General features: G+C 38.6%; 38 protein-coding genes and 1 pseudogene. 25 read left to right on the top strand and 14 right to left on the bottom strand.

Going from position 1 to position 43,726, the window contains the following annotated elements; genetic code table 11:
- Both FJR05_RS07310 and fabG read left to right on the top strand, forming a co-directional pair.
- The coding region (locus FJR05_RS07310; RefSeq protein ID WP_305791108.1) for a type I restriction-modification enzyme R subunit C-terminal domain-containing protein at positions 1-895 on the top strand (895 nt) is incomplete at its 5' end.
- 274 nt (positions 896-1,169) lie between these two features.
- On the top strand, positions 1,170-1,910 hold the full coding sequence (gene fabG, locus FJR05_RS07305; RefSeq protein ID WP_168643508.1) for a 3-oxoacyl-[acyl-carrier-protein] reductase: 741 nt from the start codon (positions 1,170-1,172) through the stop codon (positions 1,908-1,910).
- Positions 1,911-2,016: 106 nt separating this feature from the next.
- Here the strand turns inward: fabG and FJR05_RS07300 are convergent, their stop codons facing one another.
- The gene (locus FJR05_RS07300) at positions 2,017-3,096 is read right to left on the bottom strand and encodes an MraY family glycosyltransferase (RefSeq protein WP_168643507.1); all 1,080 of its coding nucleotides are present in this window, start codon (positions 3,094-3,096) and stop codon (positions 2,017-2,019) included.
- A gap of 163 nt (positions 3,097-3,259) precedes the next feature.
- Here FJR05_RS07300 and groL point away from each other — a divergent pair, with 163 nt between their 5' ends.
- The 3 genes from groL to FJR05_RS07285 all read left to right on the top strand — a co-directional run bounded on the left by groL (position 3,260) and on the right by FJR05_RS07285 (position 6,923).
- Positions 3,260-4,948 (top strand): chaperonin GroEL, encoded by a 1,689-nt coding sequence (groL, locus tag FJR05_RS07295; RefSeq protein ID WP_168643506.1) that lies wholly within the window; start codon positions 3,260-3,262, stop codon positions 4,946-4,948.
- A 174-nt stretch (positions 4,949-5,122) separates the two neighbouring features.
- Positions 5,123-5,863 carry a dienelactone hydrolase family protein gene (locus tag FJR05_RS07290; RefSeq protein ID WP_168643505.1) on the top strand — a complete coding sequence of 247 codons (741 nt, stop codon included), beginning with the start codon at positions 5,123-5,125 and terminating at the stop codon, positions 5,861-5,863.
- Between the two features lie 250 nt (positions 5,864-6,113).
- Complete coding sequence (locus FJR05_RS07285; protein ID WP_168643504.1) at positions 6,114-6,923, top strand: Uma2 family endonuclease; 810 nt, start codon at positions 6,114-6,116, stop codon at positions 6,921-6,923.
- 100 nt (positions 6,924-7,023) lie between these two features.
- Here the strand turns inward: FJR05_RS07285 and rimM are convergent, their stop codons facing one another.
- Positions 7,024-7,725 carry a ribosome maturation factor RimM gene (gene rimM, locus FJR05_RS07280; protein WP_168643503.1) on the bottom strand — a complete coding sequence of 234 codons (702 nt, stop codon included), beginning with the start codon at positions 7,723-7,725 and terminating at the stop codon, positions 7,024-7,026.
- A gap of 5 nt (positions 7,726-7,730) precedes the next feature.
- Positions 7,731-9,014, bottom strand: a complete 1,284-nt coding sequence (locus FJR05_RS07275; RefSeq protein ID WP_168643510.1) for a valine--pyruvate transaminase — start codon at positions 9,012-9,014, stop codon at positions 7,731-7,733.
- A gap of 298 nt (positions 9,015-9,312) precedes the next feature.
- On the opposite strand from FJR05_RS07275, the gene FJR05_RS07270 reads away from it, so the two are divergent.
- The gene (locus FJR05_RS07270) at positions 9,313-10,422 is read left to right on the top strand and encodes an S-(hydroxymethyl)glutathione dehydrogenase/class III alcohol dehydrogenase (RefSeq protein WP_168643502.1); all 1,110 of its coding nucleotides are present in this window, start codon (positions 9,313-9,315) and stop codon (positions 10,420-10,422) included.
- 92 nt (positions 10,423-10,514) lie between these two features.
- Here FJR05_RS07270 and FJR05_RS07265 read toward each other — a convergent pair whose 3' ends face one another.
- Positions 10,515-10,748 (bottom strand): hypothetical protein, encoded by a 234-nt coding sequence (locus FJR05_RS07265; protein WP_168643501.1) that lies wholly within the window; start codon positions 10,746-10,748, stop codon positions 10,515-10,517.
- Between the two features lie 86 nt (positions 10,749-10,834).
- A pseudogene (locus tag FJR05_RS07260) lies at positions 10,835-10,975 on the bottom strand (IS701 family transposase); the annotation flags it as partial.
- 113 nt (positions 10,976-11,088) lie between these two features.
- Between FJR05_RS07260 and FJR05_RS07255 the strand changes: the two are divergent.
- Together FJR05_RS07255 and FJR05_RS07250 are read left to right on the top strand one after the other, a co-directional pair.
- On the top strand, positions 11,089-11,628 hold the full coding sequence (locus FJR05_RS07255; protein ID WP_168643500.1) for a pentapeptide repeat-containing protein: 540 nt from the start codon (positions 11,089-11,091) through the stop codon (positions 11,626-11,628).
- Between the two features lie 71 nt (positions 11,629-11,699).
- Positions 11,700-12,197, top strand: a complete 498-nt coding sequence (locus tag FJR05_RS07250) for a DUF29 domain-containing protein (RefSeq protein WP_168643499.1) — start codon at positions 11,700-11,702, stop codon at positions 12,195-12,197.
- Positions 12,198-12,264: 67 nt separating this feature from the next.
- Here FJR05_RS07250 and hemW read toward each other — a convergent pair whose 3' ends face one another.
- On the bottom strand, positions 12,265-13,449 hold the full coding sequence (gene hemW, locus FJR05_RS07245; RefSeq protein ID WP_168643498.1) for a radical SAM family heme chaperone HemW: 1,185 nt from the start codon (positions 13,447-13,449) through the stop codon (positions 12,265-12,267).
- A gap of 242 nt (positions 13,450-13,691) precedes the next feature.
- On the opposite strand from hemW, the gene FJR05_RS07240 reads away from it, so the two are divergent.
- Positions 13,692-14,768, top strand: a complete 1,077-nt coding sequence (locus FJR05_RS07240) for a PIN/TRAM domain-containing protein (RefSeq protein WP_168643497.1) — start codon at positions 13,692-13,694, stop codon at positions 14,766-14,768.
- A 247-nt stretch (positions 14,769-15,015) separates the two neighbouring features.
- Entirely contained in the window at positions 15,016-15,807 is a 792-nt protein-coding gene (locus FJR05_RS07235; protein ID WP_168643496.1) for an Rpn family recombination-promoting nuclease/putative transposase, read from the top strand.
- Positions 15,808-16,012: 205 nt separating this feature from the next.
- Here the strand turns inward: FJR05_RS07235 and FJR05_RS07230 are convergent, their stop codons facing one another.
- Together FJR05_RS07230 and FJR05_RS07225 are read right to left on the bottom strand one after the other, a co-directional pair.
- Positions 16,013-16,474: a GNAT family N-acetyltransferase gene (locus FJR05_RS07230; RefSeq protein ID WP_168643495.1), complete on the bottom strand. Its 462-nt coding sequence runs from the start codon at positions 16,472-16,474 to the stop codon at positions 16,013-16,015.
- On the bottom strand, positions 16,474-17,280 hold the full coding sequence (locus tag FJR05_RS07225; protein WP_168643494.1) for a D-alanyl-D-alanine carboxypeptidase family protein: 807 nt from the start codon (positions 17,278-17,280) through the stop codon (positions 16,474-16,476). Before FJR05_RS07225 ends, FJR05_RS07230 begins: the two co-directional genes overlap by 1 nt.
- 83 nt (positions 17,281-17,363) lie before the next feature.
- On the opposite strand from FJR05_RS07225, the gene FJR05_RS07220 reads away from it, so the two are divergent.
- On the top strand, positions 17,364-18,281 hold the full coding sequence (locus FJR05_RS07220; protein ID WP_168643509.1) for an AEC family transporter: 918 nt from the start codon (positions 17,364-17,366) through the stop codon (positions 18,279-18,281).
- Here FJR05_RS07220 and FJR05_RS07215 read toward each other — a convergent pair.
- Entirely contained in the window at positions 18,273-18,806 is a 534-nt protein-coding gene (locus tag FJR05_RS07215; RefSeq protein ID WP_168643493.1) for a phosphoribosyltransferase, read from the bottom strand. The genes FJR05_RS07220 and FJR05_RS07215 overlap by 9 nt on opposite strands.
- A 71-nt stretch (positions 18,807-18,877) precedes the next feature.
- Here FJR05_RS07215 and FJR05_RS07210 point away from each other — a divergent pair, with 71 nt between their 5' ends.
- From FJR05_RS07210 to pyrE, 5 genes are all read left to right on the top strand, one after another.
- Positions 18,878-20,329 carry an MFS transporter gene (locus FJR05_RS07210; RefSeq protein WP_168643492.1) on the top strand — a complete coding sequence of 484 codons (1,452 nt, stop codon included), beginning with the start codon at positions 18,878-18,880 and terminating at the stop codon, positions 20,327-20,329.
- Between the two features lie 183 nt (positions 20,330-20,512).
- A complete protein-coding gene (gene argS, locus FJR05_RS07205) occupies positions 20,513-22,270 on the top strand; it encodes an arginine--tRNA ligase (RefSeq protein WP_168643491.1) in 1,758 nt (585 codons plus the stop codon).
- A gap of 417 nt (positions 22,271-22,687) precedes the next feature.
- Entirely contained in the window at positions 22,688-24,130 is a 1,443-nt protein-coding gene (locus FJR05_RS07200; protein ID WP_168643490.1) for a cytochrome ubiquinol oxidase subunit I, read from the top strand.
- 10 nt (positions 24,131-24,140) lie between these two features.
- A complete protein-coding gene (gene cydB / locus FJR05_RS07195) occupies positions 24,141-25,154 on the top strand; it encodes a cytochrome d ubiquinol oxidase subunit II (protein WP_168643489.1) in 1,014 nt (337 codons plus the stop codon).
- A 156-nt stretch (positions 25,155-25,310) separates the two neighbouring features.
- Entirely contained in the window at positions 25,311-25,928 is a 618-nt protein-coding gene (gene pyrE, locus FJR05_RS07190) for an orotate phosphoribosyltransferase (RefSeq protein WP_168643488.1), read from the top strand.
- A 117-nt stretch (positions 25,929-26,045) separates the two neighbouring features.
- Here pyrE and FJR05_RS07185 read toward each other — a convergent pair whose 3' ends face one another.
- Both FJR05_RS07185 and FJR05_RS07180 read right to left on the bottom strand, forming a co-directional pair.
- Complete coding sequence (locus tag FJR05_RS07185) at positions 26,046-27,356, bottom strand: tetratricopeptide repeat protein (RefSeq protein WP_168643487.1); 1,311 nt, start codon at positions 27,354-27,356, stop codon at positions 26,046-26,048.
- Between the two features lie 84 nt (positions 27,357-27,440).
- Positions 27,441-30,539: a plasmid replication protein, CyRepA1 family gene (locus FJR05_RS07180; protein WP_168643486.1), complete on the bottom strand. Its 3,099-nt coding sequence runs from the start codon at positions 30,537-30,539 to the stop codon at positions 27,441-27,443.
- 360 nt (positions 30,540-30,899) lie between these two features.
- Here FJR05_RS07180 and FJR05_RS07175 point away from each other — a divergent pair, with 360 nt between their 5' ends.
- Both FJR05_RS07175 and FJR05_RS07170 read left to right on the top strand, forming a co-directional pair.
- Positions 30,900-31,919, top strand: a complete 1,020-nt coding sequence (locus FJR05_RS07175; RefSeq protein WP_168643485.1) for a DUF262 domain-containing protein — start codon at positions 30,900-30,902, stop codon at positions 31,917-31,919.
- A complete protein-coding gene (locus FJR05_RS07170) occupies positions 31,916-32,371 on the top strand; it encodes a HEPN domain-containing protein (protein WP_168643484.1) in 456 nt (151 codons plus the stop codon). The genes FJR05_RS07175 and FJR05_RS07170 overlap by 4 nt, the downstream gene beginning before the upstream one ends.
- A gap of 119 nt (positions 32,372-32,490) precedes the next feature.
- Here the strand turns inward: FJR05_RS07170 and FJR05_RS07165 are convergent, their stop codons facing one another.
- On the bottom strand, positions 32,491-34,137 hold the full coding sequence (locus FJR05_RS07165) for a Ppx/GppA phosphatase family protein (protein ID WP_168643483.1): 1,647 nt from the start codon (positions 34,135-34,137) through the stop codon (positions 32,491-32,493).
- Between the two features lie 84 nt (positions 34,138-34,221).
- Here FJR05_RS07165 and FJR05_RS07160 point away from each other — a divergent pair, with 84 nt between their 5' ends.
- Complete coding sequence (locus FJR05_RS07160; protein WP_168643482.1) at positions 34,222-35,103, top strand: 4-hydroxybenzoate solanesyltransferase; 882 nt, start codon at positions 34,222-34,224, stop codon at positions 35,101-35,103.
- A gap of 126 nt (positions 35,104-35,229) precedes the next feature.
- Positions 35,230-35,808: a hypothetical protein gene (locus FJR05_RS07155; protein ID WP_168643481.1), complete on the top strand. Its 579-nt coding sequence runs from the start codon at positions 35,230-35,232 to the stop codon at positions 35,806-35,808.
- 362 nt (positions 35,809-36,170) lie between these two features.
- Here the strand turns inward: FJR05_RS07155 and FJR05_RS07150 are convergent, their stop codons facing one another.
- Entirely contained in the window at positions 36,171-36,932 is a 762-nt protein-coding gene (locus FJR05_RS07150; RefSeq protein WP_168643480.1) for an SDR family oxidoreductase, read from the bottom strand.
- Positions 36,933-37,010: 78 nt separating this feature from the next.
- Positions 37,011-37,823 (bottom strand): nuclear transport factor 2 family protein, encoded by an 813-nt coding sequence (locus tag FJR05_RS07145; RefSeq protein WP_168643479.1) that lies wholly within the window; start codon positions 37,821-37,823, stop codon positions 37,011-37,013.
- An 85-nt stretch (positions 37,824-37,908) separates the two neighbouring features.
- On the opposite strand from FJR05_RS07145, the gene murG reads away from it, so the two are divergent.
- From murG to FJR05_RS07120, 5 genes are all read left to right on the top strand, one after another.
- Entirely contained in the window at positions 37,909-38,982 is a 1,074-nt protein-coding gene (murG, locus tag FJR05_RS07140) for an undecaprenyldiphospho-muramoylpentapeptide beta-N-acetylglucosaminyltransferase (protein WP_168643478.1), read from the top strand.
- Between the two features lie 315 nt (positions 38,983-39,297).
- Positions 39,298-40,083, top strand: a complete 786-nt coding sequence (locus FJR05_RS07135; RefSeq protein WP_168643477.1) for a DUF502 domain-containing protein — start codon at positions 39,298-39,300, stop codon at positions 40,081-40,083.
- A 67-nt stretch (positions 40,084-40,150) separates the two neighbouring features.
- Entirely contained in the window at positions 40,151-40,792 is a 642-nt protein-coding gene (nusB, locus tag FJR05_RS07130; RefSeq protein WP_168643476.1) for a transcription antitermination factor NusB, read from the top strand.
- A 173-nt stretch (positions 40,793-40,965) separates the two neighbouring features.
- Positions 40,966-42,435 carry a signal recognition particle-docking protein FtsY gene (gene ftsY, locus FJR05_RS07125; protein ID WP_168643475.1) on the top strand — a complete coding sequence of 490 codons (1,470 nt, stop codon included), beginning with the start codon at positions 40,966-40,968 and terminating at the stop codon, positions 42,433-42,435.
- Positions 42,436-42,841: 406 nt separating this feature from the next.
- The gene (locus FJR05_RS07120; RefSeq protein WP_168643474.1) at positions 42,842-43,675 is read left to right on the top strand and encodes an iron uptake porin; all 834 of its coding nucleotides are present in this window, start codon (positions 42,842-42,844) and stop codon (positions 43,673-43,675) included.
- The last annotated feature ends 51 nt before the right edge of the window (positions 43,676-43,726 follow it).

Raw genomic sequence — 43,726 nt, 5'->3', positions numbered from 1 at the left:
GCTTACACTGGGAGAGCTTTTTTACTCACTCACCGACTTTTCAAACACCCTCTTAATGCGTCCCATCAATTCCATGATTGAATTTAAACAAATCATTGGTCGTGGGACTCGGTTATATGATGGGAAAGACTATTTTACTATTTATGATTTTGTCAAAGCCTACGAACATTTTAACGATCCTGAATGGGATGGTGAACCCCAAGAACCTGTAAAAATTACCAACAGAAAAGCACGGGAGTTATCACCAACTACAGATAATAATAGCCCAGAAGAAAGAAGCGAAAAAACAGAAGATACAACGCCTAAAATAATTAAAGTTCAATTAGGAGATGGTAAGGAAAGAACTATTCAACATCAAATATCTACCAGCTTTTGGAGTGTAGATGGTAAACCAATTACCGCCGCAGAATTTATAGAAAAGCTCTTTGGTGAAATTCCCGAACTGTTTAAAAATGAAACTGAATTAAGAACTATTTGGAGTCGTCCAGATACTAGAAAAGCCCTATTAGAAGGGTTATCAGAAAAAGGTTATGATGTAGAACAATTAACAGAAATTAGTCGTCTAATTAATGCTGAAAAAAGTGATTTATATGATGTATTAGCTTATATTGCTTATGCTTATGTGCCTATTAGCCGTCGGGAAAGGGTTTTAGCTCATAAATCGTTAATTTTCTCTAAATATGTAGGTAAACAACAAGAATTTCTCGATTTTGTCTTAGATCAATATATCAAAGATGGAGTAGAAGAACTGGATCGCTCTAAGTTACCCCAACTATTAGAGTTGAAATATCATACTATTCATGATGCCATTAAAGAATTAGGTAGTGTTGCTAATATCAGTGAAGTATTTATAGGATTTCAGCAATATTTGTATTCACAAGATATAGCAGCTTAATTGTTGCAATCTGTCCAATTAAGTTCTTTAGCTAATTAGCGCGGTATCTCCACAAAATTTAGAAAAATCAGATGAGTTTGTTGAAAGATCAGATTGCAATTGTCACAGGTGCATCGCTAAGTAGATTTTTTCGGCTCTAATGCACCATACATGAGATAAAATTTACAATACATACTTGGAGAACTTTGTCAATATGTAACTCATAAAGTTATGTTTTCACCAAATTATTCTAAGATAATTAGCGCGGTATCTTCACAAAATTGAGGAAAATCAGATGAGTTTGTTAAAAGATCAGGTTGCAATTGTCACAGGTGCATCACGGGGAATTGGTAGAGCGATCGCTATCCAACTAGCATCCCAAGGCGCAAAAGTAGTAGTTAACTACGCTAGTTCCAGCACCGCAGCAGATGAAGTAGTCGCAGAAATTACCGCAGCCGGAGGAGAAGCCATTTCTCTCCAAGCAGATGTTTCTCAAGAAAATCAAGTAGATACACTCATTAAAACCACCTTAGAAAAATTCCAGCGCGTGGATATCTTAGTCAACAATGCAGGGATTACCCGTGACACCCTCCTATTAAGAATGAAATTAGAAGAATGGCAAGCAGTCATAGACCTTAACTTAACTGGTGTATTTTTATGTACAAAAGCAGTTAGTAAAATTATGCTCAAACAACGTTCTGGGCGGATTATTAACATCGCTTCCGTCGCGGGACAAATGGGCAACCCAGGACAAGCCAACTACAGCGCAGCCAAAGCCGGAGTAATTGGCTTTACCAAAACAGTAGCGAAAGAACTCTCTTCTCGTGGCATTACCGTCAATGCAGTTGCTCCTGGTTTTATTACCACCGACATGACCAGCGATATCAAAGCCGATGGCATCCTCCAATATATCCCCCTGGGGCGTTTTGGTAAACCAGAAGAAATTGCCGGCATGGTGCGCTTTTTAGCATCAGATCCCGCCGCAGCTTATATCACAGGACAAGTATTTAACGTTGATGGCGGTATGGTAATGTAGTTTGTCAGTGGTCAGTTGTTAGTTGCAAAAGAATATTTTTCTCCCTAACTCCCCCAACTCCCCCAACTCCCCCAACTTCCCCAACTCCCCCAACTTCCCCAACTCCCTACTCACGGATCATTCTTTGCCCCAAGGTAAACCCTAACATCAAAATAATACCCGCAGCAGTAGCCAGCATCACAGAGAAACTCATCCCCTGTACTCTCATAGCCAGCAAATTACAACCCAAAGTAATTGACCATAAAGTAAAAGCTGCATTGCGTTGAGATAGTCCCCAGGCTAACAAGCGATGATGGATGTGGTCTTTACCTGGTGTACTCAGAGGGTTTTTTCCAGCCATCAGGCGGCGGACAAACACTTGAGTAGTATCAAGAACTGGCAACAGCAGAAATAAAACTGTCGGGATTAGGGCATAGATTGTATTTTGCTGGAGTTTACCTAAAATGCTGGTTGCTGCTAACACATAGCCAAAAAAGTATGCTCCAGCATCACCCATAATGATGTGTGAGGGGTGAAAATTATGGCGTAAAAAGCCCAGTGCCGCCCCTCCCAACGCCGCTAAAACCAACGTAGCAGCAGCGCGATTATCAAACTGGGCAGAAACTCCTAACAAACTGATGGCAGTGATAAAGCTGATGCCACCAGCCAAACCATCCATCCCATCCATGAGGTTAACAGCATTAGTGATTCCCACCACCCACAGCACCGTTAACGCCATAGATAAGAGGGAATCAATGGGTGTACCAAAGGCAACTTGGATGCTAATCCCATTACCAACCAACAAAAGTGCTGTTGTTACCTGCGCCCATAACCGCACGGACGGGGGTAAGCCAAATTGGTCATCAATAAAGCCGACGAGAACTAAAATTGAACCACCGAGGAGAATCGTTAAAACCTGAGCTAAAACCCCTTGCAGTTCAATCGGCCGTAAGAGACTAGCTAAGACCAAAGCCGCAATTACACCCGCGTAGATTGCCAAACCTCCCGCATTAGGTAAAGGTTCTTGATTCAATCTTCGAGCGTTGGGTTGATCTGCCCAACCTACCTCTAAAGCAAATTTGCGAATTGTGGGAATTAAACGCCACGTAACAATTAAAGCTAATAGAAACGTAAATAATACAGCTAACCAGCCGGAGCCGCTAGGGTCAGCAATGCCAAGGGATTTAAGGGAGTTGGTTAAGTTCATTTGCTCCCAATATAGTCATTAGTTTTATGGTCAAACATAAGTATCAACTGTTAATATTAATCAATTTTGGGATTTTGATTGTTAATCTAAATTGGAGAAAGGGATTAGCACTCTTGGTCAGTGAGTGCTAAATTGTCTAATGGAAGCAATAGAGAAATAAAACATGACTAAGATTATTGCATTTAATGAAGAATCACGGCGTGCTTTAGAAAGGGGTATTAACGCCCTAGCAGATGCAGTGAAAATTACTTTAGGTCCAAGAGGTCGTAACGTCCTATTAGAGAAAAAATTTGGTATTCCCCAAATTGTTAACGATGGTATCACTGTTGCTAAAGAAATTGAATTAGAAGATCCTCTAGAAAATACTGGCGCTAGACTAATTCAAGAAGTGGCATCAAAAACCAAGGATATAGCTGGTGATGGAACTACCACTGCCACAGTTCTAGCACAAGCCTTGATTAAGGAAGGGTTAAAGAATGTAGCTGCTGGGACAAATCCCATCAGTTTAAAACGAGGTATTGATAAAACCGTTGAGGCGCTGGTCAAGGAAATTGCTAATATCGCTAAACCCGTAGAAGGAAGTGCCATTTCTCAAGTTGCTACAGTTTCCGCTGGTAATGATGCGGAAGTTGGACAAATGATCGCGCTGGCGATGGAGAAAGTGACCAAAGATGGTGTAATTACCGTTGAAGAATCTAAATCCTTCACCACTGAACTGGAAGTGGTGGAAGGAATGCAGGTTGATAGAGGTTATATTTCTCCCTACTTCATCACCAACAACGAACGGATGACAGTAGAGTTTGAAAATGCTCGCATCCTGATTACTGATAAAAAAATCAGCAGCATTCAAGATTTAGTTCCCATCTTGGAAAAAGTTGCCCGTTCCGGTCAACCTTTATTGATTATTGCCGAAGATGTAGACGGTGATGCTTTAGCAACATTGGTTGTAAATAAAGCTCGTGGTGTATTGGCGATCGCAGCGATTAAAGCTCCTGGTTTTGGCGAACGTCGCAAAGCTATGTTAGAAGATATTGCCATTCTCACAGATGGACAAATGATTTCTGAAGACATTGGCTTAAGCTTAGATACCGCCACTTTGGAAATGTTAGGAACTGCGGAAAAAATCAACATTGACAAGGAAAATACCACCATTGTGGCTGGTAATGCTGCTAAACCAGAAATCCAAATTCGGATTGAGCAAATTCGTAAACAGTTAGCCGCAACTGATTCCGACTATGATACCGAAAAACTGCAAGAACGCATCGCTAAGTTAGCCGGTGGGATTGCCGTAATTAAAGTTGGTGCAGCCACAGAAACCGAACTCAAGGACAGAACCTTGCGGATTGAAGACGCACTCAACGCAACCAAAGCCGCAGTAGAAGAAGGTATTGTTCCTGGTGGTGGTGCAACCCTAATTTATCTATCTACCAAGATAGAAGCAATTAAAAACAGCCTCACTCCTGAAGAAAGAATTGGCGCAGATATTCTTAAAAAAGCTTTAGAAGCACCCCTCCGGCAAATCGCGGAGAACGCTGGAGCAGAAGGTTCTGTTATTGTTGCCAGAGTCCGGGAAACTGATTTGAATATCGGTTATAACGCAGCTACAGGGGTATTTGAAGACCTAATTGCTGCCGGTATTATTGATCCTGCTAAAGTGGTTCGTTCCGCTTTACAAAATGCCTCTTCTATTGCCGGTATGGTTCTAACCACCGAAGCCATTATTGCCGAAAAACCTGAAAAACCATCCGCTGCTCCTGATGCTGGCATGGGCGGCATGGGCGGTATGGGCGGTATGGGTGGTATGGGCGGTATGGGTGGTATGGGCGGCATGGGCGGCATGGGTATGTTCTAATTTGCCACGTTCCCAAATCCATAATTTATAAACAATAAGATCCCCGACTTCTTAGAGAAGTCGGGGATCTAACTCTTGCAATTCCTTTTGCCTGAATATATTATTCAATCAAAATTTACTGATGATTATTAAATCCGCAGAATTACAAATTACCACATTACTAAAATATGAGAAATGCAAATCCTCAAACGCAATATTGAGTTAAAAGTTAATGATAGTTTAATGCGGGTTTATGTGGCATCTCCCAAACCAGCAGGTAAATATCCAGGAATTGTTTTTTACAGTGATATTTATCAATTAGGTGATGCCATAATTCGGTTAATTAATTATTTGGCTGGATTTGGTTATGTTGTCGCAGCGCCGGAAATTTTTCACCGCATTGAACCGATAGGTTCTGTTATTGAACCTAATGATCTTGGGAGAATGCGCGGGAATGATGATGCAAGACGGACATTAATTTCGGAATATGATGCTGATACTCGTGCGGTAATTGATTTTCTAAAAAATGAAGGTTCAGTTATTGCTGATCAAATCGGCACTTTAGGTTTTTGTATTGGTGGACATTTAGCTATGCGTGCTGCTTTTGAAAGTGAAATTGAAGCTTGTGTTGCTTGTTATCCTACAGGTATTCCTATCGGGAAATTAGGTAAAGGAGTAGCAGATACTATTCATAGATTTGCAGAAATTAAAGCAGAAATGTTGTTAATATTTGGAACTGAAGATCCACATATTTCTGAACATGATAGACATACGATAATTAATGCTTTGGAAGATGCTAAAATCCATCATCAATTTTTCGCTTATGAAGCCGAACATACTTTTATGAGAGATGACGGTTATCGTTATGATCCTGTTGCTGCTACTTCCTCATGGTCACAAATTATTGCTTTTTTAGAACGGAAATTTAGAAGATAATTATCCACATATATCCCCCATTTCTCAAAGAAGTCGGGGATTTGGTCGTTGGTAGACCATAATATTTGTTAAACTAAGATTGAGAAAAGCAAAATTTAGTTAATTTATTTAATTTATTTATAGCGGTATGCGCTTGAATGAGATACAGAATTTACAGTAAAAGCCTTATGGCAAGAGACTCTTAACTCCTTCTTCCTTCTTCCTTCTTCTGACTCCTGACTCCTGACTCCTGACTCCTGACTCCTGCTATATGACTTTCTCCCCTCCGTTGATTTCTCAATCAGATCCTCCCCTTCCCCCTTGGGAAAATCTGCCGACAATGTATGATTTACCTAGTGAAAATCCAGAGGAAAAAGGTTTGCCAGACGAATTTCATTTTTTACAACCTTTACTTTTATATCTGACTTTTCAACCTCTTAACTGGAGTCCAGAACTCATTTTTAGTGCTGCTGATATGAATCTTTATTATGATCTTCAGCATCCTTTATGGTATAAACGTCCAGATTGGTTTGGTGTCGTTGGTGGATCAAAATTATATCATGGTCAAGATTTGCGTTTAAGTTATGTTACTTGGCAAGAACCAGCAAATCCTTTTGTTGTAGTAGAATTATTATCTCCTGGTACAGAGGATGAAGATTTAGGAAACACAAAAACTGCTCAAGGTAAACCTCCTACAAAATGGGAAGTTTATGAAAGTATTTTGCGAATTCCCTACTATATTGTTTTTAGTCGCTATACCAATGAACTTCGCGCATTTCATTTAGTTGGTGGTCATTATGAACCAATGAATTTGACTACAGGGCTTTTACTAATGCCTGAATTAGAGTTAAGTTTAGGATTATGGCAAGGTTCATTTCGAGGTATTTCTAAATTGTGGTTAAGGTGGTTTACTCTCGCAGGAGAATTAATTCCTGAACCGAGTGAAGAAGCTATTACTGCGACAGAAAGGGCTATTCTTGCTGAACAAGAAGCAACTGAAGCTAAAAGAAAAGCCGAAAAACTAGCAGAAAGGTTACGTCAATTAGGTATTAATCCTGATGAATCTGATGATAATTCATAGTTAATATCCAAATCCCCAATTTCTTCAAGAATTTGGGGATATCAATTTTCAATTTTACCCCAACCTACTTTTCCTGTGTTTTTTGAAAGTAGATAAATTTCTAATCATTAATTGACAATAAACCGGGGGGAGGAGTAATTTCAACTCGACGGGTTGCTAAATCAACAACAGGAACAATTTCCATGACAAAAGGAATTAAAACTGTTTTTTGGACTTTCTCAGGTTTAAATTCTTCATGGTTAGTGACAAAATCAGGGTCAAATTTAACTTCTAATAAATCATGACCTGAAGGTAATATATCCACCACCGTTCCCACAAATTCCCCAGAAGATTGCATAAAGACTTGCAACCCTAACAAATCTAACACATGAAATTCACCTTCTGCCAATTCTGGGCGATCGCTCACCGGCACAAAAAACCGACAATCACGCATATTTTCAGCTTGATGGCGATCGCTCACTCCCTTCAATTTAATCACATAGAGATTCTTATTCTCAATATATCGCCCATTTAATAATTCCACAGATTCAAGTTCAGTTTCCCCTGGACGTAATAACCAGCGTTTTCCCGGTTCTTCAAAGCGTTCAGGAAAGTCAGTATTAGGATAAACCCGCAACTCTCCAGTTAAACCTTGTGCTGAGACAATTTTCCCAATTTCCAACCAATCATCAAGATTGGGGACTGGGGACTGGGGATTGGGGATTGGGGATTGGGGACTGGGGATTGGGGATTTTTGACCTTTTCCCCCCTGCTCCCCTGCTCCCCTGCGCCCCTGCTTCTTCTTCATGCCTTCGTGGTTCATTTCTCTTACACACTTACAGCCGCAACTTGATAAACTTGTTCAGCAACCTTCGCTAAACGCTGCATACCAATAGTAATTTCCTCATCACTACCAGTTAAACTAATTCTCAGACATTGATGTTTGTGTTCCCACTCTTCTTTTAAACCAGGGAAGAAACTACTACCAGGAACAACAATCACACCCACCTTCTTTAATTCCTGGTAAAATTCCCAATCAGTCATTGGTAAATCTTGCAACCACAACCAGCCAAAAATCGCTCCTTCACCACGATGTAAAAACCAAGGTAAATTTTTCGGCATTGCTGCTTCCAAGGTACTTTCCAACACATCAAACTTTTTCTGGTAGAAAGGACGAATCACATTTTCCGCAATATGGGCTAATGTCCCTGATTCTATCGCGCGGGCAGCGATCGCTTGACCATATCGAGAAGAATGAATCCCCACATTAGTTTGGAAACATTCCAAAACTTGAATCAGGTTTTCATCCCCAATCGCTACCCCAATCCGTTCCCCAGGTAATCCCGCCTTTGATAAACTCATACAATGCAAGATATTTTCCCCAAATATCGGAGTCATTTCCGTAAAATTCAACGCCGGGAAAGGAGGTGCATAAGCCGAGTCAATAAACACAGGTACATCATAAGGTGCAGCTAAAGCAGTGATCTTATTCACCTCATCATTAGTTAAAACATTACCTGTCGGATTACAAGGACGGGAAAAAATCACACAACCAGTATTTTCTGTAATCGAAAGTTGGTTAAAATCAGGACGATATTTAAATCTATGTGCGGCGGCATCAATATCTAGAGTAGGCTTGTAAGCAACCAAAGCTTCTGGAAATAAACACACACCACCATAACCAGTATAATCTGGACTTAATGGCAGGACAATTTCTTTCAAACTGCCATCGCTAGTATAGCCACCAAAAGCATTAGCAGCGTAAAAATAGATAGTTTGACTACCCGCAGTAATTAAAATGTTCCGCTCAGTTAAACTTAACCCATAACGCTGGTTAAAGTCCTTGACAATTGCCTCAATTAATGGTGAATAACCTTGACTTGAACCATAACGACAAACAACTTCACCATATTCAGAACTAGCTAATAAATCTGCCGTACAATCGCGCCATAACTGTTCTACCTCTGGTAAAATCAATGGATTGCCAGCACTCAAATTATATAATTCCTGTCCCTTACTAGCTCTGAGGGTTTCGTTAATATCTTTCATAATCGCTCTTACGCCAGTTAAGTTGGACATTTGAGCGCCAATTTTCGTAAGGGCAGGTTTTATCATGTTTGTTACAGACTGAATTAATCGCAAAAGTGGATAAATTAAAAGGTGGTTGCAGCTAAGACAAAATTTATTATAGTTGCCAAAACAGCCACTGCCTTTAACTAATTTAAACCAGTGAATGCGATTTTAACAAAATCTGGTAGTTAATAAAGCCCCACTTGTGAAGGTGGGGGGTTTCTCATGTGATAGGTACTAATGTACTATACTGTGAATGATTTGACAAGTAATTATAGAAAATTCTTCGCGATGCGGTCTGCGTAAGATAAAATTACGTAAATTCCCAAAGGAGAATCATGTGGAAGTCAAAGCAGCAGTAGCATACACCCCAGGTAAACCCCTCACAATTGAAACCGTACAATTACAAGGACCACAAGCAGGGGAAGTATTAATTGAGATTAAAGCCAGTGGGGTTTGTCATACTGACGCTTTTACTCTTTCTGGTGATGATCCTGAAGGTTTGTTTCCGGCGATTTTAGGACATGAAGGCGCTGGTATAGTTGTCGAAGTCGGGGCTGATGTCAAAAGTCTTAAACCAGGAGATCATGTAATTCCTTTATACACGCCTGAATGTCGGCAATGTGATTATTGTTTAAGCTTCAAAACTAATCTTTGTCAAGCAATTCGTGGTACACAAGGACGAGGTTTAATGCCCGATGGTACTAGCCGTTTTAGTATCGGTGGCGACATGATTCACCATTATATGGGTACATCCACCTTCGCTAATTATACGGTATTACCAGAAATCGCCGTTGCCAAAATTCGAGAAGATGCCCCTTTTGATAAAGTTTGTTATATCGGTTGTGGTGTCACAACAGGTATTGGTGCGGTTATCTACACAGCTAAAGTAGAACCGGGCGCAAATGTAGTAGTTTTTGGGTTGGGTGGCATTGGCTTAAATGTGATTCAAGGGGCGCGAATGGTAGGCGCAAATAAGATTATTGGGGTAGATATTAATCCCAATAAACGCGAATTAGCTGAAAAATTTGGAATGACACATTTTGTGAATCCTAATGAAGTTGCAGGTGATTTAGTTCCTTATTTAGTAGATTTAACAAACGGTGGCGCTGACTATTCTTTTGAATGTATTGGTAATGTCAACATCATGCGTCAAGCTTTGGAATGTTGTCATAAAGGTTGGGGTGTGAGTGTGATTATTGGTGTTGCTGCTGCGGGTAAAGAAATCAGCACTCGTCCCTTTCAATTAGTAACTGGCAGGGTTTGGAAAGGTTCGGCTTTTGGTGGTGCTAGAGGGCGGACAGATGTGCCGAAAATAGTAGATTGGTATATGGATGGGAAGATTAATATTGATGATTTAATTACTCATGTAATGCCGATTGAAAGGATTAATGATGCTTTTGATTTGATGCACAGGGGTGAGTCTATTCGGAGTGTGGTGACTTTTTAGGTTTTTGTTTCGCGCAAAGGCGCTAAGGAACAAAGGAGCAAAGGAGCAAAGGAAAAAAGGAGTTAGAATGAACTTGGGTTATTACTAAGAGGTCAATTATCTGCACCTGTTGCATATCCAAGAGATATTATTCCAGCATGACGGCGAAATCGTTGGCGGGCAGATGCTTTTTCTATTTCATTGCGTAGTTTTGGTTTGATGGGATGTTTATGTTCTTTTAGGGAGGCGATCGCCCATTCAGTGATGGTTGTACCTGCTAATTCAGCGCGATGTCTGAGTTCAGCATAGTCGGCATCGCTAAGTTCTAGGGTGAGGACTTGACTCATTAGGTTTCACTTGAAAAGCTATTTTTTTATGATAAATCATTTTTTAAAATTCTTGATGGCTTAAATGATGGGCGATAGCGGAGCTACCAACTATCTCCTGTTACCATTCTGGGTTTGACTCCCCAGCTTATTGTTTCACTCAGCATTTCTCTAAAATAATCGTTTTTTGTTTTTCCCTCCTTTTTATCATATATTTTATAATTAATTGGGACTGAATTACCACTTACTAGACGACTCATATTTATCAATACACTGTTTTGTTATTCTGTCAATGCGTAAGTCCTAAATAATTCATTTCTACCATCGAAATTCTCATAATAAAAAATAAATTGAAGGTAAGATGATGGTTTGGAAAATTACTACTGGTGAGTTGTTGACTCTTTACAATGCTGGGGAACGTAATTTTGCTGGTGTGGAAATTTTGCGAATTGTCGGTGAAATGGGTGAAATAGACGGAGTTGATAGTCAGATTACTGGACTCGAAGGTGCTGATTTACGGGGTATTAACCTACGGGGAGCTAATCTTGAAAAGGTCGATCTGAGTGGGGCTGATTTGACTGGAGCCGATTTATTTGGGGCTTATTTGGGCAATGCTGGTTTGGTAAAAACGATTTTGAGAGATGCTAATTTGTTTTCCGCCAACCTGAGTAATGCTACTTTGAATGAAGCTGATTTGACTGGAGCTAATTTGAGCCAAGTGAATGCGAGTAGTGCTGTTTTCATCGGTGCTACCATAGGCTATTTTGAATATGCTGTTTTGATTGACGCTAACTTCCAAGGGGCTATCGGTATGCTCATCAATGGACATTTCAATTTGATTTGGAATACCACTATGCCCGACGGTACTGTTGAAAAAGGTCCCTACTGTAAATGGAAATAGTTCTGACTCAGTTGCAGCCATTAAAGAAGCAAGTTCGATTATAATTAATTCAAGGTTACTAGGTTTTAATTATGCAGTCACCACAAGTGAAAGAATCCACTGTAAACCTGAATAATCACCTTTATGAAACTGATTTTTACGCCTGGACTCAACAACAGGCCAATTTATTACGTTATCAACAATGGAATCAAGTTGATTTAGCTAATTTAATTGAGGAAGTTGAATCTTTGGGGAGAAAGGAACGCCAAGAATTAAGAAATCGTCTGAGTATTCTAATTGGACATTTATTAAAATGGGAATATCAATCATCAAAACGTAGTCGCAGTTGGTTAGCAACTATTCGGATTCAACGCCGGGATATTATAAAATTACTGAGTGAAAATCCTAGTTTGCAGTCTTCTCTAGAAGTAGCACTTCAGGAGGCTTATGAAAATGCTAGGGATTTAGCATCAGCAGAAACCAATTTACCGTTATCAACTTTCCCTCCCCAATGCCTATATTTATGGGAAGATATAATTAACTTAAACTTTTATCCCGGTGAATCTGCAAATGATGATTTGATGCAATAATAACTTTGCGCCTTTGCTTCTTTGCGCCTTTGCGCGTTCGCACAGCGTGCCGTAGGCATAACAAAATTCATTCTCCCAACTTTTCAAATAACTTCGCTAACATCACATTAGAAAATATAAAACCATTGGGATCGCTAAAACACAACCTATCTTCAACAATCTTCACCCAACCTTGGGCAAAGTATGGTTGCAAACAGCTTTGAATTTTCTCAACTTGATGATTGCCAAATTTTGTTGCCAGGGAATTTAAACTGATTCCTTCGGCTAACCGTAACCCTAACATGAGAGTTTCTAATAAAACATCTGCCTGTGGTGTGATTTCACAATCAATCACAGCACCGTTTTTTAACCATTGATAATATTCCTGGGTTTTGCGGGGACGGGTGAAGCGTTTACCTTGAATATAGCTGGCTGCACCCATGCCAAAGCCATAATAAGGACGATTTTGCCAATAAACTCGATTATGCCTGCATTGATGTTCTGGTTGGGCATAGTTAGAAATTTCGTAATGTTCGTAACCTGCATCTGTTAAGGTTTTTTGCCCCAGTTGATACATTTTGACTGTGGTTTCATCTGTGGGTAAGGGATGATCTCCCGGTTTGTAATAACGATTGAAGGCTGTTCCGGGTTCAATGGTTAGGTCATAGATGGAAATGTGAGTTGGGGTGGCTGCTACTGCTTGGGTTAAGGAATCTTGCCATTGTGCTAAGGACTGATGCGGTAAGCCAGAAATCAAGTCTAAGCTAAATTCGGGAATCTCGACCTTGTGAATTAACTCTATAGCTGTAAATATATCTACAAGGGAATGCGATCGCCCAGCGGTTTTTAACAATTCTTCTTGGAAAGCTTGGACACCCAAACTCACGCGATTTACTCCTAAGCTGCGATAACCAGCAATATGTGCGAAATCAAAGGTCCCTGGGTCAATTTCCATAGAGATTTCTACCCCAGAAGCTATGCCAAATCGCTGTTCTAAGGTTGTCAATATAGATTGCAACTGTGCTGTAGATAATAGAGAAGGAGTCCCACCGCCAAAAAAAATTGTTTCTAAAGGTTGACCATAAATTGGTGCAATTCTGATTTCTTGACATAAAACTTCAACATATTCGCCAATTGTCCCAGAATTTTCTCCCCGTGAATTATTACCGATTACAAATACCGGAAAGTCGCAATAAAAACACCGTCGCCGACAAAAGGGAATATGCACATAAGCCGCACTGGGAATCCCCCAACCAATATCTTGTTGACTCATTCTGAAAAATAGTGAAGTTAATTTAATCTGACTGTTAAAAATAATGAAAATGAGGAGTTTATTTACAATTTTTTATCCTTTTTCCCTAAAAATAAAAATAATATGCAGTAAAAACCCTTTGGTTATAATGTTGGCATATTCTGTCTGCCTGAGCAGCTAAGATAATTCCATCAAGAAAAAGGACTCAAACAAGCATACTTTACTCTATCGAATAAATATCGTTGTAGGAACACAACAAAACCATGCTGGATGTCATTATTATTCTCTCATTTATCTTGGCAGCGGCGGGGATAGGTTATTTCAGCACTGATCTACTCCCCCCAGGTACTCTAAATGGAGTTAGCAATTTAGATGCCTTACGCTTAATTCTAGCCGTCTTTGCTGCCATTATTGGTGGTGCAGTCGGGCTGAGTTTCCAGACTACATACCGTCGTCTAGAGTCGCAAGTTCGGGAAATGCCTCTAGAAGTTATTTTAACCCGTGCCATTGGCTTAGTAATTGGGCTATTACTCGCCAATCTCATGTTAGCGCCGCTATTTTTACTACCCATTCCCCCAGATTTTGGTTTTATCAAACCTCTTGTCGCTGTTGTGGGCAGTATTATCCTCTCTGTCACAGGGATGAACTTAGCAGATACTCACGGACGGGGTTTGTTAAGATTGATTAACCCCAATACTGTCGAAAGCATGGTAGTAGAAGGAACTCTTAAACCTGCTAATACTAAGGTTTTAGACACTAGCTGTATTATAGATGGCCGCATTGAAACATTACTAGAAACGGGATTTCTGGAAGGGTTAATTCTTGTCCCCCAATTTGTTTTACAAGAATTACAACAAGTAGCTGATGCTAGTAAAGACCAAAAACGGGTAAGAGGAAGAAGAGGACTAGAAATTCTCAACCGCATTCGGGAAACTTATCCAGAACGGATTTTAATTAACCCTGTAGACTATGAAGACACTCCTACTGTTGATGCTAAATTAGTCCGTTTTGCTCAAGAAATCAATGGCACATTACTGACCAATGATTACAATTTATCTAAAGTCGCCAGTGTACAAAAAGTCCCAGTTTTGAATGTTCACGATTTAGTAAATGCCGTTCGTCCGACTTATTTACCGGGTGATAATCTGGATTTGAAAATTCTCAAAGAAGGAAAAGAACCGACTCAAGGAATTGGCTATTTAGATGATGGCACAATGGTAGTAGTTGAAGAAGGTAGAGGTTATGTCGGTGGTGAATTACGAGTAGTAGTTACCAGTGCCTTACAAACCTCCGCCGGCAGGATGATTTTTGCCAAACCCCAAGCTTCTGCCTTAGCGTAAGGAATATGGCACGGAAAAATAGAGTTAAATTATGTAAATCGGTGTGGGGAAACTGCACCGATTTTGTTGATTAATGTCAAACAGGATATTGTTATCTAATTAATATTAGAATACGAATAGTAGTTTATGTTACCCAACATTCAGAACTAAAACCTCATCAAACACAGCCCCAATCAATAACAACCAAATTAATGTAAACTGCAAACAACAGCAAATTATTAGTCAATATGCCTGCATAGCCAACAAAATGTACGACAACACCTGCAAATTCCTAGCCGAAACATTCCCCACAGACTTCGCCACCTGGCTACTAGGTAAACCTATCCCCCTCACCCAACTCAAACCATCAGAACTATCATTAGAACCAATTCGTGCCGATTCCGTCATCTTTCTACAATCATCAGCAATCATACTCCACATAGAATTTCAAACCGAACCAGTTGAAGAGATACCCTTTCGCATGGCAGACTATCGCCTGCGCTTACACCGGAAATTTCCCCAAAAAGAAATTCAACAATTCGTAATTTATCTAACCCGCAGTGACTCACCCTTAGTATTTCAAACCAGCTTTGAAGCCGGCAAACTAACTCATGAGTTTAATGCAATTAGATTATGGGAACAACCCACAGAAATATTTCAACAATATCCAGGACTATTACCACTGGCAGTGTTGACTCAAACAGATAACCGTATCCAAACCTTAACAGAAGTAGCAAAACAGATTGATAATATTGAAGATAGAAGAATACAAAGTAATGTTTCTGCTGCAACAGCAATTATATCTGGGTTAGCATTAAAAAAGGAAATCATTCAAAGATTATTAAGGAGTGAAATTATGAGAGAATCAGTAATTTATCAAGAAATCCTCCAAGAAGGTGAAGCCAAAGGCATAGCTAAAGGTGAAGCCAAAGGCAAAGCTGAAGGTGAAGCCGAAGAAAAAACTCGAATAGCCTTAAATATGCTTCATTCTGGCATTGCCATAGATTTAATCGCCCAACTGACAGGACTATCCCTAGAAGAAATCCAGAAATTGCGATAGCTTTCAACAGGTAACGGTGGGGAGTTCTTCAAGCTTGCGTGGCGTAGCCATACAAAACTCGGTACACCTTCATATTCTCGAATCCTCTTACCTTTTGCCTTCCTAAGCAGAAAAATATGGCTAACGCCACGCTGTGCCTGATGCCTCCGGCTCCCGCAGGGATACGGCACACTACGTGAACGCTATCAGGAATCAAACCGGATTCCTATAGATATTTTTCCATTACATAATTTTTAAATTTTATTCCTCGCCGTTCCACTTCTTGTTCCCTGACTATAGTAAATTCCCAATGTTGAAAAAATGGTTTTGCGGTAATACTCACTTCTGCATATAGCCGATGAATTTCTCTGGATTTTGCCGTATTTTCTATATGAGTCAAGAGTTTTGAACCTATACCCTGCCTTTGATATTGGCTATGACAGTAAAAACAATCAATATGTCCATTTGCTTCTAATTCTGCAAACCCAACTATTTCACCATGATTTTCCGCAATAAAAGGCTGTTTGGATTGTAACCTTTGATGCCAAAATTCATAATTCATATTTTCGCCAGTCCAAGCATTTACCTGTTCTTGAGTATAATCATGAATATTTATGTGATGAACTGTATCATAAAACAATTTCATAATTGCTTCAGTGTCAGATATTTGATATTCTCTGACTATCATTATGGTGTTTGCACAGGTTTGATATTTTTGGCTTTATAAAATGTTTCTAAACTATCAGTATCACCTACAAAACGCCAATGCCAAGGTTCATAACTGACACCTTGAAGATTATTTTTAGGAAAGGAAAGTTCAAAACTAAACTTAGCCGCATTAGCTTGTAACCACTGATAAGCTTTGGTATTATCAAAATTAGCTTGGAGATTAGTTGCTGGGACTGTGCGATCGCCAATATCTACCGCATAACCTGTATGATGTTCACTATGATTTGGCGGTGCGCTGAGGGCTGCTCGTTCTGCTGGAGTTTGATTACGCTGTGCGCCAATACTAAAAAATAACTGCTTTTGCTCTTGTATGGAACGAAAACCAGAAATTGGCACTAAATTTACACCTGCACTTCTCGCTGCTTGTACCATTGCTTGAAACTTGACAGCAGCAGCTTTTCGCATTTTGATTCTGCCGTCAGCCGTAATTGGGGATAATTCTGATGCTGGTGCTTCTGAGTAGGGAAAATGTCCCAACACTGTATCATTATCATTATTACTAACTGGAGTATTGGTGGCTACAGGTGTAGAACTAACCGGTGTAGCTACAGAATTAGCAGTTGGCTTAGGTGTCGTCAACGAGAACAAAAAACCACTGGTCACAGCCAGCAGTAAAAATCCTGTTAATCCACCTATAATTAAAACCACAGGTTGTACCTTGATTTTACTGCCCGTATCGTTTGTATCGCGTAAAGCTACTGGGATATCATCACCAGAAAGAGGATAGGAATTGTGCGGTTTTTTAGGAAACCCAGTTTTACTCAAGTTTTTGCTCCTGTTTGTGTTTAATAGTTAGTTAATAAAGAAAAGAATTTTTTTAATTCTTAATTTTGAATTATGGTGTAATTTTGATAAATCTTTTAGAACTATATATCAAATTAGTGGGATTAATCCTAGTGGGATTTATACTGGGATGTAAATTACCTAACAATACTTCAACTTACGTAGGTCAGTTTCTCTATTGGGTGGGAGTACCCATCAGTATTATTGGTTTTTTAATACAAACAGATTTATCAGGACAGATTTGGATTGCACCGATAATAGCTCATCTGGCAATCTTTCTGGGGGCATTATTAGCTTGGTTAAGAATCAAAGCCCAAGCCTATTTTACTCATTCAGTTCCCCCCGCTACGACTCAAGGTAGTTTGATTCTAGCAGCAATGGTAGGAAACACAGGTAATCTGGGTTTTCCCATTACTTTAGCAATGGTTGGTAAAGAATATTTTGCCTGGGCTTTATTTTACGATATGTTGGGTTCGCTGTTTGGGGCTTATGGTTTGGGTGTGGTTCTTGCTGCTAAGTTTGGCAATAATATCCAAAATCAGATCCAAATAGCAAAGGTAATTTTGATTAATCCGGCTTTATGGAGTTTTGGATTTGGCTTATTATTGCATCAATTTACGCTTCCCTCCCCAGTGGTATTTTGTTTAGAAAAATTGGCTTGGGGTGCAGTTGCTTTATCTTTGATGTTAATTGGCATGAGACTTTCCCAACTAAAATCTTGGCGCAAATTACCACAAGCGGGGAGTAGTGTGTTCATTAAAATGCTATTAGTTCCAATGATTTTAGGCAGTATGCTATCGCTGTTTGGGGTGACAGGTAATGCAGCACAGGTGATAGTTTTACAAATGGGTATGCCTCCAGCTTTGGCTACATTGGTAATAGCAGAAACCTTTGATTTAGATAGAGATTTGGCTGTTACTGCTTTAGCTATAGGGATGATAGTTTTGTTGTTTACTCTTCCTATTTGGTTATGGTTATTTTAGTTGTTCTATTATTCCTAAATTATGCTTTTTTGCCAGTTCGGAAGGACTAATAGATTCGTAATATTCAAAAGGTTGATGAATCCAGGGATTATCACCCAGATAATCAGCGTAGTAATCAGGAACAACAATTGAACAAGCTTTATACCAAATTACAGCAGTGCGAATTTCTTGAATGGAAAAATCATCATGTTTCTGTAGCCAAGGAACTGTTTGTTGAATAGTAATACCAGAGTCTACTAAATCATCTACTAGCAGAATCCGTGAACCTAAATGTTCGCTAGTCATGGTTAATTGCCGAGAAATAATTAAATTACTTCTTTCATGTTTACCCGCGCCGTTGTAAGATGATGTAGATAAAATTGCTAATGGTTGATTGTATATGCGAGAAAGAATATCTCCTACTCGTAGTCCCCCTCTAGCTAAACAGACGATTTGGTTAAATTCCCAACCCGATTGATAAATCTTTACCGCCAGTTGTTCAATTTTGTGGTGATAATCTGACCAAGAAATGTAAAGGTCTGACATAAGAGTAAAATAAGTGTGTTAATAATTGTTAATTATCTATTGTCAATTGTCAATTCATAAGGGTGTCATTTATGGTTAAAGATAATTCTCATAATAACGATTTTCACCAATCTCTGTCCAATGAAAAATTAGATTTTAAAACTAAATTAGCTTATGGGGCTGGAGATTTAGGCCCGGCTATTACTGCAAATATTGCTGTATTTTATCTGCTGGTTTTCTTTACCAATGTAGCAGGAATTCCGGCGGGATTGGCAGGTAGTATTTTGATGATTGGCAAAATTTGGGATGGTGTCAATGATCCTATGGTGGGAATGTTGACTGATAAAACCCAATCCCCGCGCTGGGGTCGTCGTTTACCTTGGCTGTTATATGGGGCAATTCCTTTTGGTTTTTTCTTTTTCTTGCAATGGATTGTTCCCCAGTTTACTGCCGACAAAAGTATTAATGTTTGGTATTTATTTTGGTATTATGTAGTTATTGGAATTGTATCTCAGGTATTTTACACTGTTGTGAATTTGCCTTATACAGCCATGACTCCTGAGTTAACTCAAGATTATGATGAGCGGACTAGTTTAAATAGTTTTCGGTTTACGTTTTCCATTGGTGGCAGTATTTTATCGTTGATTTTATCAAAAATTATTTTCTCACAAATTAGCGATCGCCAACAACAATATTTAGTTTTAGCGGCTGTGTGTACCGTAATTTCGGTTTTATCCTTGTATTGGTGCGTTTATGGGGTGCGCGATCGCATTTTGGCTTTTGAAGCAAAACGGATTCAATTACCACAAGAAGCCGAAATTCCCTTTTTTGAACAGCTAAAAATCGTCTTTAGTAATAAACCTTTTCTCTTTGTTATTGCTATCTATCTTTTTTCTTGGTTAGGTGTACAAATCACAGCCAGCATTATTCCCTATTTTGTTGTTAACTGTATGAAACTTCCAGAAGGAGATGTCCCCACAGTCATGATTGCAGTTCAGGGAACGGCTTTATTTATGCTATTTATTTGGAGTAATTTAAGTAAAAAGATTGGCAAAAAACTGGTTTATTTCTTAGGAATGACTTCCTGGATTATTGCCGCTGCTGGATTATTTTTCTTACAGCCAAATCAAGTTGGTTTAATGTATGTTATGGCTGTAATGGCAGGTATAGGAGTTTCTACAGCATATCTAATTCCTTGGTCAATGATACCTGATGTAATTGAATTAGATGAATTGCAAACTGGACAACGACGGGAAGGTATTTTTTATGGTTTCATGGTTTTATTGCAAAAATTTGGTTTAGCTTTCGGGCTATTTTTGGTCGGGAATACTTTACAAGCTTATGGTTTTAAAGAAGCCGTTGCTGGACAAAGTTCTTTACCCATACAACCGGAATCAGCACTGTTAGCGATTCGGATTGCTGTTGGACCTATACCAACCGTTTGTTTAATTGCCGGGTTGGTTTTAGTCTATTTCTATCCCATTACCCGCGAAATGCACGCAGAAATCATGTTGAAACTACAAGCACAACGGGAGAGGACATAAATACTCAACAGCCATAAATTATTAATGAAAATTAAACGCAGATAAACGCGGATAAACGCAGATCAAGACGGATGAATTTAAGGATTTGATGATTCTGTGCAGCTTGATCTTAATTTGGTATAGCTATATTTTTAAGTTAAAATCAAGTATTACGGCACTTTTGACACAGATACAATTTACATAATGAACGCTACACAAGAACAATTAAAACTCAAATTAACACAGGCTTTAGTGGCTGCTTTTGGTACAGATTATACCAATACAGATCCAATTTTGGTGGCTGCAAGTAATCCTAAATTTGGTGACTATCAAGCTAATGTGGCTTTATCTCTGAGTAAAAAGTTAGGAAAGCAACCGAGAATTATAGCTGGGGAAATTGTTAGTAAATTAGATGTATCTGATATTTGTGAACCTCCAGAAATCGCTGGGCCTGGTTTTATTAACCTTAAATTGCAAACATCTTATTTAGAAGCACAACTTAACGCGATTCAGGTAGATTCTAGATTGGGAATACCCACAGCAACAAATCCCCAAAAGCAAATTGTTGATTTTTCTAGTCCGAATATTGCTAAGGAAATGCACGTTGGACATTTACGTTCTACTATTATTGGCGATTCTATTTCCCGGATTTTGAAATTTTGTGGTCATGATGTCTTGCGGTTAAATCATGTTGGTGATTGGGGTACGCAATTTGGGATGTTAATTACCTATTTGCGGGAAGTTTATCCAGAAGCACTCACTACTGCAAATGCTTTAGATATTGGAGATTTAGTTAATTTTTATCGCAAAGCTAAACAGCGATTTGATGAAGATGCGGTTTTTCAAGAAACTTCCCGTCAAGAAGTTGTGAGATTACAAGCTGGTGCGGAAGATACACTTCATGCGTGGAAATTGTTATGTGAACAATCTCGACAAGAATTTCAAATCATTTATGATTTACTGAATATCGAATTAATAGAAAGAGGTGAATCTTTTTATAATCCCTTATTACCAAAAGTTGTCGAAGCTTTAGCAGCAACAGGATTATTAGAATCAAGTCAAGGGGCAAAATGTGTTTTCTTGGATGGTTTTACTAATAGAGAAGGTAATCCTTTACCTTTAATTGTCCAAAAAACTGACGGTGGTTATAACTACGCAACCACAGATTTAGCAGCTTTAGGTTATCGGATTCAAGAAGATAAAGCCAAGCGAATTGTTTATGTAACAGACGAAGGACAATCTAACCACTTTACCCAATTTTTCCAAGTCGCAAGAAAAGCAAATTGGATTCCTGATGATGTGGAATTAGTTCATGTTCCTTTTGGGTTAGTGTTAGGTGAAGATGGCAAAAAATTCAAAACTCGTTCTGGGGATACTGTGCGGTTAAGGGATTTATTAGATGAAGCTATTAACCGCGCTCGTGCAGACATAGAAAATAGATTACAGGAAGATGGACGCACAGAAACGGAAGAATTTATGCAAAATGTGGCGGAAGTTGTGGGGATTAGTGCGGTTAAATATGCTGATTTAAGCCAAAATCGTACCAGTAGTTATGTCTTTAGTTATGACAAAATGTTATCTCTCAAAGGCAATACAGCCCCTTATCTTCTCTATGCTTATGTAAGGATTCAAGGTATTAGTCGTCAAGGAAATATTGATTTTACTAACTTGGGAATAAATCGCCAAATCTTGCTAAAAGAAGATGCAGAATTAACTTTAGCTAAACATCTTCTGCAACTTGATGAGGTAATTAAGGAAGTCGAACAGGATTTATTACCCAATCGTTTGTGTGATTATTTGTATCAACTCAGCGATAAGTTTAACAAATTTTATGAAAATTGTCCTGTTCTTAAATCTGAAGAACCTGCGAGAACTTCGCGGTTAATGTTATGTGATTTGACTGCAAAAACTCTGAAACTGGGATTATCTTTGTTAGGAATTAAGGTATTAGAAAGGATGTAAATAGAAGCAGTAGTAGGGGTTTAGCATCGCGCTTTCCCCTGACAGAATGTCAAACATATTCAATATGTTGTTGATAATATTTCGGTATTGTTCGTTTGAGCCAAAGTTTTGGTAACACCGAAACAAAACTTATACCACTATTATGCAATGCCGAAAATTGCTGTAAAAATCAAAATCCCGCAGCGATCGCACGACGTAAGGGGGAAGTCAACTTTATGTAATAATTATTGGTAGTGTTTAAGAGGATTTTTGAAAAGTTTTGGGCGAATATAATTACGCAAAAATGGAAAAAGTATCAAACGACCTATTGTCAAACCTTGCAAAGCTTAAAACTTTTGGAAGTAATACCATGTAAGCAAATATTACTGTATATCCTAAATAGGTATTTAGCCCTTTTGCGGAACTCCCTCAAAGAGTATGGAAATTCTATCTAATACCGTAGCGTTATCACGGTTGCAATTTGCATTTACAGCGATTTTTCACATGATTTGGCCTGTTCTGACTACAGGTATGTCTATCTACTTAATTGTGGTAGAAGGACTCTGGTTAAAAACCAAAAATCCTACTTATTATCATCACGCGCGTTTTTGGTCAAAACTGTATTTACTAAACTTTGGAATTGGTGTTGCATCAGGTTTACCAATGGGTTTTCAGTTTGGGACTAACTGGGCCCCGTTATCAGAAGCGGTGGGAGATTTCCTAGGTAGTATTCTTGGTTTTGAAGGCTCAATGGCATTTATGTTAGAGGCTTCTTTTTTAGGAATTATGATGTTTGGTTGGGAGCGAGTTCCTCCCGTAATTCACTATTTAGCGACTATTCTCGTGGCTTTTGGCGCGAATCTTTCCACATTCTGGATTTTAGTTGCTAATTCATGGTTTCAGACTCCTAGTGGTGGAGAAATGGTGAATGGTAAGTTTATTGTTGATGACTATTTTCAAGCAATTTTAAATCCCTTCATGGTGAATAGTGTTCTCCATATGTTCTTGGCAACGTTGGAGACTTCTTTATTTGTCATTGGGGGAATTAGTGCTTGGTATATTCTCAATAATCGCCATCAAGAATTTTTTAGCAAATCATTTAAAATAGTTTTAGCAATATCTATTTTTGTCGCTCCTGTACAAGTATTAATTGGTCATGCTAGTGGTGATCAAGTTTATCACTATCAACCAACTAAATTAGCAGCAATAGAAGCCCAATGGGAAACAGTACCTGCTGGTGAATCTGCTAAATGGAATCTATTAGCATCTCCTAATGGCAAAGCGGAAAAAAATGATTGGGAAATTTCTATTCCTAATGGTTTAAGTTACATTTTAGAACTCAAACCTAAACTTTCTGAGCCTGTTTTGGGACTCAAAGAATGGAAACCAGAAAACCGTCCACCAATGATTCCTTTAATTTTTTATTCCTTCCGCATTATGGCAGGAATCGGCTTTTTCTTAGTCGGATTAATGCTGTGGAGTATCCTTCAATGGCTTAGAGGTAAACTCAATGCCAATAATATCAATCAGCAAAAATGGTTGTTACGAGCTTGGATTTTAGCTGCACCTTTGGGTTATTTAGCAATTGAATCAGGCTGGATTGTTCGCTGTGTAGGAAGACAACCTTGGACGGTATACGGTCAAATTCGGACTACTGACGCGGCTTCTCATTTAGAACCAAGTGAAGTATTATTTTCACTCTCAGTTATTGCCCTTCTTTACAGCGTTTTGTTTGTCTCAGCCATGTTTTTTGGTAGCCGCATTATTCGCAAAGGACCAGATTTAACTTTACCAATACCTGGAGGTGAGATCAAAACAGTCATTGTCACTGAATCTGTAAGTCACATTCCCGATAGTCGTCCTCTGGAAACGCCACAATAGGAACAATTATATGGAAGCTTTATTGCGCTTTTTACCACAAGTTTGGTTTGTAATTCTAGGGCTTTTTCTGTTCCTGTATGTGCTTTTAGATGGCTTTGATTTAGGTGTTGGTATCCTCTCTTTGACTTCTTCTGATGAAAAACGCCGTAGCCTATTAATGACCAGTTTAGGTAATGTTTGGGATGCTAACGAAACTTGGTTAGTTTTAATGGCAGGGGCATTATTTGGGGCTTTTCCTTTGGCTTATGGGACAATTCTCACTGCCCTTTATTTACCTTTGATGGTGATGGTTGTAGGGTTAATTCTGCGGGCTGTTGCCTTTGAATTTCGGGAACATTCTGATAATAAAAGTTTCTGGAATTTTGCCTTTGGAATTGGCAGTTTCATTGCTTCCTTATTTCAAGGATTTGCCTTGGGTGGTGTATTAGCAGGAATCAAAGTTGATGCGGCTGGGCATTTTATTGGTGGAATATGGGATTGGTTAAGTTGGCAATCATTATTAACGGCATTGACACTTGTACAAGGTTATGTATTGATTGGTTCAACTTATCTAATTTTGAAAACTGAAGGGAAATTACAGGAAACTCATTTTAAAACTGCCAAATTAGCAGCTTGGACAACTTTAATTGGCGCAATTTTAATTACTATTACTACGCCAATTGTTTATGAAAATGCTAGAGCTAGGCTATTTCATCAACCAGAAGTTTATATTTTTGCCCTGATTCCTTTGCTGGGTATGCTGTTGATTTGGTTGCTACTAAAAAGCTTAGATAAAAAAGAGGAAATTGCTTCATTTGTTTACACGGCATTAATATTTCTGCTGACATTTATTGGTTTAGGGTTTATTGCCTTTCCTTTCATTATTCCCCCATCTATTACCATTTATCAAGCTGCCTCTTCTGCCACTTCAATGGTGTTCATGATTACGTTCATTGGGTTTTTGATTCCAATTATGTTGTTTTACAACATCTACAACTACTTTGTCTTTCGGGGTAAGGTAGTCATTAGTGAAGAGGGGGATTGACACTTTCAGAGAGAAAACCATGTTCCTAGCTGAGAACAGAATTAATTTAATTTAATTTAATTCTCGCTAGGTTTTTGGTAAATCTTAATTTATGCTTAATGAAGATAACTCTGTTGAGTTTCAATTTTGATTTAACACAACTTTTAATTGTTTGTAATGTCTTATTCCGCCGAAGTTTCTAGCAACCCAAACATTTGGGCAACTACCACTGATTTAACCACTCTCCGTCAAAAGTTACTAGATTTATTTTGCAGGCTTGCGTATCAAGAAGGTGATTTTGTTCTTTCCTCTGGACAACAGAGTTCTTACTATATTAATGGTAAACAAGTCACACTTAACCCCCAAGGTGCTTTGGCTATGGCTAGATTATTATTACCAATGTTACCTAAAGATACTCAAGCTGTGGCAGGTTTAACCTTGGGGGCTGATCCTATTGTATCCGCAGTAAGTGTAGTTTCCGTGTACGAAAATAGACCGATACCAGCTTTAATTATTCGCAAGGAAGCTAAGGGACACGGAACAATGGCTTACATTGAGGGTCCCAGTTTACCCCAGGGGGCAAAAGTCGTGGTTTTGGAAGATGTGGTAACAACTGGACAATCTGCCCTCAAGGCTGTGGAGAGGCTACAGGCGGCTGGTTATACGGTAGATAGGGTAATCTCCCTCATAGATAGATTGCAGGGCGGTGGGGAGCTATATGAGTCGGCTGGGTTGCAATTTGAGGCTTTATTCACAATTGAGGATCTTCAAAAACACTATCGAGAAATTAACTGAGGAGTCAGGAGTCAGCACTTCGACTTCGCTCAGTGACCAGTCAGGAGTTCAGGAGGAAGAGAGAAGTAAATTTTTTCCCAGTCCCCAGTCCCCAGTCCCCAGTCACCTGTTCCCTATTCAAGTCTGAGACATTTTGGTAATCAAATTGGTAATCTCTTGGTAATATCGCGTGTTTCCTGACTGAGAATAGAGATCAGCAGATTTACGAAAATCAGCGATCGCATCTAACTGATTACCCAAATGTTTATGGATATCTGCTCTGACTAAATAAGCTAAAGGATAACGGGGCTGTAATTGTATCGCTTGGTCTAAATCTGCTAATGCGCTATTTAATTCTCCGACCAGAAAGCGACTCCGACCTCGATTAAACCAATCTTCGGCTAAACTGGGGTTAATGCTGATGGCTTGAGTATAATCTGATATGGCTTTTTGATATTCTTTCAGGGCATAACGAGCATTGGCGCGATCGCTATAAAATACAGCGGACTGGGGATTCAAGCGTAAAGCCTCAGTAAAATCACTAACTGCACCAGCAAAATCTTTAACTACATAACGGCTACTTCCTCGATGATAATAAGCAGCTAAAAAATCCGTATCTATTAGCAGGGCTTGATTGTAATCTTGAATAGCCGTTTGTATATTACCTAACAACTTATGAGCATCACCTCGTTTACAATAAGCTGGGGCAAATTCTGGAGACATTTCTATAGCTTGAGTATAATCCGTAACTGCATTAACAAAGTCTTGCATAGCTTCCCGTACCATGCCCCGTCCATAATACGCTGTAGCTAAACGAGGATTGATTTGTAATGCTTGGTTATAATCTTGAATAGCGCTTTCATAATTTCCTAATTGATGATGTGCATTAGCTCGAAACCCATATAATGAAGCTAATGTGGGATTGATTTGTAATGCTTGGTTATAATCTTGAATAGCATTTTCATAATCTCCCAAGTTGCTATAGACTAAACCTCGTTCAGAGTATGCTTGAATATCATCAGGGACTATTTTTAATGCTTGATTAAAATCTTTAATTGCTTGGTGATAATCTTGAATACGAGCATAAACTAAACCGCGATTGTAGTAAGCTGCACCAAATTTAGGATTAATTTGTAGAGAAAAATTATAATTAGAAAGGGCATTTTCATATTCTTGCAAAGCATAATAACTATTGCCAAGATTATGATAAGCTTCCGCAAAATTAGGATTTATTTTTATACATTGTTTATAATCAGCGCTCGCTTTTTCATAATTCCCTAAAATATGAAAAATATTACCTCGATTAATATAAGCTATCGAGAAATCAGGGTATAATTCTAAAACTGCATCAAAATTAGCAACTGCTTTTTCATAATTACCACTATGATAATGATCTAAACCCTGTTGGTGCAAAGCATTAACAACATCAAAATTGATATTTTTATTCATTTTGTAACTTGTAAGCGCACAAACTAGATTCTACCACAGATAGATCCCCCACTTCTCAAAGAAGTCGGGGATCTGTTTTTTTGGTCAACTTATCAACACAGTTTCACACTGAGACTTCCTAGATAAATCCACCATTTCTCGTTCCATATTATGTAAAGAAGTTAACATCAAATCATCACGGTGTTGCCAAACTGCAAATATTTTATCTCTACCGTCATTGAGAGTTTCTAAATCAATTTGATAACCATCATTGACTTGTTGCAACTTCAAACCCAACAAACTTAAAAGTCTGTTTAATAGCTTAATTCCCGCAACAGATTCCTTACCTCTAACTAAATCAATTCCTAAAGCCCGTTTAATATGTCTACTACTTTGTATAGCCACATTTTTCAACCAAATCAAGTCAGCATCATTTTCAGTGAATACCCTTTCTATTTCCAAAAATTGCATTATTCCCAAAGCCCGCATAGCTTCCACTTTCAACGTATAAGTTCTTAAATCTGGCAGAAAAACTTTACCTTCACCCCACAATAGCTGCTGACTCCATTCTTGTTGATCTTTGATATGAAAATATTCACTTTCATGAGTTAGATAATAATGAATTAACAATTGTCCATAATATCCTTTTTCGTCTTGTAATTTAAGTTGAGGAGTGACGACAATTCCATACCTTTGCCTGAGAATATATTTATTAACTTGATGACGTTCGGCATTACTGAGAGAATGTTTAGTTAATAGATGCTCATATTCTAGATAGTCAATATCCTTAGCTGTAGCTACAGAATTGGCTGCTGCTAATTGATTCTGCTGCTTAATGTCTTTGATTTTGCGTTTAATTTCCTTAGCTTTTTGCCGACTTTGCGCCCAATCTTTTTGCACTTTCACAATTTCGACAATTAACCGTTTACGATTTTCTAAATCACTAGGTTCAGTGGCAAAAAAGGCTAAACGTAAATCACGGAGAATGTTGTTTTGTACTTCATTACTTCGCATTTGGATATAATGACCATCAGCTATCAATCCATCTTGCATAGATTGCCGATAAAGACGAATAGAGGCATTTACCCTGGCAGATAATTTCGCCCAAGTGCGTAAATGAATTGGATCATAAACTAAAGGTAAATCTACATCTATTTTATGTAAAGGACTTAATAAAGCCAAATTTTCTTTTTGATTTTCTTGATACCAATGAGATAGTAACCGATAATTTGTACTACCACTCCCGATTAAGCCAATACCACGTTTAGCGCACCAAATCACACGGGGAACATTATCTCTAACTCTTGCTAAAGCTTGACGGGCTTCTGAGTCAGGAATTACCCCTTGAAAAATACCATAAACTCGGTCAAAATGTTGGACATCAATACTAATTCCTGTCCCCAAACTAGGGGTAACAAAAACAGTATCATAATCAGTGATTTTTTGATTTATTGCTGCTATTAAATCAACGGCTGCATGGCCAGGTGTATTTGTAGTATGACTGCTAACTACGAGGGTTTCAGGAAATTCTCTTCTAAGTTTTTGTAACCGTTCTCTTAAATAACGTTCAATGGTTTCACAACTGTAACGCCCAGAACGACTATCGGTAGTTACATAGCATCTTCGTCCAGCAATTAGGTCTAATTCCAATTGATGAATTAGGGGTGTAGGATTGGGTGAATCATAAAAAGTTGTATCCCAACCTTTTTCCGGTTTCCATTCATTCACTACTACCCAAGGAGTTAATTTAATTCCTGATAAAGTCTGTAAATATTCTAAAGATACATCTGATAAATCGGCATCTTGGGCAATGATTAATCCTCCAGTTGTGAGAACTGTAGAAATTAGTTGTTGGAAAATGCGGAGAATTTTAACTCGTTTTTGTTTACAGGTATTGCTATTGAGTAAATGCCATAAAGATTGTTCAACTTCGTCTAAAATTAATATTGCACCGCGCCAATCTTCGGGTTTTAATTTCCAAATTGAATCTACACATAATCCTAAAGATGGGGTAATTGCTAAAGGATAAGTAACAGGTACTTCATCAGCTTCTATACTCCATTCTTGATGCTCAAAACCCCATTTAATGCCGATTTTATCGCACAAAAATCTTCCTAAGATGATTCTATGGGTAATTAATAAAACTGGTTGATTATTGTTTTTTGCTTGTTGAACAATGCTTTGTAGGGCTGTGGTTTTACCTGTACCTTTTGCTGATTTGACTCCCACTAAACCAGAGGTAGGAAAGGCAATGTTTCCCAAATAAGGACGGTTAATAGTAAGTGCTGCTGGAATTGTTAACTCTGTATGGGTTTTGGTTTGGGCAATATAAATATCTAAATCTAGACTTTGACGATAAGTTTTATCAAAGGCTGTTGCACCTTTAGCAATGATAAATTCATCAACTCCTTTTTCTTTTCCCGGAAGTTCGACAACTTTAACAGGGCAGTTTTGTTGTTGAAATAAATAACCGAGTTGGGAAATTGCATTATTGACAGCGGCAATTTTTTTGGCTTGGGTTTCAAAGTCAAAACAAATATAAAAATCGCGTTTTGTATTTGTAAATGCGGCTAAATCAGGTATTAATTGCCGCCGGGTAACTTTGCCAAATTCATCTTTAATGACTCGATAACCGCTATTAATCCCAGGAATCGCAATCGCAACATATCCTTGACTTAAAAGAGATGCGGCTTTTTTTACACCTTCACAAATAACAATAGCTATTTTATTTTTAATTACCCATTCCCAAAAACCTTCGGCTTCACCATCATGATTAATGGTGATATTTTCTGGTAAATTTAAGTTGTAACGTTGTCCAACTTGTTGCCAAATTTGTAAAGGTATGCGTAAACAAAATATGCGTGTGGGTGTGCTGGGAGGATGTTCGTATTTGATTGATTTACCTTTTTGATTTTGTCGCGGTTGGTCGGGTTTAAAACATCCCCATTCCATACCATGCCAGTTGTTGAGGGGGTCTAGTCCAGAACACCACCAACCACCCTCTATCACATGATTATAACGATGTAACCAAGCATTTCTAATCATCCCTGTATTGGTACGAGGGAGTTGGTCAGAAATCAGCAAATATTCATAAACGTTGATGCCTTGAAGCGATTTAAAGTTCAAAAGAATCAAGTCTAAGTTTATACCACTGTTCTTGACTAATTCTTCAAGGTGTTGTGGATGTAAAGAAGGCAGATACATAAGCTGAAGCAGCTAAGGAGGATAACAAGATTAAAACTTTAGCATGGCTCGGCTGATTTTTTATAAAAGAAATTTCTATTTTTAAGTGTTATTTTTTTTACTTTGTTTTGATAAATACTTCTGTGAATATATCAAGGTATGGTTAGGGCTATGAAACTGTGGAAACAATAAGTTTGTATTGTGATATTTATACATATATAATTTTTGTTTATAGGTATTAGCCGTGAGGTTAGTTCACCCAGGGAGGCGGTTTATGGCAATCTGATAGATATAATTTAAATAAACTGGCAGATGGGCTACGATCTAAGAGGATGTGCAACCATTCCACTAATATAGTAAGTATAAATGTATAACTAACCTATGAACTACGACATACAAGAAACAGAAAGTCCAAGACTAGAAGTTGAGTATTACGGTGCTGATTTTCCTGTTGATACATTAGTAAAACGAATGGAAGAACAAGAATTTATTATTCCGGGGTTTCAGAGAGACTATGTTTGGAAAGAAGAAGAAGCATCACGCTTTATTGAAACCTTGTTATTAGGTCTTCCTAGTCCTTCACTCTTTCTCGCTAAAGATAAATTTTCTAAAAAATATCTGGTTATAGATGGACAACAACGCCTGAAAACTTTACAATATTTCTTTCAAGAATCTTTTCCAAATGGGAAAGTATTTAAGCTTAAAAAGGTTGTTCAACAGCTAGAAGGCTTAACTTATTCTACATTACCTCTATCCGAGCGTCGTGAGCTTGGTAATGCAATAATCCACTGTATAATCATATCTGAAAGTTATGATCTACAGGGTATATTTTATCTATTTGAACGACTTAATACCACTGGAACTCCCTTAAATTCCCAGGAAATTCGCAATGCTATTTATCATGGTTCTTTTAGTGAGTTGCTTCAAGATTTATCAAGTAACGAAACATGGAGAGAGCTTTATGGGAAGGATGATATTAGGGCTAATGAACAAGAGCATATTTTAAGATTTTTAGCTCTTCATTTCGACTTAGAAAATTATTCGGGCAATATGAAAAATTTTCTCAATCAATTTATGTTGAAAAATAAAGATTTAGATATAATCTCCGAAAAAGAGATGAAAAATATATTTATTAAAACAATAGATTTTCTTAAAACTTGTATTGGTTCTAAGGTTTTTCATGAGAAGAAAAAATTCCAAATCCTCTTTGATAGTGTTATGCTGCTAACTGCTCAAGAGTTGGACAAAGGTTTGGAATGTTCAAAATTTAAAAAGTTTTATGAATTGCTGATTAATGACAAGCACTTTTGGTCATTTTCCCAACCTTCAACAACCAATAGAAAAAATCTGATGACGAGACTGGAGTATGTGCAAAAGCTTTATAGAAACACTCATTTATGAATCCATCTATATTAGCTCATCGTCAGAAAATAGATAATCTATTTAAAAAAGTTGCCCTTTTTGAAGAACTAGAGATTAAAAGTGAATGGTCAAAATATTTATGTATATTGGTATCAGGATTCATTGAGGAATCTTTGAGAGTTTTATTAGAAAAATATTGTGAAAATAAAGCTTCAGCCAATATTCAAAAATTTGTTGGAAAAAAGATAGATGATATAACAAACTGTAAAACAGAGAAAATTAAAAGAATATTGCTTGAATTTAGCTCAGATTGGGCAAATGAATTCACTAATAAAATAAATGATCAAATAAAAACCTCTATAGATAATGTGGTTGAAAATCGCCACAAAATAGCTCATGGTAAAAGTATAGGTATGAGCTATCACAATATATTGAGCTACCATAATAATGTCAAAAAGGCTGTAGAAATTTTGGAGGAAATAATCAAGTAACTCATATAGCGGTAATCACACTTGGTGAAATATAATTGAGGGCGCAGGCCCTGCGCCCCTACAGACTTTAGGATTTGCAGATACAGACATAAATGCTAAAAGATTTGTGCGCTACCAATTCAGATGAAATGTCCTGTATTCATTAATGTTGCTACGAATCTCAAACCAAATTCTTCTTCAAAGACTCCTTTTTTGTAATCTAAACTCCACATTTCTAAGGAACATTCATCATCAGTGGTAGATGGAAATATGGACATTTTAAATTCTTTGAAGTTGGGAATATAGTCACATTTAACATGAGAAATAGCGCCTATTTGTCTTCGGTCTAAAGCTACAGCTAATCTTAAGATGGCGCTGAGTTGATTAACCATTGTCCGATGTTCTTTGTGGAGTAGATTTCGATAGCTGTCGTGCTTTTTTTTGGGTGGAGATTTGCGGTGATAACGGGCTATATTGGCGATGATTTCAATTTCGGTTTCGTTATAACCGAGTAATTCGCCATTTCTAATTAAGTAGTATGAATGTTTGTGGTGTGCAGAATGGCTGATATAGTGACCACAATTGTGTAAAATGGCAGCAGCCCATAGTAATTGGCGTTGATCTGCATTCCAATAATGTAGTTGTCCTTTGGTTTGGTCAAATATATCTAGTGCAAAAGCGGTAACGCGATCGCTATGTTCTAAGTTAGTTTGATATTTTTTGGCAGTTTTTAATACACTGCGTTCTCGAATGGAACTTTGAAACCGTAGTCTGTTGTCAATGAAGCCATGAGTCAGCATCCAGTCTACAATTACGCCTTCTCGAAGAGAACGCTCACATACTGTTAAGGATTCGACTCCTAACAAGGTCATGGCTTCCTGTAAAATTACTGCTCCTGAAAGTATCACTTCTGACCTCTTTTCTGGCATTCCCGGAATGGTAGCCCGTTCTACATTGGTCATTTTGCGAAGGCGATTTACCCAGGTTCGCAAGTCTTGGAGACTGAATTGATAGCCGTTGAGGGTGGTGGGAATAAGACCTAATTTTTCCCGTGCATGGATGGTGGCAATGGTTTCTATTGTCCCAGATGTGCCGATTAACTGGGGAAAATCACCAATTTTGAGTTTTCTTTGGACTTCTTCTACAGAACGTTCTAACATTCCTCTAGCGTAAGCCTGGAGGTATTGAAATTCGGTTTCGCTGATGGGATCTGAGGCGATTAATTCTCCAGTTAGTCGGACTGCACCGATTTTGGTACTGGTGAGACTACGGGGTTCTTCGCTGTCTCCTAAAATCAATTCTGTTGAACCACCACCAATGTCAATGATGATGTGGGGTTTGTTGTTAAATTCCATCCCCGACAAGACACCTAAGTAGATGCGACGGGCTTCTTCTGGTCCAGAAATCAAGTCAACGATTAAGCCAACTTCGGTTTCGATTTGATGAAGAAATTCTTGTCCATTGGGAGATTCACGGACGGCACTTGTCGCTACAGCCACAATGCTATTTGTTCCTAAGCTTTCAGCAAGGGTTTTGAATCTGCCTAAACAGGCGATCGCTCTACTCATGACTTCTGGTTTTAAGTCGCCAGTAATTAAATTGCGATCGCCTAATCTCACCGTTTCCTTTTCTCTGGCAATAATGGTAAAAGATGGTAAAGTCGCGTCAATTTTTACCACCACCATGTGCAAAGAATTTGTACCAATATCAATGGCTGCAATCATCTGATTTTCTGGAACTGATTGGCTGGGTGTGTTCTCCCAATTAGCCGAGACGGAATTTACCATTTTTTGTGCTTGTGAATAGGGACTGGAGGAGAAATAGCAAATAAGGATATTCTATAAATGTAAAGATATGTTAAATGAGCAAATATGTTGGAGACAGCAAAAACCAACCCAGAACCATTATGGCTTGTAATTATCCGGCTGTTAAGGTGGAATAAACCGGAAGGTAGGTTAATTCTGATGATACCCGCATTGTGGGCTGTATTTTTAGCCGCTGCGGGTAAACCGCCTATCCCCCTGGTAGGAGTAATTATTTGCGGTAGTATCGCCACCAGTGCGGCTGGTTGTGTGGTTAATGATTTATGGGACAGAGATATTGATCCCCAAGTTGAGAGAACACGCGATCGCCCTTTGGCATCTCGCGCCCTGTCTGTTAAAATCGGGATTGTGGTGGGGATAGTCTCCCTTGTCTGTGCCGCAGTTATGGCCTTTTATCTTAACTCTTTAAGCTTCTGGTTGTCTGTAGCCGCCGTTCCGGTGATTGTCCTGTATCCTGGCGCAAAACGGGTGTTTCCTGTTCCTCAATTGGTGCTTTCCATAGCTTGGGGTTTTGCGGTTTTAATTAGTTGGAGTGCAGTTACAGCCAATATTACAGCACCGACGTGGTTACTTTGGGGGGCGACGGTACTATGGACATTAGGATTTGATACGATCTATGCAATGAGCGATCGCACAGATGATCAACGCATTGGGATTAATTCTAGCGCCTTATTCTTTGGTAAATATGCCCCAACAGCGATCGCTATTTTCTTCATAGGGACAGTTATTCTCCTCGCTGGAGTAGGTGTATTAGTTCACTTAGATATAGTATTTTGGATCAGTTTAATCCTCGCTACCATCGGCTGGATTTGGCAAATTATCCGCTTACAACAGCCCGAAATACCTCATCCTGCTTATGGGGAAATGTTTCGTCAAAACGTCTGGATTGGTTTTCTAATTTTGTCAGGAATGATCATTGGTTCTTTTTAAATTTGTCATCAATTTAACCAAATCAAAAATTTTCTGTCAATCTAACTCAGGCTAGATTCAAAACTATCAGGACTACTGTTTTAAATGTTGGGATATTAATCTACCAGCTAGATGCAACCCAACCGAATGAAGCGATCTATTTTTGTTAATCTCGCTACAATAATTTTACTGTCCCTTGGTAGTTTTGGTCTAGTTATTGGCGGTTTCCTGATTAATAAAGCTACTAGTAAAACCAAACAACTACAGCCAATTACAGATACATCAAAATATCAAGAAATTCGTAATCACAAATGGGCTGATCTTCAACAAATACAACATTTTCCCAGACAAATTCCTCCCGAATCTCAAGTTTTAGAAATGGCTTATTCTCCCGGAATAACTCCCGGCAGTAGTTCTTTACAAATTCGTCTCAAAGAACCACAAGCAAAAATTAAAAACTTGCTGAAACAATACAAAAAAATCTCTCAGCATCAATACCAGGGTGGAAACACAAATAATCATAGTAACCAACCCAACGGAGTACCCACAACCTTCTTTTATACTAGCGATTCCGAAACAGAAACCTTTCCTAACAGCTATGAAATATTGGTATTAAAAGCCGAAGATAAAAGCCAACCTGGTGCAAAATGGCATCATGGTAATAGTCATGGAGTCGCAATTGATGTTGCATCTTCAGAAATTGTTTATTGGGCTGAAAAATGGTAAAAGCACGAGGAAATTTAAGCCCTGAAGCATAGAATTTATATTTGATTTGTCAACATTGCAAAAGTCAGATTCCCGACTTCTTAAAGAAATCGGGGATCTTGTTTTACTACTATTCCGATTGAATCTATGATTCCTGCTACTATCCATAGATTGTCTACACATTATTCTTTATATGAAGTAATTAAATTTTTAAGTTTTTAAATTCGTAATTATACAAAAAATTACCATATTTCTTTTTAATTTACTTAAGTAGGTTCGCATTGAAAATTGTCGTTATGGCAAGAGGCAAAGGGCAGGAGTGAAGAATCTGTGGGATTTTGATTTTTACAGATCCAGACTCCGACTGGGAATGAGGATTGAGTTCAAAGCTGCCGATTTACTAAGGTAGCACTGGCTTGGTCAACTGGCATAAGTATGACTTCGTTAATATTAACGTGACTGGCTCTAGTGGCACAGAAAAAGATCACATCAGCTACATCATCAGGAGTTAGGGGTTTAACACCTGCATACACCTTTTTCGCCCGTTCTGTATCACCATGAAAACGGACTTGACTAAATTCTGTTTCTACCATACCAGGATCTACAGATGTCACTCGCACGGGAGTTCCTAAAAGGTCTTGTTTTAAGCCTTCAGAAATGGCTTTAACGGCGGCTTTTGTTCCACAATAGACATTACCCCCAGGATAGGTTTGATGTCCGGCAATAGAACCGATATTGATGACATGACCATGATTCCGTTCTACCATTCCGGGGACAATATAACGGGTGAGGTAAAGCAAACCTTTGATATTCGTATCAATCATTTCTTCCCAGTCTTGAAAGTCGCCTTCCTGTAATTTACTTAAACCGCGACTTAAACCGGCATTGTTAATGAGAATATCAATATTTTTCCAAGATGAGGGTAAGTTAGCAATGGCTGATTCTACCGCCAAGCGATCGCACACATCAAGTTGCAATAAATGGATTTTCTCAGATGAAATATCTAACGAATCAGCTAATTGCTGTAACCGTTCCCACCGTCGTGCAGCTAAAATTAGTTTTGCACCAGCATGAGCAAAAATCTTGGCACAAGCAGCACCAATACCACTACTTGCACCAGTAATAAAAACAATTTGGTTTTGCATGGAGTTGTCAGTTGTCAGTTGTTCGTTGTTAGTATACTCTTGACCAATGACCAATGACCAATGACTACTGACCAATAACTACTTCTTAACCACCTGCAACCGTTGAGTAATGATAGTCATATCTTCACCTCGGCGAATTACAGCGGAAACCCATTGAGGTCCGGGAGTAGAAGGTGCGCGTCCTATTTTGAAGAGTCCACCAGAATTGAGAAACTCTAAATTTGCAATTGTGGGGTTGAGAAGTTTATTTGCCTGAATGGGTTCTTCTATGGCTGTTCCCAAGAGAAAATCTTCACCTAATGGTTCTTGGACAATGGCATCAAAACTATATTTTTCCCCAACTTTTACCTGTTGTGGTAATTTAATCTCTACTTGGGGTGGTTTACTACCAGCGGTGAGTTGAGTCCGTTCTGATAAAATATCTTGATGAACGATTTTTGCACCTGTGACTTTTTGCCGCGATTTAATTGTAGATTGCAGAGTTAAATTATTATTAGCTGATGCTGGTAAACCGCTAATGGTGGTGACAGTATCCGCAATAATTGTATTGCCTTCCGATTTCCAAGATTCTAACTTGGTTGTGTAACGTAATTTGGGATATCGTTTCCAAAGTCCTGTTAAGGCTTGTTCCATTGCTTTGCGGTTTAAGCCATCACCATGAGTAAATGTAGGGCTATAAAATTCCATGACACCGTTCACATTCCCTTGATTAGCAGCATTATCAATTTGTGTTAATAGGTTAGTGAGTGTAGTGGGGGCATTTGCGGGTTGACCGGCTTGTGCCAATTGCCAAGTGCTAGATAAACCAATTGCCAGTACACTGGAAATTAGGGAAATACTCACGCTTAATGTTTTGTTACGTTTCATTAATAAGGGGATAATTTTAGTCATAAGGAAGATTTTACTGATTTGATGATACAAGATAAGGAATTTGTTTTATCTTAATGAAACTGGGAGATAAATGGTATAGTCGGGAATGGTAAATCCATCAATTAAATTACTTATAGCAGCTAGTGGGACAGGTGGACACTTGTTTCCGGCGATCGCATTGGCTGAAAAACTGCCAGAATACAATATTGAATGGCTGGGTGTGCCAAATCGGCTAGAAACTCAGTTAGTTCCCAAGATATATCCTTTAAATACGGTTGCTGTTGAAGGGTTTCAGCAAGGTTTGAGTCTTGGTTCTGTCCGCACTTTGTGGAAATTAATCAGTTCGATTCTTCAAGTTAGACGGATTTTACAACAAGGAAAGTTCCAAGGAGTTTTCACTACAGGGGGTTATATTGCCGGTCCTGCGGTGATTGCAGCGCGTTCTTTGGGTTTACCTGTGGTTTTTCATGAATCCAATGCTTTACCGGGCAAAGTTACCCGCTTTTTTGGTCCTTGGTGTAAGGCAGTGGCAATAGGATTTGACGTAACTACTCAATATTTACCTGGGACAAAAACTGTCTGTGTAGGTACTCCTGTGCGTTCTCAATTTTTAGATGATGCTGTTAATAACACTTTAGATTTACCTATTCCTGATGGTGTGCCTCTAATTGTGGTGTTTGGTGGTAGTCAGGGGGCTGTAGCTGTAAATAAATTAGTCCGACAGTCTGCGGACGCTTTGTTTCAAGCTGGTGCTTATATTGTCCATTTAACGGGGGATAATGATCCCGATATTCATAGTCTTCAACATCCTCAATATATCGCTCTGGCTTTTTATGATAATATGGCGGCTTTGTTGCGAAGAGCTAATTTAGCTATTAGTCGTTCTGGCGCGGGTAGCTTGACAGAATTGGCAGTTTGTGGTACTCCAGCAATTTTGATTCCCTATCCCTTTGCGGCGGAAGATCATCAATCTTATAATGCGGCAGTATTTACTCAGGCTGGTGCGGCTTTGTCCTTTAAACAGTCGGATTTAACTCAGGAAATATTTACAACTCAGGTATTGAATTTGTTGCAGTCTCCGACAGAATTAGGGAAAATGGGAGAGAAGGCCAAAGCGATCGCTGTTCCTGATAGTGCAGATAAATTGGCAACTTTGGTCAGAGAAGCGATCAAAAATTAATTCCCATTAACTCCAAATAGTCATACCTAAATTGTGAGCATTTGGCGATATAGCGCGGTAGGATAGATAAATATCTCTCAGACTTGCAACAATCGTTTACAAGTACGACGAAGATAATTAACACTCTAAAAGATTTACCAGCCGCCATGACGGTGGACTAAGGGCTATATTTACATTGAACTAGGAAAATTGTGAACTTTTGTAGCGATAGTTTGACTTTTATCATGAGAGAAGAAGGCAAAGGGCATTTTCTCATCATGATAAAAGCCCGTTGTCATCAGTTTTTGATATTCCCAATGTGACTAATTTGCTGAAATGGAAAATAATCACAACAGTTTGACGAAGCTAAATAAGGAGAATCGGGGTTTGGGAATAGAACGGTGGAAACAAGACTTCAAAAATGACCTGATTGCTGGTTTGCTGGTGGTAATTCCCCTAGCAACTACAATCTGGTTAACAATTACCATAGCTACCTGGGTAATTAACTTTCTCACCCAAGTTCCTAAACAACTTAATCCCTTTGATGGCTTAAATCCCATCTTGGTAAATATACTTAATTTACTAGTAGGATTAGCCGTACCATTATTAAGTATTCTGGCTATTGGTTTAATGGCTAGGAATATTGCTGGGCGGTGGTTATTGGATTTTGGTGAACGGTTATTACAAGCGATTCCTTTAGCAGGACAGGTATATAAAACTCTCAAGCAACTATTAGAAACTCTCCTAAAGGATTCTAATGGTAAATTTCGCCGAGTAGTTTTAGTAGAATACCCTCGTCCGGGCATTTGGGCGATCGCATTTGTCACCGGCGCAATTAGCAACGAAATCCAAAATCAAATACCCCGTCCTGTGCTTAGTCTATTTATTCCCACTACCCCCAATCCAACTACAGGATGGTATGCAGTAGTACCAGAAGAAGATGTAGTTAACCTTTCTATATCCGTTGAAGATGCTTTTAAGATAGTTGTGTCTGGTGGTATAGTCGCCCCTAATATTCAATCATCAGAGTTTTCCGCACTGTCACCAGGATCATCTTTAGAAATACAACAGCAGGAAATTCCCGAAATAGAAACTAAACTCGATACCAACCTAGTAAAGTGAACAAAAAATAGATAAGCTGATTATTCATCTGTGCTAGAACTCATATATTTTTCATCATCCCAACTCTATGCAACGTCGTAAACCCCAACAAATAGCCCGCGAATTGGCTCTGTTAAGCCTTAGCCAATTACCCATTAACCCCAAGAAACTGGAAACCCTATCAGACGAGCAATTAGTCTCCAAGCTAGTTTTAGGGGCAGTCCGTACCCTCACATTAGAGGTACAGGATACATTGAATAATGCCGCAGGCGAACTGCAACGGAGCAATGATCGCTTATTAACTAGCGAAACGAGAGCCGCTGACTTAAATACAGCTAGAACTATGTTGAAAGAGGCAATTTCCTATACCCAAATAGCTATAAATCAATTAGGTACATCCGTTGATTTTCCTGAATTAATTCAGTTAGCTAATCAAGATAAGGAAGTTCGTAATTACGCTAAAGCTATTATTATTAACGTTAGTGAAAATCATCAAGCTATTGAAGAATCTATTTCTAATGCTTTAGTGGATTGGCAAGTTACCCGTCTAGCCCAAATTGATAGAGATATCCTACAAATAGCCACCGCAGAAATAAAGTTTATGAAAGTCCCCGACAGCATTGCCATTAATGAAGCTGTGGAACTAGCTAAACGCTACAGTGGAGAAGACGGACACCGTTTTATTAATGGTGTTCTCCGCCGAGTTAGCGAACAAAAGCAACCTGTTTAAATTGGTTATTGGTTATTGGTCATTGGTCATTGGTCATTGATAAGACTTTTATTTCTTATTCCTTATTCTTTCTTCTTCTTCTTTCTTAACTCCTGACTCCTGACTCCTGACTCCTAACTCCTAACTCCTGACTCCTGACTCCTGACTCCTGACTCCTTTCTAATTAAACTACAATGGCTTTTAATTGGTTTCGTCGTCCGAATAATGAATCTGCTGATACTCCTGAAACTCAAAATCAGGAGGAAGCACCTGTAGTAGAAGCAACTGAAACAGACACAACCGAACCAGATACGGCGGATTTGTTGGCTTTTGCTAAAGCTGCTTATAAAAATATTCAAGAAAAACAACAAATAGAACCAGAATCACCTGTAGCTGTTGAAGAAAATCCTGTTACTGAAGAAATAGGAGAAACTGAAGTAGAAGAAGAAACCGCACCGATAGAAGTAGATGCAAATATAGCAGAAATTACTGAAGATGTTGTCAGTGAAATAGAAACAGCTAATTTATCTTTTTTAGAACGGGCTGCGGCGGAAAGAGAAGCTAAACAGGAGAAATTAATTGCTAGTGCGATAGAAACAGAGATTCCAGAAACACCGACAACCCCAACAGAAACAGAAGTTGAGATTCCAGAACTGGTGTTTGATGATGGGTTTAAGTGGTCAGCCAAGGTTTTAGCCGCCCAAGGGAGAAAAGCTGAAGATATTTCTCTAGAAGAAATTACTTGGTTGAAAAAACTCCGCCAAGGTTTAGATAAAACCCGCCGAAATATTCTCAATCAATTAAAAGCAATTGTTGGTCAAGGACCTCTGAATCAAGCGGCTGTAAATGAAATTGAATCATTACTTCTCCAGGCAGATGTGGGTGTAGAGGCAACAGATTATATTATTGCTGCGCTCCAGAAAAAAATCCTGGCGGAAGTTACTCCACCGGAACAAGCGATCGCTTATCTTAAAGAAATTCTCAGAGGTATGCTAGATGCACCCTTGCAAAACCAAGATAAACCCAGCTTTGCACCGGAAAAAGATCAACTCACAATTTGGTTAATTACCGGAGTCAATGGTGCAGGAAAAACTACCACCATTGGTAAAATTTCTCACCTAGCCCAAAAATCTGGTTATAAATGCCTGATTGGGGCAGCGGATACCTTCCGGGCGGCAGCAGTGGAACAGGTCAAAGTTTGGGGAAATAGAAGCGGTGTAGAAGTTATCGCCAATCCTGGTAAAAACACAGATCCAGCAGCAGTGGTATTTGATGCGATCGCCGCAGCCCAATCAAGAGAAACCGAACTACTATTAATAGATACCGCTGGGAGACTGCAAAATAAGAAAAACCTCATGGACGAACTCAGCAAAATTCGTAAAATCATAGATAAAAAAGCCCCTAATGCCCGCGTAGAATCCCTGTTAGTTCTCGATTCCACCTTGGGACAAAATGGACTGCGACAAGCCGAAGTATTTTCCCAAGCAGCCCAACTCAGCGGCGTTGTTTTAACCAAATTAGACGGAACAGGTAAAGGAGGAGTAGCGATCGCTGTTGTCCAGCAATTAGGCTTACCCATCCGTTTTATAGGCGCTGGTGAAGGCATCGAAGATTTACGTCCATTTTCTAGTTACGAATTTGTAGAAGCATTACTAAGCGGTTGATGCCACCGACCATAAAAGTTGGGTTTCTTGCCATTGCTTCACAACGCTAACGAGAACAACCCAACCGACTTAATTCTATTTTTGAGCTTAACCTACAGTATTGGCCAGAGGATAGGATGTGAGAATAAAACCCAATTAAAAAAAACAATCTTGTTTCAAAGTAGACGCGATTTACTTAATTAATTTTGTCGAGGTACTTAAAAATTCTTCTCAGTATATATGGTAAATAATACAAAAAGTAACAAACTTAAATTAAGTATCGGTAACTTTACTTACGTTTAATTACGAGCTTTTCCAGAGCTATAACCTGATAATTCCAGCTAATTGCCATGAATTAAGACTTTTTTCAGTTGGCGAATATATTGCTAAATATGTATAATTTATTGTGTAAAATTATTAATAATTCATGCTCAATGATATACTGAGACAAATTAAACCACTTAAAACATTCAACCTCATGAAGTTAATAGATTTACCCAAAATTAGTCTTATTGCAGTAATCGCCGCAACAATCAATCCCATTCAAGTCAATGCCGATCCTATTATAGCATCAGAAGAACAAGAAATATCTCAAAGTAACTCCGTGTCACAACTACGTGACGTAGAGCCTAAAGACTGGGCTTATGAAGCATTAAAAAGTTTAGTAGAAAAATATGAGTGTATTCAAGGTAATTCTCAAGGTTTTTATTTAGGAAATCGGTCTATCACTCGTTACGAATTTGCAGCAGGTTTAAATACTTGTTTAGAAAAAATTACCCAATTGATTGCCACTGAAGAAGCAATTCCAGAAGAAGATTTAAGCAAAATCAAACAATTGCAAACTCAATTTTCCTCAGAATTAACAGCATTAAGCACAAGATTAGATAGTATTGAAAATCGGATTCTCCCCTTAGAAGCCGAACAATTTTCCACAACTACAAAACTTAGTGGCACAACTTGGATTAACCTAACTGGAGTATCTACAGGGGATAATATTAAATTTGAAGCCTTACCCAATACCCCATTTGATAATCGGTTTATAGGGGGAAGAGATGGAACAGGAAAGCCATTAGTTGACACCATTAGTGATAGTAAAACCACCTTAAGTAGTTTAACATGGCTAACATTAAATACCTCTTTTACTGGCAAAGATATCCTCAAAGTACAATTAGCAGCCGGCAATGGAGCTTCCCCTATTAATCAATTCGCTTCTGCTGGTTTTTTTAATACCTATGGTAGTCCTTTTACAGATCAAACGTAACTGTTCACACTCCCCCACTAAAAAGGAATTAGGAAGTAACAGGGATAGGAG

Origin of the sequence: Dolichospermum sp. UHCC 0259 (assembly GCF_009711935.1) — a bacterium.
GTDB lineage: Bacteria > Cyanobacteriota > Cyanobacteriia > Cyanobacteriales > Nostocaceae > Dolichospermum.
Note: the sequence above shows the minus strand (reverse complement) of the source record. Positions and strands in the feature narration are given on the sequence as shown.

Excerpts from the sequence above, each read along its gene's own strand:
- fabG (WP_168643508.1), top strand. The coding sequence starts at position 1,170 with ATGAGTTTGTTAAAAGATCAGGTTGCAATTGTCACAGGTGCATCACGG.
- FJR05_RS07300 (WP_168643507.1), bottom strand. The coding sequence starts at position 3,096 with ATGAACTTAACCAACTCCCTTAAATCCCTTGGCATTGCTGACCCTAGC.
- groL (WP_168643506.1), top strand. The coding sequence starts at position 3,260 with ATGACTAAGATTATTGCATTTAATGAAGAATCACGGCGTGCTTTAGAA.
- FJR05_RS07290 (WP_168643505.1), top strand. The coding sequence starts at position 5,123 with ATGCAAATCCTCAAACGCAATATTGAGTTAAAAGTTAATGATAGTTTA.
- FJR05_RS07285 (WP_168643504.1), top strand. The coding sequence starts at position 6,114 with ATGACTTTCTCCCCTCCGTTGATTTCTCAATCAGATCCTCCCCTTCCC.
- rimM (WP_168643503.1), bottom strand. The coding sequence starts at position 7,725 with ATGAACCACGAAGGCATGAAGAAGAAGCAGGGGCGCAGGGGAGCAGGG.
- FJR05_RS07265 (WP_168643501.1), bottom strand. The coding sequence starts at position 10,748 with ATGAGTCAAGTCCTCACCCTAGAACTTAGCGATGCCGACTATGCTGAA.
- FJR05_RS07255 (WP_168643500.1), top strand. The coding sequence starts at position 11,089 with ATGATGGTTTGGAAAATTACTACTGGTGAGTTGTTGACTCTTTACAAT.
- FJR05_RS07250 (WP_168643499.1), top strand. The coding sequence starts at position 11,700 with ATGCAGTCACCACAAGTGAAAGAATCCACTGTAAACCTGAATAATCAC.
- hemW (WP_168643498.1), bottom strand. The coding sequence starts at position 13,449 with ATGAGTCAACAAGATATTGGTTGGGGGATTCCCAGTGCGGCTTATGTG.
- FJR05_RS07240 (WP_168643497.1), top strand. The coding sequence starts at position 13,692 with ATGCTGGATGTCATTATTATTCTCTCATTTATCTTGGCAGCGGCGGGG.
- FJR05_RS07235 (WP_168643496.1), top strand. The coding sequence starts at position 15,016 with ATGTACGACAACACCTGCAAATTCCTAGCCGAAACATTCCCCACAGAC.
- FJR05_RS07230 (WP_168643495.1), bottom strand. The coding sequence starts at position 16,474 with ATGATAGTCAGAGAATATCAAATATCTGACACTGAAGCAATTATGAAA.
- FJR05_RS07215 (WP_168643493.1), bottom strand. The coding sequence starts at position 18,806 with ATGTCAGACCTTTACATTTCTTGGTCAGATTATCACCACAAAATTGAA.
- FJR05_RS07210 (WP_168643492.1), top strand. The coding sequence starts at position 18,878 with ATGGTTAAAGATAATTCTCATAATAACGATTTTCACCAATCTCTGTCC.
- argS (WP_168643491.1), top strand. The coding sequence starts at position 20,513 with ATGAACGCTACACAAGAACAATTAAAACTCAAATTAACACAGGCTTTA.
- FJR05_RS07200 (WP_168643490.1), top strand. The coding sequence starts at position 22,688 with ATGGAAATTCTATCTAATACCGTAGCGTTATCACGGTTGCAATTTGCA.
- cydB (WP_168643489.1), top strand. The coding sequence starts at position 24,141 with ATGGAAGCTTTATTGCGCTTTTTACCACAAGTTTGGTTTGTAATTCTA.
- pyrE (WP_168643488.1), top strand. The coding sequence starts at position 25,311 with ATGTCTTATTCCGCCGAAGTTTCTAGCAACCCAAACATTTGGGCAACT.
- FJR05_RS07185 (WP_168643487.1), bottom strand. The coding sequence starts at position 27,356 with ATGAATAAAAATATCAATTTTGATGTTGTTAATGCTTTGCACCAACAG.
- FJR05_RS07180 (WP_168643486.1), bottom strand. The coding sequence starts at position 30,539 with ATGTATCTGCCTTCTTTACATCCACAACACCTTGAAGAATTAGTCAAG.
- FJR05_RS07175 (WP_168643485.1), top strand. The coding sequence starts at position 30,900 with ATGAACTACGACATACAAGAAACAGAAAGTCCAAGACTAGAAGTTGAG.
- FJR05_RS07170 (WP_168643484.1), top strand. The coding sequence starts at position 31,916 with ATGAATCCATCTATATTAGCTCATCGTCAGAAAATAGATAATCTATTT.
- FJR05_RS07165 (WP_168643483.1), bottom strand. The coding sequence starts at position 34,137 with ATGGTAAATTCCGTCTCGGCTAATTGGGAGAACACACCCAGCCAATCA.
- FJR05_RS07160 (WP_168643482.1), top strand. The coding sequence starts at position 34,222 with ATGTTGGAGACAGCAAAAACCAACCCAGAACCATTATGGCTTGTAATT.
- FJR05_RS07155 (WP_168643481.1), top strand. The coding sequence starts at position 35,230 with ATGAAGCGATCTATTTTTGTTAATCTCGCTACAATAATTTTACTGTCC.
- FJR05_RS07150 (WP_168643480.1), bottom strand. The coding sequence starts at position 36,932 with ATGCAAAACCAAATTGTTTTTATTACTGGTGCAAGTAGTGGTATTGGT.
- FJR05_RS07145 (WP_168643479.1), bottom strand. The coding sequence starts at position 37,823 with ATGACTAAAATTATCCCCTTATTAATGAAACGTAACAAAACATTAAGC.
- murG (WP_168643478.1), top strand. The coding sequence starts at position 37,909 with ATGGTAAATCCATCAATTAAATTACTTATAGCAGCTAGTGGGACAGGT.
- FJR05_RS07135 (WP_168643477.1), top strand. The coding sequence starts at position 39,298 with ATGGAAAATAATCACAACAGTTTGACGAAGCTAAATAAGGAGAATCGG.
- nusB (WP_168643476.1), top strand. The coding sequence starts at position 40,151 with ATGCAACGTCGTAAACCCCAACAAATAGCCCGCGAATTGGCTCTGTTA.
- ftsY (WP_168643475.1), top strand. The coding sequence starts at position 40,966 with ATGGCTTTTAATTGGTTTCGTCGTCCGAATAATGAATCTGCTGATACT.
- FJR05_RS07120 (WP_168643474.1), top strand. The coding sequence starts at position 42,842 with ATGCTCAATGATATACTGAGACAAATTAAACCACTTAAAACATTCAAC.